General features: G+C 62.5%; 59 protein-coding genes, 2 tRNA genes and 1 pseudogene (2 of these 62 only partly in view). 31 read left to right on the forward strand and 31 right to left on the reverse strand.

The window, feature by feature from the left end:
* From GJR96_RS03760 to ahaH, 9 genes are all read right to left on the reverse strand, one after another.
* A protein-coding gene (locus GJR96_RS03760; RefSeq protein WP_151161704.1) for a bacterio-opsin activator domain-containing protein crosses the window boundary here: on the reverse strand, positions 1-1,719 show its 5' portion. The gene continues 252 nt to the left of window position 1, outside the view; 1,719 of the gene's 1,971 nt are visible here — the first part of the coding sequence; it begins with the start codon at positions 1,717-1,719; its stop codon lies off the left edge, out of view.
* Positions 1,720-1,862: 143 nt separating this feature from the next.
* Positions 1,863-3,269, reverse strand: a complete 1,407-nt coding sequence (locus GJR96_RS03765) for an ATP synthase subunit B (RefSeq protein WP_151161705.1) — start codon at positions 3,267-3,269, stop codon at positions 1,863-1,865.
* A 4-nt stretch (positions 3,270-3,273) separates the two neighbouring features.
* Positions 3,274-5,034 carry an ATP synthase subunit A gene (locus tag GJR96_RS03770; RefSeq protein WP_151161706.1) on the reverse strand — a complete coding sequence of 587 codons (1,761 nt, stop codon included), beginning with the start codon at positions 5,032-5,034 and terminating at the stop codon, positions 3,274-3,276.
* Positions 5,035-5,041: 7 nt separating this feature from the next.
* Positions 5,042-5,362, reverse strand: coding sequence for a V-type ATP synthase subunit F (locus tag GJR96_RS03775; RefSeq protein WP_151161707.1), 321 nt, complete (start codon positions 5,360-5,362; stop codon positions 5,042-5,044).
* Positions 5,359-6,405: a V-type ATP synthase subunit C gene (locus tag GJR96_RS03780; RefSeq protein WP_151161708.1), complete on the reverse strand. Its 1,047-nt coding sequence runs from the start codon at positions 6,403-6,405 to the stop codon at positions 5,359-5,361. The genes GJR96_RS03775 and GJR96_RS03780 overlap by 4 nt, the downstream gene beginning before the upstream one ends.
* Positions 6,402-6,986: a V-type ATP synthase subunit E gene (locus tag GJR96_RS03785; RefSeq protein ID WP_151161709.1), complete on the reverse strand. Its 585-nt coding sequence runs from the start codon at positions 6,984-6,986 to the stop codon at positions 6,402-6,404. The genes GJR96_RS03780 and GJR96_RS03785 overlap by 4 nt, the downstream gene beginning before the upstream one ends.
* 21 nt (positions 6,987-7,007) lie before the next feature.
* Positions 7,008-7,265 (reverse strand): F0F1 ATP synthase subunit C, encoded by a 258-nt coding sequence (locus GJR96_RS03790; protein ID WP_151161710.1) that lies wholly within the window; start codon positions 7,263-7,265, stop codon positions 7,008-7,010.
* Positions 7,266-7,443: 178 nt separating this feature from the next.
* Positions 7,444-9,615 (reverse strand): V-type ATP synthase subunit I, encoded by a 2,172-nt coding sequence (locus GJR96_RS03795; RefSeq protein ID WP_151161711.1) that lies wholly within the window; start codon positions 9,613-9,615, stop codon positions 7,444-7,446.
* A complete protein-coding gene (ahaH, locus tag GJR96_RS03800) occupies positions 9,602-9,934 on the reverse strand; it encodes an ATP synthase archaeal subunit H (protein WP_151161712.1) in 333 nt (110 codons plus the stop codon). Before ahaH ends, GJR96_RS03795 begins: the two co-directional genes overlap by 14 nt.
* A 157-nt stretch (positions 9,935-10,091) precedes the next feature.
* Between ahaH and GJR96_RS03805 the strand changes: the two genes are divergently transcribed.
* Entirely contained in the window at positions 10,092-10,718 is a 627-nt protein-coding gene (locus GJR96_RS03805; RefSeq protein ID WP_151161713.1) for a methyltransferase domain-containing protein, read from the forward strand.
* 49 nt (positions 10,719-10,767) lie between these two features.
* Here GJR96_RS03805 and GJR96_RS03810 read toward each other — a convergent pair whose 3' ends face one another.
* Both GJR96_RS03810 and GJR96_RS03815 read right to left on the reverse strand, forming a co-directional pair.
* On the reverse strand, positions 10,768-11,250 hold the full coding sequence (locus GJR96_RS03810) for a type IV pilin (protein ID WP_151161714.1): 483 nt from the start codon (positions 11,248-11,250) through the stop codon (positions 10,768-10,770).
* 67 nt (positions 11,251-11,317) lie between these two features.
* The gene (locus tag GJR96_RS03815) at positions 11,318-12,667 is read right to left on the reverse strand and encodes a DUF7094 domain-containing protein (RefSeq protein WP_151163896.1); all 1,350 of its coding nucleotides are present in this window, start codon (positions 12,665-12,667) and stop codon (positions 11,318-11,320) included.
* Positions 12,668-12,796: 129 nt separating this feature from the next.
* Between GJR96_RS03815 and GJR96_RS03820 the strand changes: the two genes are divergently transcribed.
* The 4 genes from GJR96_RS03820 (at position 12,797) to GJR96_RS03835 (ending at position 16,884) form a co-directional block, all read left to right on the forward strand.
* Positions 12,797-13,939 carry a helix-turn-helix transcriptional regulator gene (locus GJR96_RS03820; protein WP_151161715.1) on the forward strand — a complete coding sequence of 381 codons (1,143 nt, stop codon included), beginning with the start codon at positions 12,797-12,799 and terminating at the stop codon, positions 13,937-13,939.
* A 69-nt stretch (positions 13,940-14,008) separates the two neighbouring features.
* Positions 14,009-14,803, forward strand: a complete 795-nt coding sequence (locus GJR96_RS03825; RefSeq protein ID WP_151161716.1) for an electron transfer flavoprotein subunit beta/FixA family protein — start codon at positions 14,009-14,011, stop codon at positions 14,801-14,803.
* Positions 14,800-15,753 (forward strand): electron transfer flavoprotein subunit alpha/FixB family protein, encoded by a 954-nt coding sequence (locus GJR96_RS03830; protein ID WP_151161717.1) that lies wholly within the window; start codon positions 14,800-14,802, stop codon positions 15,751-15,753. The genes GJR96_RS03825 and GJR96_RS03830 overlap by 4 nt, the downstream gene beginning before the upstream one ends.
* A 288-nt stretch (positions 15,754-16,041) precedes the next feature.
* Positions 16,042-16,884 carry a polyprenyl synthetase family protein gene (locus GJR96_RS03835; protein ID WP_151161718.1) on the forward strand — a complete coding sequence of 281 codons (843 nt, stop codon included), beginning with the start codon at positions 16,042-16,044 and terminating at the stop codon, positions 16,882-16,884.
* Positions 16,885-16,925: 41 nt separating this feature from the next.
* On the opposite strand, the gene GJR96_RS03840 is transcribed toward GJR96_RS03835, so the two are convergent.
* Both GJR96_RS03840 and GJR96_RS03845 read right to left on the reverse strand, forming a co-directional pair.
* Entirely contained in the window at positions 16,926-18,053 is a 1,128-nt protein-coding gene (locus tag GJR96_RS03840) for a DUF373 family protein (RefSeq protein WP_151161719.1), read from the reverse strand.
* 99 nt (positions 18,054-18,152) lie between these two features.
* Positions 18,153-20,111, reverse strand: coding sequence for a PAS domain S-box protein (locus GJR96_RS03845; RefSeq protein ID WP_151161720.1), 1,959 nt, complete (start codon positions 20,109-20,111; stop codon positions 18,153-18,155).
* A 108-nt stretch (positions 20,112-20,219) separates the two neighbouring features.
* On the opposite strand from GJR96_RS03845, the gene GJR96_RS03850 reads away from it, so the two are divergent.
* Both GJR96_RS03850 and GJR96_RS18595 read left to right on the forward strand, forming a co-directional pair.
* Positions 20,220-21,215 carry a radical SAM protein gene (locus GJR96_RS03850; protein WP_151161721.1) on the forward strand — a complete coding sequence of 332 codons (996 nt, stop codon included), beginning with the start codon at positions 20,220-20,222 and terminating at the stop codon, positions 21,213-21,215.
* A gap of 171 nt (positions 21,216-21,386) precedes the next feature.
* Positions 21,387-21,593, forward strand: a complete 207-nt coding sequence (locus tag GJR96_RS18595; RefSeq protein WP_449271777.1) for a DUF7534 family protein — start codon at positions 21,387-21,389, stop codon at positions 21,591-21,593.
* A gap of 149 nt (positions 21,594-21,742) precedes the next feature.
* On the opposite strand, the gene GJR96_RS03855 is transcribed toward GJR96_RS18595, so the two are convergent.
* On the reverse strand, positions 21,743-22,411 hold the full coding sequence (locus GJR96_RS03855) for a hypothetical protein (protein ID WP_151161722.1): 669 nt from the start codon (positions 22,409-22,411) through the stop codon (positions 21,743-21,745).
* Between the two features lie 90 nt (positions 22,412-22,501).
* On the opposite strand from GJR96_RS03855, the gene GJR96_RS03860 reads away from it, so the two are divergent.
* The 3 genes from GJR96_RS03860 to GJR96_RS03870 all read left to right on the forward strand — a co-directional run bounded on the left by GJR96_RS03860 (position 22,502) and on the right by GJR96_RS03870 (position 24,419).
* Positions 22,502-22,969 (forward strand): TRAM domain-containing protein, encoded by a 468-nt coding sequence (locus tag GJR96_RS03860; protein ID WP_151161723.1) that lies wholly within the window; start codon positions 22,502-22,504, stop codon positions 22,967-22,969.
* A 76-nt stretch (positions 22,970-23,045) separates the two neighbouring features.
* Positions 23,046-23,540 carry a Tfx family DNA-binding protein gene (locus GJR96_RS03865; RefSeq protein WP_151161724.1) on the forward strand — a complete coding sequence of 165 codons (495 nt, stop codon included), beginning with the start codon at positions 23,046-23,048 and terminating at the stop codon, positions 23,538-23,540.
* A gap of 93 nt (positions 23,541-23,633) precedes the next feature.
* The gene (locus GJR96_RS03870) at positions 23,634-24,419 is read left to right on the forward strand and encodes an SDR family oxidoreductase (RefSeq protein ID WP_151161725.1); all 786 of its coding nucleotides are present in this window, start codon (positions 23,634-23,636) and stop codon (positions 24,417-24,419) included.
* Here the strand turns inward: GJR96_RS03870 and GJR96_RS03875 are convergent, their stop codons facing one another.
* Complete coding sequence (locus tag GJR96_RS03875) at positions 24,420-25,424, reverse strand: mannose-1-phosphate guanylyltransferase (RefSeq protein WP_151161726.1); 1,005 nt, start codon at positions 25,422-25,424, stop codon at positions 24,420-24,422.
* Between the two features lie 48 nt (positions 25,425-25,472).
* Entirely contained in the window at positions 25,473-25,757 is a 285-nt protein-coding gene (locus GJR96_RS03880; RefSeq protein ID WP_058571374.1) for a DUF7091 family protein, read from the reverse strand.
* A gap of 170 nt (positions 25,758-25,927) precedes the next feature.
* On the opposite strand from GJR96_RS03880, the gene GJR96_RS03885 reads away from it, so the two are divergent.
* The 3 genes from GJR96_RS03885 to GJR96_RS03895 all read left to right on the forward strand — a co-directional run bounded on the left by GJR96_RS03885 (position 25,928) and on the right by GJR96_RS03895 (position 28,029).
* Positions 25,928-26,863 carry a replication factor A gene (locus GJR96_RS03885; protein WP_151161727.1) on the forward strand — a complete coding sequence of 312 codons (936 nt, stop codon included), beginning with the start codon at positions 25,928-25,930 and terminating at the stop codon, positions 26,861-26,863.
* Complete coding sequence (locus GJR96_RS03890) at positions 26,864-27,454, forward strand: RPA family protein (RefSeq protein WP_151161728.1); 591 nt, start codon at positions 26,864-26,866, stop codon at positions 27,452-27,454.
* Between the two features lie 152 nt (positions 27,455-27,606).
* The gene (locus GJR96_RS03895) at positions 27,607-28,029 is read left to right on the forward strand and encodes a ribbon-helix-helix protein, CopG family (RefSeq protein WP_151161729.1); all 423 of its coding nucleotides are present in this window, start codon (positions 27,607-27,609) and stop codon (positions 28,027-28,029) included.
* 36 nt (positions 28,030-28,065) lie between these two features.
* Here the strand turns inward: GJR96_RS03895 and GJR96_RS03900 are convergent, their stop codons facing one another.
* Complete coding sequence (locus GJR96_RS03900; RefSeq protein WP_151161730.1) at positions 28,066-28,527, reverse strand: DUF5814 domain-containing protein; 462 nt, start codon at positions 28,525-28,527, stop codon at positions 28,066-28,068.
* A gap of 95 nt (positions 28,528-28,622) precedes the next feature.
* Between GJR96_RS03900 and GJR96_RS03905 the strand changes: the two genes are divergently transcribed.
* From GJR96_RS03905 to GJR96_RS03920, 4 genes are all read left to right on the forward strand, one after another.
* Positions 28,623-29,267, forward strand: coding sequence for an NADPH-dependent F420 reductase (locus GJR96_RS03905; protein WP_151161731.1), 645 nt, complete (start codon positions 28,623-28,625; stop codon positions 29,265-29,267).
* Between the two features lie 96 nt (positions 29,268-29,363).
* Positions 29,364-29,436, forward strand: a tRNA-His gene (locus GJR96_RS03910).
* A 394-nt stretch (positions 29,437-29,830) separates the two neighbouring features.
* The gene (locus tag GJR96_RS03915) at positions 29,831-30,205 is read left to right on the forward strand and encodes a hypothetical protein (protein ID WP_151161732.1); all 375 of its coding nucleotides are present in this window, start codon (positions 29,831-29,833) and stop codon (positions 30,203-30,205) included.
* 342 nt (positions 30,206-30,547) lie between these two features.
* The gene (locus GJR96_RS03920; protein ID WP_151161733.1) at positions 30,548-31,312 is read left to right on the forward strand and encodes a competence/damage-inducible protein A; all 765 of its coding nucleotides are present in this window, start codon (positions 30,548-30,550) and stop codon (positions 31,310-31,312) included.
* Here GJR96_RS03920 and GJR96_RS03925 read toward each other — a convergent pair.
* Complete coding sequence (locus GJR96_RS03925; RefSeq protein ID WP_151161734.1) at positions 31,309-32,481, reverse strand: M50 family metallopeptidase; 1,173 nt, start codon at positions 32,479-32,481, stop codon at positions 31,309-31,311. The two genes, GJR96_RS03920 and GJR96_RS03925, sit on opposite strands and share 4 nt — an antisense overlap.
* A gap of 87 nt (positions 32,482-32,568) precedes the next feature.
* Here GJR96_RS03925 and GJR96_RS03930 point away from each other — a divergent pair, with 87 nt between their 5' ends.
* From GJR96_RS03930 to GJR96_RS03950, 5 genes are all read left to right on the forward strand, one after another.
* Positions 32,569-32,952, forward strand: a complete 384-nt coding sequence (locus tag GJR96_RS03930; protein ID WP_151161735.1) for a cupin domain-containing protein — start codon at positions 32,569-32,571, stop codon at positions 32,950-32,952.
* Positions 32,953-33,012: 60 nt separating this feature from the next.
* A complete protein-coding gene (locus tag GJR96_RS03935) occupies positions 33,013-35,067 on the forward strand; it encodes a DEAD/DEAH box helicase (RefSeq protein WP_151161736.1) in 2,055 nt (684 codons plus the stop codon).
* 50 nt (positions 35,068-35,117) lie between these two features.
* Positions 35,118-36,974, forward strand: coding sequence for an SLC13 family permease (locus GJR96_RS03940; protein WP_151161737.1), 1,857 nt, complete (start codon positions 35,118-35,120; stop codon positions 36,972-36,974).
* A 49-nt stretch (positions 36,975-37,023) separates the two neighbouring features.
* Positions 37,024-37,096: transfer RNA gene (locus GJR96_RS03945), tRNA-Pro, on the forward strand.
* A 407-nt stretch (positions 37,097-37,503) separates the two neighbouring features.
* Entirely contained in the window at positions 37,504-37,773 is a 270-nt protein-coding gene (locus GJR96_RS03950) for a DUF7571 family protein (RefSeq protein ID WP_151161738.1), read from the forward strand.
* A 94-nt stretch (positions 37,774-37,867) separates the two neighbouring features.
* Here GJR96_RS03950 and GJR96_RS03955 read toward each other — a convergent pair whose 3' ends face one another.
* The 3 genes from GJR96_RS03955 to GJR96_RS03965 form a co-directional block, all read right to left on the reverse strand.
* The gene (locus GJR96_RS03955; RefSeq protein WP_151161739.1) at positions 37,868-38,113 is read right to left on the reverse strand and encodes a DUF7861 family protein; all 246 of its coding nucleotides are present in this window, start codon (positions 38,111-38,113) and stop codon (positions 37,868-37,870) included.
* A gap of 3 nt (positions 38,114-38,116) precedes the next feature.
* Positions 38,117-39,697, reverse strand: a complete 1,581-nt coding sequence (locus GJR96_RS03960; protein WP_151161740.1) for a spermidine synthase — start codon at positions 39,695-39,697, stop codon at positions 38,117-38,119.
* A 90-nt stretch (positions 39,698-39,787) separates the two neighbouring features.
* A complete protein-coding gene (locus GJR96_RS03965) occupies positions 39,788-40,969 on the reverse strand; it encodes an inorganic phosphate transporter (protein ID WP_151161741.1) in 1,182 nt (393 codons plus the stop codon).
* A gap of 335 nt (positions 40,970-41,304) precedes the next feature.
* Between GJR96_RS03965 and GJR96_RS03970 the strand changes: the two genes are divergently transcribed.
* Positions 41,305-41,967, forward strand: a complete 663-nt coding sequence (locus GJR96_RS03970; protein WP_151161742.1) for a CRISPR-associated protein Cas4 — start codon at positions 41,305-41,307, stop codon at positions 41,965-41,967.
* Here GJR96_RS03970 and GJR96_RS03975 read toward each other — a convergent pair.
* From GJR96_RS03975 to GJR96_RS03985, 3 genes are all read right to left on the reverse strand, one after another.
* Positions 41,950-42,543: an L-threonylcarbamoyladenylate synthase gene (locus tag GJR96_RS03975; protein WP_151161743.1), complete on the reverse strand. Its 594-nt coding sequence runs from the start codon at positions 42,541-42,543 to the stop codon at positions 41,950-41,952. The two genes, GJR96_RS03970 and GJR96_RS03975, sit on opposite strands and share 18 nt — an antisense overlap.
* A gap of 116 nt (positions 42,544-42,659) precedes the next feature.
* A complete protein-coding gene (locus GJR96_RS03980; RefSeq protein ID WP_151161744.1) occupies positions 42,660-43,166 on the reverse strand; it encodes a redoxin domain-containing protein in 507 nt (168 codons plus the stop codon).
* Complete coding sequence (locus GJR96_RS03985; RefSeq protein ID WP_151161745.1) at positions 43,166-43,435, reverse strand: glutaredoxin family protein; 270 nt, start codon at positions 43,433-43,435, stop codon at positions 43,166-43,168. Before GJR96_RS03985 ends, GJR96_RS03980 begins: the two co-directional genes overlap by 1 nt.
* Before the next feature lie 160 nt (positions 43,436-43,595).
* On the opposite strand from GJR96_RS03985, the gene GJR96_RS03990 reads away from it, so the two are divergent.
* The gene (locus GJR96_RS03990; protein ID WP_151161746.1) at positions 43,596-44,987 is read left to right on the forward strand and encodes a hemolysin family protein; all 1,392 of its coding nucleotides are present in this window, start codon (positions 43,596-43,598) and stop codon (positions 44,985-44,987) included.
* A 28-nt stretch (positions 44,988-45,015) separates the two neighbouring features.
* On the opposite strand, the gene GJR96_RS03995 is transcribed toward GJR96_RS03990, so the two are convergent.
* From GJR96_RS03995 to GJR96_RS18025, 3 genes are read right to left on the reverse strand one after another with little or no spacing between them, the layout of a single operon-like run.
* Positions 45,016-45,291, reverse strand: coding sequence for a hypothetical protein (locus GJR96_RS03995; RefSeq protein WP_151161747.1), 276 nt, complete (start codon positions 45,289-45,291; stop codon positions 45,016-45,018).
* Entirely contained in the window at positions 45,288-46,484 is a 1,197-nt protein-coding gene (locus tag GJR96_RS04000) for an inorganic phosphate transporter (RefSeq protein ID WP_151161748.1), read from the reverse strand. Before GJR96_RS04000 ends, GJR96_RS03995 begins: the two co-directional genes overlap by 4 nt.
* Before the next feature lie 42 nt (positions 46,485-46,526).
* A complete protein-coding gene (locus GJR96_RS18025) occupies positions 46,527-46,694 on the reverse strand; it encodes a DUF7859 family protein (protein ID WP_191965806.1) in 168 nt (55 codons plus the stop codon).
* 97 nt (positions 46,695-46,791) lie between these two features.
* Here GJR96_RS18025 and GJR96_RS04005 point away from each other — a divergent pair, with 97 nt between their 5' ends.
* A complete protein-coding gene (locus tag GJR96_RS04005) occupies positions 46,792-47,799 on the forward strand; it encodes an ArsR/SmtB family transcription factor (protein WP_151161749.1) in 1,008 nt (335 codons plus the stop codon).
* A gap of 41 nt (positions 47,800-47,840) precedes the next feature.
* Here the strand turns inward: GJR96_RS04005 and GJR96_RS04010 are convergent, their stop codons facing one another.
* Together GJR96_RS04010 and GJR96_RS04015 are read right to left on the reverse strand one after the other, a co-directional pair.
* On the reverse strand, positions 47,841-47,996 hold the full coding sequence (locus tag GJR96_RS04010; RefSeq protein ID WP_154326168.1) for a hypothetical protein: 156 nt from the start codon (positions 47,994-47,996) through the stop codon (positions 47,841-47,843).
* Positions 47,997-48,011: 15 nt separating this feature from the next.
* Entirely contained in the window at positions 48,012-48,533 is a 522-nt protein-coding gene (locus GJR96_RS04015; protein ID WP_151161750.1) for a metallophosphoesterase, read from the reverse strand.
* Positions 48,534-48,663: 130 nt separating this feature from the next.
* Here GJR96_RS04015 and GJR96_RS04020 point away from each other — a divergent pair, with 130 nt between their 5' ends.
* Together GJR96_RS04020 and GJR96_RS04025 are read left to right on the forward strand one after the other, a co-directional pair.
* Complete coding sequence (locus tag GJR96_RS04020; protein WP_151161751.1) at positions 48,664-49,608, forward strand: cation diffusion facilitator family transporter; 945 nt, start codon at positions 48,664-48,666, stop codon at positions 49,606-49,608.
* A gap of 1 nt (position 49,609) precedes the next feature.
* Positions 49,610-49,825: a hypothetical protein gene (locus GJR96_RS04025; protein WP_151161752.1), complete on the forward strand. Its 216-nt coding sequence runs from the start codon at positions 49,610-49,612 to the stop codon at positions 49,823-49,825.
* 29 nt (positions 49,826-49,854) lie between these two features.
* Here the strand turns inward: GJR96_RS04025 and GJR96_RS04030 are convergent, their stop codons facing one another.
* Complete coding sequence (locus GJR96_RS04030) at positions 49,855-50,880, reverse strand: threonine aldolase family protein (RefSeq protein ID WP_151161753.1); 1,026 nt, start codon at positions 50,878-50,880, stop codon at positions 49,855-49,857.
* 116 nt (positions 50,881-50,996) lie between these two features.
* On the opposite strand from GJR96_RS04030, the gene GJR96_RS04035 reads away from it, so the two are divergent.
* The 3 genes from GJR96_RS04035 to GJR96_RS18030 all read left to right on the forward strand — a co-directional run bounded on the left by GJR96_RS04035 (position 50,997) and on the right by GJR96_RS18030 (position 53,880).
* Positions 50,997-52,082 carry an aminopeptidase gene (locus GJR96_RS04035; protein ID WP_151161754.1) on the forward strand — a complete coding sequence of 362 codons (1,086 nt, stop codon included), beginning with the start codon at positions 50,997-50,999 and terminating at the stop codon, positions 52,080-52,082.
* Positions 52,083-52,274: 192 nt separating this feature from the next.
* Positions 52,275-53,360 carry an aminopeptidase gene (locus GJR96_RS04040; RefSeq protein ID WP_151161755.1) on the forward strand — a complete coding sequence of 362 codons (1,086 nt, stop codon included), beginning with the start codon at positions 52,275-52,277 and terminating at the stop codon, positions 53,358-53,360.
* A gap of 367 nt (positions 53,361-53,727) precedes the next feature.
* Positions 53,728-53,880, forward strand: coding sequence for a hypothetical protein (locus tag GJR96_RS18030; protein ID WP_191965807.1), 153 nt, complete (start codon positions 53,728-53,730; stop codon positions 53,878-53,880).
* Between the two features lies 1 nt (position 53,881).
* On the opposite strand, the pseudogene lrp reads toward GJR96_RS18030, so the two are convergent.
* Positions 53,882-54,349, reverse strand: a pseudogene (gene lrp, locus GJR96_RS04045) (HTH-type transcriptional regulator Lrp); the annotation flags it as partial.
* Between the two features lie 117 nt (positions 54,350-54,466).
* Between lrp and glnA the strand changes: the two are divergent.
* Positions 54,467-55,146, forward strand: the 5' end (the start) of a protein-coding gene (gene glnA / locus GJR96_RS04050; RefSeq protein ID WP_151163898.1) for a type I glutamate--ammonia ligase. It continues 691 nt past the right edge of the window; only the first 680 of its 1,371 coding nucleotides appear in the window; its start codon is at positions 54,467-54,469; its stop codon lies beyond the right edge, outside the window.

A 55,146-nucleotide genomic window follows, 5' to 3' on the forward strand; every position in this document is an offset into this window, starting at 1 on the left:
ACGGAGTTCGACACCCGTCGCGGCCTGTCGAAGGTCGTCGAGTAGTGCACGACCGACCGAGCGGTCTGGAACGACGACGGTGAACCGACTGCCGGTCTCGTCGGCTTCGAGGTCGATGAGTCGTCCACCGGCGTCCGCGACGAGGTGCGCGAGTGACCCCCCCGACAAGACGAGTTCGGACAGGCCGACATCGTCTCCGCGCGGGACGCGTGCGATGGTGCCGACACCATCGACGTCGACGTCGGCCGCGTCGAGTTGCGTCGGCGGCGTCGACGAGACGAACAGACTGAGCGTGCCGTCGTCGTGGAGGACCGACCCCTCGTACGCGAGTTCGCACTCGGTTGCCGCCGCGATTTGGACGAGAGGCTGGGTCGGGTCACTCACGTCGAGTTCGAGTTCGAGGACGCCCTCAGAGATGAGCGAGCGTCTGCTCTCGAAGGCGTCGATTGCCGCGCCGACCGCTCGGCCGAGCGTTCCGAAGACCACGTTCACCTCGTCGTCGAGTTCGTCTGTGTCTGCGTACACGGTCAACACGCCGTAGAGCGTCTCTCGGTGGATTATCGGCACTGCAATAGCCGCCCGAAACGGCACGGCCTCACCCTCGTGTAACGACCCGTTTGCGGCGACGGCAGACTGGACGCGAAGTGTCTCTGCGGCCCGTGCAGTGACATCGTCGGCGTCGCCATCGATTTCGAGTGCTTCGACGAACGCCGTCTCTGTGCCGGCCCACTCGTTCGGGACGATGACCGCAGGCGAGAGGTCACAGTCACCAATCCACGCGCACGTGAACGACTCTGTCTCCGCGACGCGGGAACACACCGCCGCTTCGAGTTCTTGGCGCGTCTCCGCCCTGACGAGGGCCTCCGTCACGTCTTCGAGGAGTCCTTCGATGAGGTCGACGAGCGTGCTGAGTCGCGCACGCTCTTCTTCTACCCGCTCGGCGTTCCGCTCTGCGGCTTCTTCGGCACGCACCCGTTCGGTGATGTCCGTCTGGAACCCGACGTAGTGTGTCACCTCGCCGTTCGGTCCGCTGAGTGGGGCGAGGTCGACCCGGTTCCAGAACGTCTCACCGCCCTCTCTGTAGTTCAGGAGTTCGACCGACGCCGCCGCTTCGTTCTCGATTGCCGTGCGGAGTTCGGCGACACGTTCCGGGTTCGTTTTCGGCCCCTGTAGGTAACGACAGTTTCGACCCAACGCCGACTCGACAGAGTAGCCCGTCATCGACTCGAACGCCTCGTTGACGTAGACGAGAGGTCGGTCGGGGAGCGTGCAGTCGGCGATGGTGATACCGACGGGCGCTTCGTCTATCGCCTGTTCTTTCAGGTCTTCGGTGATTCGTTCGGCCGCGACTGTTCCGTGTCGGTGCCACGCGACGGCACTCTCGACTCGTTCTGGGAGTCGGTCGAAGAGATTCGAGTCGACGAGAGGGACAGCATCTGCTGCACCAGCGTCCAGTGCCTGTTCAGACGAGAGGTCACCGTCAGGTGTGACGACTGCGACGAGTGGGGCCGTCGTCTCGGGTCGCAACGACGAGATGGCGTCGACCCGGTCCGTCGCGACGACGAGGCAGTCGACCGACTCGGCGTCGCATTGCTCCTTCGCTGCATCGACCGACGGTGCGACAGTGACCGACAGTGGTTCGAGTGCGTCCTCGATTCGACTAGACTCGACCGAATCGACGACGAGAAGGACGTGAGTCTGAGACGAGGATTCATCCATGTGGCGTGGTAGCGTTCACGACGTAAGGAAGTTCGTGACCACTCGGCACTGAGACACGGTGGCGGACCGGGTCGGCGACGCGTCCGCTCTCGGTGGAAAATAGAGAGAGAAATCGGGACCGAAACTGCGAACGAAAACCCGGATTAGGCTTCCGCTTCGACCGTCTCGGCGTCTTCCTGGTAGTACTTCTCGATGAGTTCTTCGTCGATACGGTTGAGTTCCGACTTGGGCAGGGTCGACAGCAGTTCCCAGCCGATGTCGAGCGTCTCGGCGATGGTACGGTTGGAGTCGAAGCCCTGGTTGACGAACTCAGCCTCGAAGCGCTCGGCGAAGTCGAGGTACTTGTTGTCACGCTCGGAGAGCGCCTCACGACCGACAATGTTCACGAGGTCGCGAAGGTCTTCACCCTCTGCGTACGCCGCGTACATCTGGTCGGAAACGTCTGCGTGGTCCTCGCGGGTGAGGCCCTCACCGATACCGTCGTCCATCAGTCGCGAGAGCGACGGGAGCGGGTTGATCGGCGGGCGGATGCCCTGCGAGTTGAGGTCGCGGTCGATGTAGATCTGACCTTCCGTAATGTAGCCGGTCAGGTCCGGAATCGGGTGCGTGTCGTCGTCACCCGGCATCGTGAGGATGGGAATCTGGGTGACAGACCCTTCGCGTCCCTCGATACGACCTGCGCGCTCGTAGAGTTGCGCAAGGTCGGTGTACATGTAACCCGGGTAGCCACGGCGACCGGGGACCTCTTCGCGAGCCGCACCGATTTCGCGGAGCGCCTCACAGTAGTTGGTCATGTCGGTCAGGATGACGAGGACGTGGTAGTCCTTGTCGAACGCGAGGTACTCGGCCGTGGTGAGCGCGAGACGCGGCGTGACCGTCCGCTCGACTGCGGGGTCGTCCGCGAGGTTCGTGAAGACGACGGAGCGCTCGAGTGCACCCGTGCGCTCGAAGTCCTCCATGAACTCGTTCGCCTCTTCCTGCGTGATACCCATCGCGCCGAAGACGACAGCGAATTCGGACTCTTCGTCGTCTCCTTCTTCCTCAGGCACAGTCGCCTGACGGGCGACCTGCAGTGCGAGGTTGTTGTGGGGAAGCCCCGATGCGGAGAAGATTGGAAGCTTCTGGCCGCGAACGAGCGTGTTCATGCCGTCGATGGCGGACACACCCGTCTGGATGAACTCCTCGGGGTACTCGCGGGAGTAGGGGTTGATTGCTGCGCCGACGATGTCACGACGCTCGTCGGGGACGATTTCTGGGCCGCCGTCGATTGGCTGGCCGGAACCGTCGAGCACGCGACCGAGGAGGTCCTCGGTCACGGGCATCTTGAGCGTCTCGCCGAGGAATCGGACGGACGCGTTCCTGTCGATACCGGTGGTGCCTTCGAACACCTGAATCGCGACAAGACCCTCGCTCGATTCGAGGACCTGTCCGCGCTTGGTTTCGCCTCGGGGCGTCTCGATTTCGACGATTTCGTCGTACCCGATCGGCTCGTCGACCTCGGCGAACACCAGCGGGCCGCTGATTTCGGTGATAGTCTGGTATTCCTTCATGGTCTCAGTACAGCTCGCGGAGTTGCTCGGTGATCTCTGCCTTCAGGTCCTCGATGTACGCATCCCAGTCTTCCTGGACACCGATGCGGTTCAGCTGCGGAGCCGCCTCGATGGCCTGGATTTCTTCGACGGGGACGCCGGCTTCGAGCGCCTTGAACGCCTCGTCGTTGAACGTGTGGATAGCGGTGAGGATACCGTACGTCTTCTGGGGTTCACAGTACGTGTCCGTCGGGTGGAACGCGTTCTGCTGGAGGTACGCCTCACGGAGGTAGCGAGCGACTTCGAGCGTCAGCTGCTGGTCCTCTGGCAGGGCGTCCTTACCGACGAGCTGAACGATTTCCTGAAGCTCGGCCTCTTCGTCGAGCACGTCGACGGCCCACTGGCGCTCTTCTGGCCAGTCGTCCTGAACGTTCTCGACGAACCACGGGTCGAGCTGGTCCTGGTAGAGCGAGTAGGACTCGTTCCAGTTGATAGCCGGGAAGTGACGACGCTCTGCGAGGTCTGCGTCGAGTGCCCAGAACGTCTTCACGATACGCAGGGTGTTCTGCGTGACCGGCTCAGAGAAGTCGCCGCCCGGCGGCGACACTGCGCCGATGACGGAGACCGAACCCTCGTCACCGTTGATGGTGGTGAAGTATCCTGCGCGCTCGTAGAACTCGGAGAGACGCGCGGCGAGGTACGCGGGGTACCCCTCTTCACCGGGCATCTCTTCGAGACGCGAGGAAATCTCGCGCATGGCCTCTGCCCACCGGGAGGTGGAGTCGGCCATCAGGGCGACGTCGTATCCCATGTCGCGGTAGAACTCCGCGATGGTGATGCCGGTGTAGATGCAAGATTCACGGGCCGCCACAGGCATGTTGGACGTGTTCGCGATGAGGCACGTCCGAGCCATGAGGGGGTTGCCCGTCTTCGGGTCGTCGAGTTCCGGGAAGTCCTCGATAACCTCGGTCATCTCGTTACCGCGCTCACCACAGCCGACGTAGACGACGATGTCAGCGTCGGCCCACTTGGCGAGCTGGTGCTGCGTAACCGTCTTGCCGGACCCGAACGGACCCGGAATCGCGGCCGTCCCACCCTTCGCGATGGGGAACAGACCGTCGAGGATACGCTGCCCGGAGACGAGCGGTTCGCGGGGCGTCTTCTTCTCCGTCGAAGGACGCGCCTGTCGAACCGGCCACTCCTGATGCATCGTCACTTCTTCGCCGTTGTCGAGTTCGACGACCGTCTCGGTGACGGTGAACTCGCCTGCTTCGGCGGTGACGACTTCGCCACCCTCGAAATCCGGCGGGACCATGACCTTGTGTTCGATGGTCACGGTTTCGGGAACGGTACCCACGACGTCACCGGGGGCGACTTCGTCGCCTTCGGAGACGCTGGGTTCGAACTCCCACTTCTTTTCCATGTCGATACCGGGTGCGTCAACACCACGGTCGAGGAACGGCGAGCCCATCTTGGACTCGAGCACGTCCAGCGGGCGCTGGACACCGTCGTAGATGGCGTCCAGCATCCCGGGACCGAGGTCGACCGTCAGCGGTTCGCCCGTGTTCTCGACGGGTTCGCCCGGAGCGACGCCCGACGTTTCCTCGTACACCTGAATGGTCGTGAAATCGCCCTCCATTTCGATGACCTCGCCCATCAGACCTTCGTCGCCGACATAGACGACGTCGTTCATGCGGGCGTCGAGGTCACGGGCGGTCACGACCGGACCACTCACGCTTGCGATGATGCCGTCCTCGCGGACAGTATCTTGTGTTGCCTGACTCATGTTTTGGTTATTCGTCCATCAGATCGATACCGATTGCTCTCTTGATCTGGTCTCGGAGGCCGCTTGCCCCACCAGACCCGCCGAGCGTCACGAGCGTTGGCTCGATGCTGCGCTCGACCGACTGACGAGGGTTACGCGAGAGGTGGTCGAGGTCGTCTTCGTGCATCACGATGATGCCGACGTCCTCGTCCTCGAGCGTCCGCATAACGGCCTCGTCGAGTGCTTCGTCCTTGTCTTCGTCCGGGACGTTCTCGAACTTGCGGACACCCGCAAGTCGGAATCCCGTAGTGAAGTCCGGACTGCCGATAACTGCGATTTCCTGGCTCATTGGATGACCAGCTCCTCTTCGATTGCGTCGGGGTCCAGTCCGGCCTCGCGGCCGCGGGCGATTGCCCGAATGTTGTCAACCTCGCGCTCCTTGGCGAGGATGTACGAGATGACTGGCGTGACCGAAAGCGGGAACACGTATCCGAGTGTGTCCGCGTACTCCAAGAGCGCCGCGTCGAGGGCGCGCTCGAAGCCGATGAGGCTGTCTACCTCTTCGAGGTCTGACAGCGCATTCGAGAGGCGGTCACCGTACCGACTGTCGCGAATCTTCGAGACGAGTTCGTCCGTGTTCGTCGCCAGCGACGCGAGTTCCGCCGCGCGGAACAGCGTGCCGCCCTCGATGAAGTAATCGATCGGGTCGAGGTCGGCACCACTGCGAGCGATGCGGAGTGCGTTGCGAGCGTTTCGGAAGTCTATCTCTGCTTCGAGGAATTCGCGGTACTGCTTCGTCTCTTCACCGACGACCAGTCCTTCGAGCAGTTGCTCGTAGAAGGCTCGGTCGACGGCGTTCTCTAACGGGACGAGGACGCCTGTGTCTTCGTAGTCGTCGAAGGCGGCCTCGAGACCGTCACCGAAGATAGTCCCCGAGAGGAGTTCGACGGCTTCCTCGATTTCGGCTGCGTCGAGCAGGCGCGAGAGAAGTCGGTCGTCGAACTCGCCGGCACGGATGAGGTCGGTTTCGACCTCGTCCCGTGGGGCCTCGGAGTAGATTCCGCGGATGATGGTCTTGACGTTCCACGCGTCGAACTTCCGAAGGTATCGCGCGATGAGGTCGTAGAGGCGGCCGTCAGCCCAGTCGAGGATGTCGTTGAACTGCTTCGCCATGTTGCGATTCAGTCCGTACTCGATGAGGTCGACACCAGAGAATCGGCTTCCCAGGGCGTTGATCTCCGTCTCGTACTCCGACTCCTCCATGAATCGGGCGATTTCGGCCGGTCCCATACGGACCAGTTTGCGGTACTCTTCGTCTCCGAACAGAGCGCTACGTCGCGCTCGCACGCGGGCGATGACGTATTCCGGGTTCGAGCCGCCAGCAGCGCTCATTGGTCGTCGAATAGTCGCGCACTCACTTCCTTCAGGTTGTCCTCCCAGACTGTGTCGAGGACCGAGTCGAAGGTGTTGTTCACCCGGACGCGCGAATTCGTGCCTTCGACCACGACGCCACCGAGGCAGTCGCGCTCTCCAGCAACTTCGTAGCCGTCGTAGTCGGCGAGGATATCTTCGAGTAGGTCGGCGTCATCGGCGCGACCGTAGACGTAGACTTTGTCTTCGTCTTCGAACTCGACCGAGGCAGCGTCGAGAAGCGTGCGCGTGAGTTCTTCACGACGCTCGCCTTCGAGCCCTGCGAGTTCGTCCTCGACCTGAGAACGAACGCGCTGGAGAACGTCACGGCGTGCGCCGAGACGTGCCTGCTTGGCTTCGAGTTTCGCGCTTGAGAGCGCCTGTTCGCGCTCCCGTTTGATCTGGGCTTCGACGGACTCCTTGCGCTCTTCGACGAGCGCGTCGGCTTCCGCTTCGGCCTCGGAACGAATCTCGTCCGCTCGTTCCTCGCCGGCCTCTTTGATTTCCTCCGCACGTGCGCGGGCTTCGTCTCGGATGTCCTCAACGACGTTGTCCAAACTCATGATGGGAAAGGAAGGGGTGGTTTAGACCAGGAAGACGACGACCAGCGCGAGGATGACGAGGGTTTCGGGAAGAACCGTAAGGATCAGCCCGTTGACGAAGAGGTCCTCGTCCTCAGCGATGGCGCCCATCGCGGCGGCACCGATGCCACGTTCCGCGTAGCCTGCGCCGAAGGCGGCGAGACCGACAGCCAGGGCCGCGGCGGCCGAGGGCTCGATTGCGGGGGCAGCAGCTGCTTCACTCTGCAGTGCAGTCATGAGGGGTTCAATTGCTTCAATCATTGTGTGCTAAGTACCGGATTGTCGTCTCCGAACGTTCGTATGTGTTGCAAGCCGTCTCATAAAGGTTCCCAAAACAATCGGCCGAAAACGCGGGATTGGGGCGTCTCAAAACCGAGTTCAGACGGGTGCTGTGGCTATCAGGTCTGGTCGAAAGAAAATCACCGAGGGAAACGGACGGTTAGTCCTCGGTGGTGAACTGGCGTTCGTAGCCGAACGGTTCGTACTCGCGGCCACCGCCCTCGAAGAACTTGCCGAAGAACTCGACGTACTCGAGACGCACGGCCTGCAGACCGGCACTCGTGACACCGAGTGCGAGGACGAGTGCGTGACCGAGGACGAGGACGACGAGGCCACCGACCAGTCCTGCTGCACCGGAGTGCATCAGGCCGGGGAACAAGATGACTGCTCCTTCGTAATGCTCGAGAGCGTACTGCGGCCCGTAGTTGAGCAGGAAGTGGAACTCGCCGTGGTGTTCGTACGCGCCGAAGAACAGCAGGTTGACTGCGAACGCCATTCCGGCCTTCGCCAGCAACACTGCGGCAAGACGAGTGTACGACAGCACGTTCGAGAGGACGCTGATGAACTCAATGAGTTCTGCGGGCTCAGCCATCGCAAGGAGTGCGAGTCCGACGAAGAACGCTCCGAGTCCAGCCCAGCCGATGATTTCCGGGAAGCCGGTGAAGCCGAGCGGGATAACGCCCTCACTGCTGAACGTCGTGAACAGGAACTCCGGTGGGATGTCGCCGAGCGCAGGGCTGAAGATCCAGACCCACAGGCCGTTGAGCATCAGAATCCACGAACCGGCTTCGAGGACTGCTTCCTTCACACCGTGAAGGTCAGCGAGGTCAACGAAGTCGAAGATGTACCCGATGTTGAGGTGGATGATGCCAAGGATGACGCTGACGGTGAGCCAACCGAGTGCCCACTCAGCGGTCGCCGGCGACAGACCCTTCTCGATCGGCGCGTGTGTGAGATCGACCACACCGACCCAGAAGTACTCGGTGATGAGGTGCAGCCCGAAGATTTCGCCATACAGGATGCCGAAGAGCGTCGTGGACACACCGGCCGCGATGGTGACGCCACCCATGCTCTTGAGTGCGTTACTGTCGAAGTTCGTGTAGAGGAAGTACCCGATTGCGGTGTACAACAGTCCGTACCCGAAGTCACCAATCATGAACCCGAAGAACGCCGGGAACGTCAGGAACAGGATGACGGTCGGGTCGAGTTCGAAGTAGTTCGGCCGGTTGACTGCCTGAACGAGCAGTTCGAACGGCTTGACCGCCCCACTGTTGTTCTGGACCGTCGGCGGTTCGTCGTTGGCCATGGTGACCACGCCGCCGTCGGTCGCCGCGGCGGTACCGCCAGTTTCGGAGACATCTTCCGTGGCGTGGTCGTGGCCGTCGTGGGAGAACTCGGCGCGTTCGAGTTCCTCGACGTCGACGCGCTCGCCGACGATGCTCTTCAGTTCGCTGGCGAACTCGTTGTACTGTCCGGTCGGAATCCACCCTTCGGCGACGAAGGCGTTCTCCGTCGTCGCGAACGAGAGCGGTGCTTCGGTTTTCTGGACGTCGATGGCGAGACGCTCCTCGGCCGCGAGGAGGAACTCGCCCTCTTCGACTTTCAGGTCGTGAAGCTCGGATTCGACCGTGTCGAGCTTGGACTCGATTTCGCGCTTCTGCTGTTCGAGGTCACGGACGTGGTCTTTGGGACTTCCCTCGGCGTCCGGAATTTCGAACGTCGCGAAGTCCGACCCGACGAGTGCGTCCACCAGTGCCGTCTCCGAAGCGTCCTCGGTGGGACGGCCGAAGATGGCGTGGGTTCGCTCACCCGAGAAAATCTCGTAGGTGTCGATAGTCGGTGCGTCGACGATGGCACGCTCGACCGGTTCGAGTTTACCCTGTCCGACGACGACCTGAAGGGAGTCGTACCCCGACAGGAGTTCGAGGTCGATTCCGAGGTCGACGAAGGGTTCCATCGCCTCGATTTCGTCCCCGATGGCGTTCTGTTTGTTCTCCAGTTCGGAGCGACGGTCGTCCAGTTCGTTGACCTTCTCTCGGATCTCTTCGAGGGGTTCACCCAGCGCGTCGTCGGGGACGATGCGCTGACGGCCGGCGTCGTTCTCGTCGACACCGAGGATGCTCTTGAGCGAGCGAATGGTGACGAGTTTGTCGGACGCACTCTCTGCGCCTTCGATTGGCGCTCCCGTCTCGAATCCGAACTCCTCCTGCCACGACCCGTCGTACTCGGTGACGTGGAGCAGTCGGAGGTCGTGGACAGCCTCGATGACCTCGGACATGACGCCCTTGGAACCGGTCACCGAGACCTTGCTCATCTGCTCAGGTCTGAGCATCAACCGCCTCCTCGAACTTGCCGATGGCGGATTCGACCGCCTCGTCGATGCGGTCTTCCGCCTCGGCGATCAGTTCGTCACGGGCTTCCTCGCCCTCTTCGAGGATGCGTTCCCGTTCGGCCTCTATCTCTTTGCGTCCTTCCTGCAGACGCTCCGATTCGAGTTCGTCAGCCTCTTCTTCGGCCTCGGAGCGAATCTCGTCGGCCTCGCGGCGCGCCTCCGCGACGAGTTCCTCACGTTTGGCCTCGGCCTCTTCGACAATGTCGTCGGCCTCCTGCTCGGCCGTTTTGATTCGTTCGAGAACCTCTTGTCTCGGCATACTCGTATCACAGGAACGTTGCACAAGCGCTGTATAAGGTGTTTGCGGAAAGTTGGCGAGAGGGTCTCAGTTTCGTACGTGATGAGTGTGGAGAAAACACCCAGGTCCGACGGCGAATCCGCACCGTTATCATCAGTGAGTCCTAATTCCGCCGCAAATGGGAGTCCTCGAAAATAAAGCGCGGGCCCGCCTGTTCTACAAATACCTCTCGAAGGTGTACGACCAGGTCAACCCGTTCATCTGGAACGAGGAGATGCGCGACGAGGCGCTCGAACTACTCGACATCCAACAGGACGACAGAGTCCTCGACGTTGGGTGTGGAACTGGCTTCGGGACCGAAGGTCTGCTCCAGTACACGGACGACGTTCACGGCCTCGACCAGAGTATCCACCAGATGCAGAAGGCGTGGGAGAAGTTCGGCAAGAACGACGAAGTCCGGTTCTACCGCGGTGACGCCGAACGCCTGCCCTTTGCCGACGACTCGTTCGACGTCATCTGGTCGTCTGGGTCCATCGAGTACTGGCCGAACCCCGTCACGGCGCTAGAAGACTTCCGCCGCGTGGTCAAACCCGGTCACAAGGTGCTCGTCGTCGGCCCCGACTACCCGAAGACTGGTGTCTTCCAGAAACTCGCCGACGCAATCATGCTGTTCTACGACGAGGAGGAGGCCGACCGGATGTTCCAGGCCGCCGGATTCGTCGACATCGAACACCACATCCTCCAGCGCCAACCGGGAAGCCCCCGCGCTATCGTAACCATCGCGCGCGCACCTGCGGACGAATAATCCAATCGGGCCACTCACTGTTCTCCAAGCCTCGGACCACTCACTGTTCTCACGACGCCATCGTTCGGCCGACGGCGACCGGCGTGTCGTCGTCGTAGACGCGGACGACGACTCGCACACCCGGCGAGAGAGCAGGTTCGTTCGTGCCCGCGAGTTCGAGACTCGCCTCCTCGCCGACTGTCCACCGGGGGTCCGACGCGACGTTGAACGGCCCGGTTGGTCCCGGTCGAAACCCGCGTGCCGAGAAGAACGGAATCGGAGGTTGATACGCCAGTGGGTCTCCATCGACCGTGATTCGGAGTCGAAGTGACCGAACGTCGAGCGGCGCGCCCCCTTCGTGTATCAGTGTAACAGTCTCGTCCGCGACGGAGACAGACAGGACCGTCGGCCGAATCGGGTCTTGGGTGGAGTCGGCAGTGTCGAGGGCGGCGGCACCGACGACGCCCGCGAGGACGACGAGCAACCCGACGAAGAGAACGCTTCCGACGAGACCTGTGGACCCGCGCGTGGCGTGGTGAAACTGGCGAGGCATCGAGGTGAGGTGGCCCCGTCATCAGATAAGAAGGTTCGGCGAACGCTGGTCGAGAGGCGGTGTGGGCTTACGCTGTCGATGCTGTCAGCGGCGACGTTGCCGATGCCGTCGTTGGCGACGCTGTCGGTTGTACGTCAGTCGTGGTGTTCGTCGACCCGGTCGAGTTCGTCGCTAACTCGGGAATCGGCGTCGGCGAGACGGTGAGGACGACAGCGGCGTTCCCTCTGATGACCGTGATAGTGTACGGACTCGACGGCGAGACGGTCCAAATCGTCCCATCGGGTCCGGTCCGACCGAGAAGCGTACTCTCTCGACTCGCCTCGACACCGATAGTGACGTTCGCGTTTATCGGGTCGCCAGTCGCCGACTCGTTCAGTTGGATTCGAAGCGGGCCACCGGGATACGTCCGGTAGACGGTGAGGTTGATGCCGTCTTTGATTTCGCTCTCCGGGGCGCCGCGCGACAGGGCGTCGAGCGGGCGCGTTTGTGACTCTTTGAAGACGTTCTTACTCCCGCTGTCGACGTACGCGTACAACTGGCCTCTGTCGTGCGTGATACGGACGAGGTAACTGTTCCCCGCGCCGACTACGTCTGCACCGTTCTGCGTCGCACGACTCTCCCAGACTTCGGGATAGTTCGCGGAGACGGTTTCGAGTGCCTCGGTGGGTGAGACGCCACTTTCGTCTCTGTCGCGCAGGTCACCGCGGTAGGCTTCCCGGACGTAGGTGTCGTCCGTGATGGTACTGAGAACGGCACCGGACTGACTCGTGCGGACGGAGAACCGCGTCGGGTCTGCCTTTCCGGTGAGCACCTCTGCGGCGTGAGCGCGGACCGGGCCAGTGAAGGTATCGAGTTCGCGTTCGAGTGCCGCTAACCGCCCAGAGTCGACAGAGAAGTCGGGCGTCTCGGCGGCGAGTTCTCGCAACGCGATGCGTCGCTCGTTGAGGTCACGCGCTTCGGCGTCGATGCGGGCGAACTCGACGAGCAGTTCGCGCGCCGTCAGTTCGTCGGCGTTGTACTGGGTGATAGCGGACTGCTGGTCGCTCTGAAGCGCGATTGCGCGTTGTTCGACGCGGTTCAGTTCGCCGAGAATCAGTTGACTGCGGAGACTCACGTCGTCGCCCACAGACTCGATTCGGTTGATGGACGCGCGCGTCTGAATCTGGCCACCGGTCCTGAGGGCGGCGAAGTCGAGCGACGGACCGAGGTCGACATACTCTGTTTCGACGGTCGAACGGACCAGCGACGTCTCTTCGATGTCGAGGACGCGGATGGTCTCGTTTGCTGGGGGTTGGACCTGAGCGGTGGTCGTGCCATCGATGGCCGTCGCTTGGCCTGCGACGCCACCGGGATTCGCCGCGGCGAGAACCGGTGAAGCCACCAGGAGTATGACGACGAAGAGCGGGAGGGCCTTCATCGCCATATCGGTACACGATGCCGGTACTAAAATGGCCCTCTTGTGAGCGAGTCTGTCGATCGAAACGACCCGCCGAGGGGGGTGAGTCGATGGAAAGCGTTTTCATCGCCCGACGAAACGGATTCACGTATGCGGAGCGTCGCCCTCATCGTTGCTCTCCTCACCGTCGCCGCTGGTATCGCGGCACCGGTTGCGGCGGGAGGCCCGTCCGTAGCCGGCACCTCCGGTTCCGAGACGGTGACGGCCCTCGACGACACGACGGTCGTCGCCCAACAGTCGACGCTCGAACGGTCACCGCAGACGGACATTTTCATCGAACTCCACGGCGACCAATCGGCATCGTGGCGCGTCGAGATGCGCTACGAACTCGAAAGCGAAAACGAGACGGCGGCGTTCGAAGAGTTCGCACAGGAGTACGAGGCTGGAAGCGCGGACGTCGGCCTCGACGCGGCCCTCTTCGAGCGAGTCAGCGACACAGCAGAGTCGCAAACCGGACGTACGATGGCTATCGAGAACGCGACGACGAGAGCGTACATCGAGAACCAGACGGGCGTCGTCGCACTCACGTTCACGTGGACGAACTTCCTCGAACGAACGGACAACGGCGTCCGACTCGGTGACGCATTCGCTGCCGGAGGGGGCCAAACGTGGCTCACCTCACTCGGCGAGAATCAGAACCTCACCATCCAGACGCCACCGGGATACGCGGTCAGCAGTACGAACCTCCCACTCGAAGACAACGCCATCGTCATCGAGGGGCCGCGAACGTTCGAATCGACCGACGAGTTAACCGTGAGTTACGTCTCCACGGGTGGACCGTCGGCCGGTATTCCCTGGGGTGTCCTCGTCGGCCTCGCCGTCGTCGTCACCCTCTCGGGCGCGGCAGTCGTGTACGTCCGTCGGCAGTCGAAAGACGGAATCGAGTCAGCGCCGGCCAGTGACAATGCCACGTCGAGCGACGAACTCTCATCCGAACCAGAGCCAGCAGCAGCGTCGGACCCAGAGCCGACTGAAGAGCCAATCGGCCCCATCGAATCGTCGGAAGCGGGCGTCGACTTGGACCTCCTGTCCGACGAAGAGCGCGTCGAACTGCTCTTAGAACAGAACGGCGGCCGGATGAAGCAGGCCAACATCGTCAAGGAGACTGGCTGGTCCGATGCCAAAGTCTCGCAACTGCTCTCGTCGATGGCCGACGAGAACCGCGTGGAAAAGCTCCGTCTCGGGCGCGAGAACCTCATCTCGCTCCCGGACGAAGTCGAAGACGACACGTAATCGATTGACGACGCCGCCGTTGGCCGCGGTGCGAAAACGTTTATTCGCCCCCGTCGGTAGTGAACGTTGATGAAAGTTCTCGTAACTGTCAAAGAGGTAGCCGAGGTGGAGGAGGACTTCCAACTCGATGGCCTCCACGTCGCAGAACAATATCTCGAGTACGACCTCAACGAGTGGGACGAGTACGCGGTCGAAGAGGCCGTCCAAATCGCCGAGGAGAACGACGACGTCGAAGTCGTCAGCGTGACCATCGGCCCCGAGCGCTCTGAAGAGACCATCCGCATGGCACTCGCCAAAGGTGTCGACCGTGCCATCCGCGTGTGGGACGACGCACTCGACGACGTCGACCTGCTCGACGTCGGCGCGAAGGCGCGACTGCTCTCGGCCGTCGTCGAAGAAGAAGACCCTGACCTCGTCCTCACGGGTGTGCAGGCGAACGACGACAGTTTCGGCGCGACCGGTGTCTCGCTCGCGTCTGCAATCGACTTCGAGTGGGCAGCAGTCGTCAACGCCCTCGACCTCGACGTCGATGGCGGCGTCGCGAACGTCCGCCGCGAACTCGAAGGCGGCGTCGAAGAACTGACCGAGGTCGACCTCCCAGCCGTCCTCACCATCCAGACAGGTATCAACGAACCCCGCTACGCGAGTCTGCGCGGGATTCGGCAGGCCCAGTCGAAGGAAATCAAGCCGATGGCGCTGTCGGACCTCGGTCTCGACGACGCTGTCGTCGAGTCGGACCTCGTCCTGACCGACGTGTACGAACCGGAGACGGAATCCGACGCCGTCTACTTCGAGGGTGACGCCGGGGAGCAAGCCGCCGAACTTGCGACTGTCCTCCGCGAGAAGGGGGTGGGTGCCCAATGAGCGACGTTCTCGCAATCACCGAGCACCGCCGCGGCGAACTCCGCGACGTGTCGTTCGAACTCGTCACCGCCGGCAGCGACCTCGTCGGTGAGACTGGCGGCGACCTGCACCTCGCAGTCATCGGCGGCGACGTCGACGCCTTCGCCGACGAACTCGCACTCGACGGCGTGGACACCATCCACACCGTGCCGGAAGGCGACGAGTTCAATCACGACGTGTACGTGCAGGCCATCGCGGCCCTCTACGAGGAACTCGACCCCACGTACGTCCTCATGGGCAACACGGTCAACGGCCTCGACTACGCGCCGGCCGTCGCCGAGCAACTCGACATTCCGCTCGTGACCGACGCAATCGGCCTCCAGAACGACGGGAACCTCGTCGTCACCCGCGAGATGTACGCCTCGAAGGTCGAATCCACCGTCGAAGTCGACGCCGACCACGCCGCGGTCACCATCCGCTCCGCCGAGTGGGAACCGACCGAGGCGGCCGGTGAACCCGCCGTCGAAGCGTTCGACTTCGAACTGGACGAGTCTCGCGTACGCTCGCGCGTGACTGGATTCGAAGAAGTCGGCGGCGGCGACGTGGACATCTCCGACGCGGACGTGCTCGTCTCCGTCGGCCGCGGTATCGAAGAAGAAGAGAACCTCGAACTCGTCCAGAACCTCGCCGACGCACTCGGTGCGACGCTCTCGTCGTCGCGCCCCATCGTCGACAACGGGTGGCTTCCGAAAGACCGGCAAGTCGGCCAGTCCGGGAAAGTCGTCACGCCGAAGGTCTACCTCGCCATCGGTATCTCCGGGGCAGTCCAGCACGTCGCCGGAATGAAAGGCGCAGAGACCATCATCGCGGTCAACACCGACCCCGACGCGCCTATCTTCGACATCGCCGATTACGGTATCGTCGGCGACCTCTTCGACGTGGTTCCGGAACTCATCGAACAGTTCGAGTAGACGACTACGTCTTTTTGGTCCAGATTTTTGCGGTCGCGAACTCGTGAGCGACCGGAAAAAGGTGGTCGCACGTGGTTCCGGAACGCATCGAACAGTTCGAGTAGACGACTACTGCGTCCGTGTCTCACTTTTTCAGTTTCGGCACCCCGAGCGGTGGCCGCGCGACGACACCGTCGGACCGAAATCTCGTTGCCAGTCGACGGTCAGAAACCGCCACGCGCTCCGTCCCTGTCGCTCGGTTTCGTCAAATCCGGTACGTACTTCCCTACCCAACCCTACGAACCGACAATGGAATACCTGGAGCGCCGGGTCACGATGGTAAACGACCGCCTCGAGGAGGTCGTCTCGGCGGTCGAACCGTCGGAACTCGCCGACCAACTCGACCACGTCGCTCTGGCGGGAGGTAAGCGCGTCCGCCCTGCTGTGACCATTCTCGCCTGTGAGGCCGTCGGGGGTGCCCCCGAAGACGCCGTCGACTTCGCGGTCGGCGTGGAACTCGTCCACAACGCGTCACTCGTCATCGACGACATCATCGACCGGTCCGACATCCGCCGCGGGACGCCGAGCGCGTGGTCCGAATACGGCTACGGCCCCGCCATCATCGCCTCGGACGGCCTGCTCGGAGAGGCGTTCGCCCTCCTCTCGTCGAGCGACCGAGCGACCCGCATCGTCGCCGAATCGATGGTCGAACTCGGAGAGGGCGAAGCGACCGAACTCGTCGCTATCCCGTCGAACGAAGAAGAGTACATGGAACTCGCCCGGCGAAAGACGGGCGCGTTGTTCCGCGCCGCCGCCGAACTGGGTGCTGTCGCCGCCGGTGGCGACGCACAGGTCGTCGAGGCCTTCGGTGACTACGCAGAACGCGTCGGTGTCGCCTTCCAGATTCGAGACGACGTACTCGACGCCACGGCAGACGCCGAAGAACTGGGGAAGCCGACCGGGCAGGACGCCGAGATGGGTCGCCCGTCGCTCGTACAGGTGACGGAACTCACGCCCGAGGACGCGAACCAGCGCGCTCGGAAACAGGCTGACGACGCGCTCAGCGCGCTCGAATCCTCCGGCGTCGGTGACTCGGAGTCGTTGGAGTACCTCCGCGACTTGGCGCAGTTCGTCGTCGTTCGCGAGAGCTAATCGGAGTCGTCGTTCGCGTCGGAAAACTCGCGGTCTCTTCCTCAGGCCGGTTGCTCGCCGTCGGGCGTCGTCGGGAACCGGGACTCGGCCACTGCGAACGTGAGCGTACTCAGCACACCGAGGAGCGTGCCGACGGTGAGTGCGACGGCGAGGCCGGTGAGGTAGAACTTCTGGACGCCGACGACGCCCTCCGGGAGGAAGAACCCGGAGAGTGCGTAGAGGACGATGGCGATAGCGGCCACGTAGAACGGCGCGTTGAGGTAGCGCCATTTGAACCGGTCGTGGAGGTACTCGTCGGTCACTTGCCCGAGACTGCTCGTGATACCGGCGGCGGCGAACCACTCGACAGCACCGTGGACGAGTGCAGCGAGGACGAGTCCCGCGGGTGGGTTGCCACCGACACTCTCTGTGACGGTCTGGAGGAGTTCGATACCGCGAACCCCACCAACGACGAGGAGTGCCGCGGCCGCGACGTAGGTGATGATGGTGACACGGCCTGCGTAGAGGACGTTCCGGGCACGATTCGCCGCTTCGTCGACGGCGGTTTCGAGGCCGAGGCCGCGAAACAGGGTGTAGAGGCCGAGCAGCGCCGAGATGAGCCCCAAGACGACGGCACCGGGCACGTCGAAGAGACTCGCGATGGTGACGAAGGGGTAGATGAGGAGCAAGATACCGAGTGGGACGAGAATCGTCCCGCGCGTCTCGGGGTCGGCGAGTACCTGCTTCATCGTGTAGTACATCGATTCGAGGTTCTGCGCCTGCCTGACGACGACGCGGCGAACGCCGTCGATAGGAACCCGTGAACGGATGACCGGGAGGACCGATTCGTCCTGTGCGCCGTCGGAGATGACGATGGCGTGGATGGACTCGGCGGTCGAGATACTGGCGAGGACGGTGTCTATCTCCTCGCCGATGGCCCGATTCGCCTTCACATCGCTTCCATCGACGCCCGTGACGGCGGCGACTTCGACCTCTTCGTCTTCTTCTTCGAGGAGTTGGTCGTGGACGCGGATTCCCTGAAACAGGACGTTCACGTCAGAGTCCTCTGGGTCGGCGGTAGCGAGTGCCACTGCCGCGTCCTCGACGTTCTGTCGGCCGACGACTGGGGTCGAGAGTCCCGTCTTCCGGCCAAGGTCGTCGTCGAGGTCGACACAGAGGACCAAGAGCATCGTTGGTTCCTATGCCATGGGGATATATCTGTTTTCGGGGGCGCGGTCAGTGAGTCGTGGTCCGTCGGTCAGCGCCCACCGACACCGCCCGAACGAGTGTCACGCCGAACCCTCGGAGTCACCGACGGTATCGAAGAGTATCTCGAACCGTGCACCGCCGGTGTCGCTCTCGGCGGTTCGGATAAGCCACCCGTGCGTGTGGACGATTTGCCGGACGATACCGAGTCCGAGTCCACGCTCTCCGTCGTCTGTGGAACTCACGCCCGTGTCGAAGATATCGTCACGAACCGACTGGGGGATACCGGGGCCGTCGTCTTCGACGAAGAATCCGCGTCGCGACGGCAGTTGACCGATGCGAATCACGAGTCCTGTGCCGTTGGTCGACGCACCGTGTCCCACAGCGTCGTCGGAAAGATTCTGACGGCCTGTTGGGCCATGCTCGACAGCGTCATCGGGCTTCGGCCGATTGCTCGTGGAAGCGTGTTCCACTGCGTTGCGAAAGAGGTTCTCGAAGAGGCGTTTCACCCGACTCTCGTCTGCTTCGACGACCGGCAGGTCGCTGATTTCGAGCCTGACGTTTTCAGTGCCCGACCGACTCATCTCCCATGCAACCGCTGCAGTGTCGGCTAACGCGACGGGAGACGTGTCGATGGCGACCTGTTCGTCGCACGCCATCGAACGAACGTCATCGATTACCTCTTCGATTCTGCGGTGGGCACGTTCGACGTGCTCGAAGTGGTCCAGGTTCCCGTCTTCGCGGGCGAGGCCGAGTCTCCCCTGTGCCACCGCCAGTGGGCCACGAATGTCGTGCGACAGGACACGAGCGAACGCTTCGAGGCGAGCGTTCTGTTGTGCGAGTTCCTGCTCGCGTCTGATTCGGTCCGTGAGGTCGGTCATCACGCCGAGCACGTTCGAGACAGTACCGTCTTCTGCGAACAGTGGGACTGCCCGTGCGGCGGCCCACCGGATGGTCTCAGTTCCTTCGGGGGAGAACCGAAACTCGAAGTCGTATCGCTCTTCGACGACGCCCGCCTCGATATCGGCGAACAACCCGTCTATCTCCCGTTCGAGTCGGTCCCTGTCGTCGACGTGGACGAGTTCGAGAAACGACAACGGGTTCTCGTAGAGTGCTGTGCGTGGACGTCCCCAGACCTCCTCGAACGTGTCGTTGATGTAGACGATGTCGAACGCGTCGGGTTCGGAGAGAAAGACCATGTCCGGCAGCGACGAGATGACCTGTCTGGTGACGCGTTCTGACCGTCTAAGTTCGCGTTCCGAGGCCAAGCGAGCAGTGACGTCCGTCGCCGAACCGACGATGACCTCCTCACCGCCGACCGTCACACGCCGACCGGAGACTTCCATCGAAATCGGTCGACCATCACCAGACAGTACGTCGACGGTGTGCGCCATGGCGTCGACACTGCCGTGGTCTCTGGGGGCGATGCCTTCCTCGATTAGATGACGGTCCTCGTCGGCAACGAACTCGACGACTGGGCGGCCGAGAGCCTCGTCCGGGTCGTAGTCGAGGCGGTCGAGCAGGTAGTCGTTCGCGTACCTCAGACGGCCGTCTTGGACGACGTACAGTCCGACGAGTGATTGTTCGACGATGGCTTCGTACCACGAGTTCATTCTGTCGCGTTCCGCAGAGTGGCGTGCGTCCGAGACAGCATCTCGGATGCGGTTACGAAGCGTGTCGAGCGTCGCGTTCGAGTGATCTTTCGGAAGATATCCGGTCGCACCGGCGGCGGTGGCGTCACCCGCAATGGATTCAGACCCGTGGCGAGTGAACAGGATGAACGGGAGGTTCGGGTGTTCTTCGCGGACCGTCCGAAGCACGTCGATGCCTGTGGTCTCGTCGAATTCGTACTCCGAGACGACGCAATCGACCGTCGACTCGAAGACGCAGTCTACCGCCTTCGTCGGGGAACGAACGGTGTTCACGTGGATGTCTTCGGTTGCGCCGAGTACCGCCGCCGTTGCTGCGGCGAACGCACTCTCGTCGTCGACCAGAAGGACGTGAATGGGAGCGTCTGCTTCACGGACGTCCCGAGGAGCCATACTATAATGTCAGGTTAATTGATAATAATCGTACCGCCGGATTTGGCCTCCTCGCCGGTCCAAGTCGGACGCCTTTTGACGATGCACCAAGTATACGCCTACAACTGAATGATCTCGAAGGGTTGCGAACAGTGCGCCATGGGCGGAAAGATGGTGCTGTTCGTCTACGGGTACTGCGACCAGCGTGATTGTTTCTACTGCCCACTCGGCGAGAACCGCAAGAACGTGACCGACGTGTACGCGAACGAGCGACTCGTCGAGTCCGACGAGGACGTCATCGAGGAAGCAACGCGGATGGACGCCCTCGGGTCGTCCATCACCGGCGGCGAACCCCAAGAGGCGCTCGACAAGACCTGTCACTACATCTCGCTTCTCAAAGACGAGTTCGGCGAGGACCACCACATCCACCTCTATACGGGTATCACGGGCGGGCGCGAGAACATGCGCCGCCTCGCCGAAGCGGGCCTCGACGAGATTCGCTTCCACCCGCCGCTCGAACTGTGGGGCGACATGCACGGCACCGAGTGGGAAGACATCCTCTACATCGCCCGCGAAGAGGGTCTCACGCCGGCGTTCGAGATTCCGGGCATCCGTGCCGAACCGGAGTTCCTCGAATTCCTCGACGAGGGTGCCGCGGAGTTCTGCAACATCAACGAGTTCGAGATGTCCGACGGGAACTACCGCCGGATGCAACAGAAGGGCTACGAACTCCAAGAAGGCCACATGTCGGCCGTCGACGGCTCGAAGCAGGCTATCCTCGACGAGATGGGCGACCACGAGCGGGTCTACTTCTGTACGTCTGTCTTCAAAGACGCCGCCCAGCACCGCAACCGCCTGAAGCGGATGGCACAGAACCTGAGCCGACCGTTCGACGAGGTGACCGACGACGGGACACTCGTCTACGGAAAGACCTACACCCCGGCCGAACGCTTCATCGAACTCGGCGTCCCCGACGAGTTCTACACCATCAAGTCGAACCACGTCGAAGTCGCGTGGTGGTTGCTCGAAGAGATGATAGAAGACGGTGACGTCGACGACGGCGAAATCGTCGAGCAGTACCCGACGTACGACGGAACAGTGGTCGAACGAACGCCACTGGCGTAGAGGCTGTCGTTTCCTTCCCCTAGCTCTGTTGAAATCCTCAGTCAGTGATAGTTCGTTAGAGTCGTGCTGAATACAGGGCGCGAGTCGGTTAGGGGAGACTGATTACAAAACGAACTGCTGAATTGTTCGTTGCAGGTAGGTTGATAATCGGATGCCCAGTACAAATGTAATATGCTTGAATCGTCATTTGCTCGTTTTGTGACGACCGTTCTGGGTGTCCTTTTCTTTGCACAATTGATAGACGGACTGTTCATCCCGCCTGACCCGTTCTCGCAGTTGCTCTTCATCGGCCCAGTGATGATTGTGACTCTTCCGGTTGCGTACTACCTGAGTTACCGAGGCGGGTACGAGCGACTGGCAACACGTGTGGTTTGGTGAATTTCCCACACTCAATCTCGGGGGAGTAAGCCGAACCAGCTTGAATACAACAGCAGGGATTTGCCGAATACAGCCTCTGTCTGTGTCACGCACTTCCTCTCAAGGTCTGAGGGATTCAACAGAGTGCCTCCCCTCTCGTTTCTTCTCGTCTATCTCCGTCGCCCTCGCGTGAGCGCGACGAACAGACTCGGTGCCACCACGAGCGACGCAGCGGCCGCTGTCGTCGCATCGAGCGGCAATCGCATCGCGAGGCCGAACACCGCGACTGAGAGACCGAGGAGGACGCCGGCGACGATGCCGATGCGTTGCTGTCGGTACGTCGGACGGAAGCCACGAGCGTCGGCGTAGAGCGCCCCCGAGAGACCAATCACGAGACCGAGAACCGCACTGAGTGTTTCGAGCAGTGGTGCGAACGCGAGGAACGTCGCGCCGACAGCAACAGCAGCGACGAGGGTCTGCATCGGTGACAGCGGGTTCACGCCGGCACCGAATCGAGTGGCGTAGGCGGCCGGCGGCAACACGACCACAGTCGCCGCCAGTAGTGCTGGAACGAGACCGACAGACGGGCGTTCGAGGAGGGCAGCACCCATGGTAACCACGCCGAGTGCGACGCCGATGCCGAGGATGACCCTCGGTGGGAGCGCCTCTGTCGGGCCGTCCGACCGAACGATACCGAACGCGACGAACGGGTAGCAGACGACGACACCGAACAAGAGCGGGCGGAACAAGGCACCGGTCAGAACTGCGGCGGAGACAGTCGCAGAGAGTCCGAGGAAGACGCCGATGAGGAGTGCGAACTCGGGGACACGTTCGGCCATGGTTCGGGGTTCGGGTGGGCGGCAGAAAGCGTTTCGACGGGTGACGGCCTACCCGCAAGCGTTTAGACTACCCCTCGTGTACCTCCGCCCATGTCGGACTGTCCACTCGCGGACGAGTGCCCCAGTTTCTCGGAACGAATCGCCGGGATGGGGTGCCAATACTACGGCGACCGTGGCGGTGCAGAGTGGTGTGACCACTACGAGCGGCCCATCTACGAACTGAAGCAACAACCCGTCAAACCGGGCGAGGAAGTCGTCGTCACCGTGGAGGACATCCACGAGAGCGGTGCTGGTGTCGGGCGAACCGAAGACGGGTTCATCGTCTTCGTCGACGGCCTGCTGCCGGAGGCGCGGGCAATCGTCCGAATCGACCAGGTCAAAGGAAGTCACGCTCGCGCGAAGAAAATCGTCGAGAGGCTTCCGCTCGACCCCGACGCGGACGAAGCGGAGGGCGAGACCAGCGAGGAAAGCCCCGCTGATCCAACAGAGTCGAAGAAGCGCTCGAAACCCAAGCGACCCGAAGCACTTGGGAGCAGAGACAACTTCTGGGGCGAGTAGCGGTACCTCGCTGCCGCGGCCCAATGGACAGTCAGCCTGCTGTATCTTTTTTCACCCCGGAAGCATATCCCGTGGTATGAGCGACGCTGGACACGACGACGAGACGGTCCCCGACGTAGACGAACTGCTCGACGCGGCAGGGTTCGACCCCGAGCGGAGCGTTCTCACCCGCCGTCAGGCCGAAGTCCTCGCACTCCGCGAGCAGGGAGTGCGCCAGTCGACCATCGCCGACCACCTCGGAACCTCGCGTGCGAACGTCTCCAGCGTCGAAGCGAGCGCCCGCGCCAACGTCGAGAAGGCCCACGAGACGGTTACGTTCGTGGACGCACTCACCGCCCCCGTCCGCATCGAAGTGCCCGCCGGGAGCGACCTCTACGACGTTCCGAAGCAGGTCTACGACGCCTGCGACGAGGCAGGTGTCAAGGTCAACCAGACAGCCCCCGACCTGATGAAAATCGTCTCTGACGCCGCCGGTGAGGCCGTGAAAGGCCGGGAAATCAAAGAACCGCTCTTCGTCGGCGTCACGAGTGACGGACGGGTTCGTGTCCGTCGGCACGCAGACGGGGTCTGACGACTGTCGTGGGCGCGGGAGGCGAGGTACCCTCGAACCACCTGCCCACCCGCCCACCGTACGTTTTTGCTCGCGGCGGGCGTCGCGTCCCACATGGACCTCGGAATCGACGGTGACACGGCGATTGTGACGGCGAGTTCGGCCGGTCTCGGGCGCGCGAGTGCCGAAGCACTCGCGTCCGAAGGGGCGAACGTCGTCGTCTGCGGACGCGACTCGGAGCGTCTCGCGGAGACCGAAGCAGCACTGCGTGACCTCGACGGCGACGTGGTGGGCGTCGAGACAGACATCACGAGTAAGAAAGAGATAGACGCACTCGTGGAGGCGGCCGTCGAGGAATTCGGCGGCGTCGACCACGTCGTTACGTCTGCCGGCGGTGTCCCACCGGGCGGATTCACCGATTTGACCGAGAAAGAGTGGTACGGTGCGTTCGACATGCTCGTGATGAGTGCCGTCTGGACGATCAAGTCTGCCCGTCCGCACCTCGAAGCGAGCGACGCCGGCACTATCACCTGCATCACCTCGACGACTGTCAGAGAAGTCATCGACGACCTCATCCTCTCGAACGCGGTTCGACGCGGTGTCATCGGCCTCGTAAAGTCGCTCTCGCGGGAACTCGCGCCCAGTGTCCGCGTGAACGCGGTCCTCCCCGGCGCACACGAGACGAGTCGCATCGAGGAACTGGTCGAAGCGGCCGTCGAACGCGGCGACCACGACACCTACGAAGAAGGCCTCAAGTCGTGGTCCGACGGGATTCCACTGGGCCGCGTCGGCGACCCACGTGAACTCGGTGACGTGGTCGCATTCCTCGCCAGCGACCGGGCGAGTTTCGTCACCGGTGCGTGCGTGCCAGTCGACGGCGGGCGACTCCGAAGCGCCTGATTAGAATCGGCCTGCTTCTTTCAGCTGCGCGACGACCTCGCGGACACGCTGTGCCTCGGCTTTCGGAACGACGAGGACGGTGTCGTCCCACGAGACCACCGCGAGGTCCGAGACGCCGACGAGTGAGACGTTCGCGCCGTCGGTGGCGACGACGTTGTCGGCGGCGTCGACGAACGTCGGGTCGTCTCCGAGTGCGACGTTTCCGTCTTCGTCGGCGGTGAGAATGCGAGCGAGTGCGTCCCACGACCCCAAGTCGTCCCACTCGAAGTGGACCGGAACGACCGCCGCGTCGGTGGCGCGTTCCATCACTGCGTAGTCGATGCTGACCGCCTCGACGGCCTCGAATCCGGCGTCAGCGTCGCCGTCGTCGAGCGCATCGACTAACGGTTCGAGGGACGAGGCACGCGCGGCCGAAAAGAGGGCGTCAGGCGTCCACGCGAACATGCCGGCATTCCAGAGGTAGCCGTCTTCGACGTACGTTGTGGCCGTCTCTGCATCCGGTTTCTCGTGGAAGGCGACGAGGTCACGATAGTCCCCGCGGTCCGTGCCGGGTTCGATGTATCCGTAGCCAGTATCCGGGCGCGTCGGGTCGACGCCGAACGCGACGAGGGAGTCTGTATCGGCGGCGACGCGGGCACCGCGGGCCATCGACTCGGAGAACCCCTCACCGACGTGGTGGTCGCTCGGGAGGACGACCACGACCGGGTTGTCGTACAGGTCTGCGATTCGGTGGGTCGCGTAGACGAGTGCCGGGCCGGTGTCTTTCGCCGCGGGTTCGACGACGACGTCGGCGTCAGGTGCGTGGTCGGTTATCTGGTCCGCGAAGGCCGGGCGCGTCGAGACGACGACGTGGTCGGCGAAGTCGGCGCGGGCGACAGTCTCGGAGAGAAGCGATTGGTCGCCGTCGAGCGAGAGGAACTGCTTGGGTCGGGTGCTTCTGCTCGCGGGAAAGAGGCGCGTGCCGGTTCCACCGGCGAGGACGAGGGCGACGATTGGGCGGTCCATGCCCGAGGGTCACGCTACAGGGTGAAAATTCTACAGACAGTTGGCCAGTCACCACGTCTCGACGATGCCCTCGCGAATGTCCTCGACGCACCCCTGACAGTCCGGGTGGTCGGGGTCGAAACAGGCGGGGCGGCCTTTGGCGTCGATAGCGACGGCGCGTCGTTCGACATGCCGACGGCAGACGATTTTCGCCCGTCCCTCTGCGTCGTGCGGAAGGGACTCGAACGCGTCGGACGACGAGTGGCCCTCACGGTAGGCGCGTTTGACCTCCTCGTAACGCTTGCCAGCAGTTCGGGCAGCGCTTCGGATGATGCTCTCGAGGCGGTCGTCCATACACAGTGATGTGTGCCCCGAGGCTATCAATTCCTCGCTCTTTTGAGGGGCGACACGCGCGCTCGACCGGTCGACGTTCACTTTCACTCCGCCTCAGACATTTTTATATGAATACGCATCCAAGCTCCGTATGCCTCCCAATGGAAACCAAGGTGGAGGCGAGGAAGACCATGACTGATTTGCGAACCCACGCAGCGGAGATAGCTGAACAGTTCTCGGACCACCTAGACGTGTCCGCAGACGAGGTCGAAGAACGACTCGAGAGCCTCGTCAGTGAGTATCGTGTCCCGGTCGACGAGGCTCGCCGGAGCGTCGTCAACAGTTACCTCGACGAAGCGGGTATCGACCGCGACGAACTCGGCGGCGGTGCCGGCGGCAACGAACAGACCCTGCTCAACGACATCGACGAAGACGAGCAGTGGGTCGACGTGCGCGCGAAGGTCGTCGACCTCTGGGAACCCCGGAGCGACACCATCGCACAGGTCGGCCTGCTCGGCGACGAATCCGGCCGGATGAAATTCGTCTCGTTCACCACGTCCGAACTCCCCGAACTCGAAGAGGGGACGTCGTACGCACTCGGGAACGTCGTCACCGACGAGTACCAGGGCAACTTCTCCGTGAAACTCAACCGCACGACGAGCATCACGGAACTCGACGAAGACATCGAAGTCGGCGACGACTCGACGAGCGTCGAGGGCGCACTCGTGGACATCCAGTCCGGGAGCGGCCTCATCAAACGCTGCCCCGAAGAAGGCTGTACGCGCGTCCTGCAGAACGGACGCTGTTCCGAACACGGCAACGTCGAAGGTGAATTCGACCTCCGCATCAAGGCCGTCCTCGACGACGGCAACGAGGTCCACGAAGTCATCTTCAACCGCGAGATGACCGAGGAACTGACCGGCATCGAGCTGGACGAAGCGAAGCAAATGGCCATGGACGCCCTCGACACCACCATCGTCGAAGAGGAGATGCGCGGCGACCTGGTCGGGTACTACTACCGCGTCACCGGCCCGACGCTCGGGCGGTACGTGCTCGCCAACGAAGTCGAGCGCCTGCGTGACCCGACGGATGCTGAAGAACTGCTCGTCAAAGCGAGGTCGATGTAAATGAGTTCCAACGAAATCCCCACCCGAGAGGTCGCCCGACGCGTCTTCGCAGAAGAGTTCAACGACGCCGGCTACACGTTCAAAGAGTCCGAAGACGAGCGCGCACCCGTCTACTTGCTGCTCCCGACGGGCGAGAGCGCAAACCGTATCTTCCTCGTCGGTACCCTCACCGAGAAAGAGGACGTCGGCGAAGACAACGAGTACTGGCGCGGCCGCATCGTCGACCCGACGGGGACGTTCTTCGTCTACGCCGGGCAGTATCAACCCGAGGCGGCGAGCGCACTGCGTGACCTCGAAGCGCCCGCGTACGTCGCCGTCGTCGGTAAACCGCGGACCTACGAGACGGACGACGGGAACATCAACGTCTCCGTCCGCCCCGAGTCCATCACCGAAGTCGACGCGGCGACGCGCGACCGCTGGGTGACCGAGACTGCGTCGCGGACGCTCGACCGAATCGACGCGTTCGACGACGAAGGCAACGAGTACGCGCTGATGGCGCGCGAGAACTACGACCTGCCGGTCGATACCTACAAAGACGCCGCCATCGCCGCGCTCGAAAGCCTCGAACAGGCCGACGAACTGAGCACGTAACTCGCCTTCACCGAAGCGACGACTTCAGGTAACGAATCAACCACACTGACGGCCCATTCCACCGTCACACGCCCCATTTTACGCGGACGACCACGCCGAGATCCCCCGTCTGACGAAATCTTAAGTGCCCGGCCTACGGAGCGACGAGTATCATGGGCAACAAGAATAAGACCATCTCGTTCCGCGTCAACGAAGACGCGTTCGAGACACTTCGGGAGATTGCCGAAGAGCGGGACATCTCCCTGTCCGCCGTCTTCCGCGACTACGTGGACACGTTAGTTGCCCACGACGGTCAGGTGCAGGTCGTCCCGAAACACGAACTGGAGAAACTCCGCGAAGGAGAGAACGACGAAGAGTCGTTCCCGCCGACGGTCGAAGTGCCGAAGAGTTTCATCCGCGAACACGAGCGACTCGAACTGGAGGCCGAACACCTCCGCGAGCAACTCGAAGAACACAAGGGCTACGTGAACTACCTGCGCGAGCAACTCGAACGTGACCACGACGACGTCGAGGAGGTCATCCAACTGGAGGACCTCGACGCGCCGGGCGAAGAACACTCGTTTCGACTTGGATAGCTGACGGCCTGCGCGACGACGAAACAGACGCTGGCCTCAGCGTGGGCCGACGAGGTCTTTTTTCGCCTGCCGCGCTTCGTCCAGCATCTCTCTGTCGCCTTCCACGTCGGCGAGTGCTTCGACCGATTCGAGCGTCCGAACCGCGTCGTCGAGGAACGACAGCACGTCGCCGGGGTAGGCGTAGACCATGTATTCGTCGCTCATCACGTCGACGATGGCGTCGGGGCCGAGTCCCTGCGCCCGGAGTTCGAGGAGATACGTGATGAACTGCCGTTCGGGGTACCCGGTGTAGATGTCGTCTGAGTTCTCGCAGTCGAGGAAGTCCTCGGCGAAGTCGAGGAGGCGGTCACGAGTCGCACCGTTGACTTTCGAGAGGCCCTCACCGGAGTAGAGGACTTCGAGCGTCGCCCCGCTGAAGACGCGCTTGGGGATGTTGGCATCCAGTTGCGAGACGATTTGGCGGTGGTTTTTGAGATAGATTTTGTCCGTGATAGCCACGCGTGGGCGTTCCTACGAATCTGACGAGCAAAAGATTCCCGCTCTCGTCGCCCCCGAGAGGCGGCTATATTTCTGTCGGGTGCGTACCATCGAGGATGGAACCGAGTCGCATCGGTATTCTCGGCAGCGGAGACGTGGGACGAGCGCTCGGACGGGGGTTCGCTCGTCACGGGTGGGACGTGACACTCGGCACCCGAAGTCCGGACGAACTTCGTGCGGAACTGGGGCCGTCCGAGGAGGGCATCGCCGTCGGGACGTTCGCAGAGGCCGCGGCCCACGGTGATGTGGTCATTCTGGCCGTCCTCGGCGACGCCGCAGAAGCAGTCGTCGACATGGCTGGCACAGACACCTTCGCGGGGAAACTCGTCCTCGACGCGACGAACCCGCTGGACTTCTCCGAGGGTGTTGCACACCTCTCCTTCGGCGGAACCGACTCCCTCGGTGAACGAATACAGGAGAAGCTCCCGGGCGCGTCTGTGGTGAAGTGCTTCAACACTGTCTCGAACATTCAGATGGTGGACCCCGAGTTCGAGGAGGGAACGCCGCCGATGTTCATCTGCGGCGACGACGACGACGCCAAAGCGCAGACGGAGGCCATCCTCGTCGAACTCGGGTGGCCGGGTGTGATGGACGTTGGTGATATCACGTCTGCGCGGTATCTGGAGGCGCTCGTCCCCCTGTGGGTCCGCGTCGGGTCGAATCTGGGGACGTGGAAGCACGCGTTCAAAGCGGTGCAGTAAGTGGTGTTGGCTGGGCAGGCACTGTGAGCGACTGTCACCCCGACGCCGTAGCGTAACGTATTTTAGTCGTAGCGGATTACAGATGGTTGCAGCGTGTCCGGGTTGGGGTAGTGGACTATCCTTCAGCCTTGTGGAGGCTGAGACGCGGGTTCAATTCTCGCACCTGGACCTCTTCTACAAATTTCAGTCAGTGAGCACCGCGTAGCGTGTGCGAACCACACTGAAATTTGGTGTGAGGTATGACTGCGAAATTGAACCAGTGAGCAACTTGTTGCGAACGAGGTTCACGCGAGCGAAGCGAGCGTGAGTACGTGAGGCGCCACCTCACGGCATTCAATTCTCGCACCTAGACCTTCTTCACATTCTCACCCTTCGAGCGTGTGCTCACGCCAGTGAGCACCGCGATACCCGTCTGAGAATGTGCGAAGTCCAACAAAGAGAATTGAATCAAGGAGCGAACGCTAGTGAGCGACCAAAGTTCAATTCTCGCACCTAGACCTTCTTCTCGCACCTGACCTGCCCAGACCCACAAAACACATACACAGTTAGTTTGACATGAACGTGTGAAATCGGTTACACGGGTTCTCGTTCTCGCGGTCGTACTGCTCTCTACCGGGTGTCTCGGTGTCCCGCCCACGGCCGAGCAGACGCAGACGACGACGTCCGCGACAGCGACTCCAACACCAGCGGCACCGATAAGCGACGAGGAGGCAATCGAGCGAGCGACAACGTATCACGAAGCACAGATACGAGACAACATCGACGACGACGAGTACGACGTGGGGCGTCCGACTACACAGGTCACGAATCGAGCGGAGAATGGTGTGTACGTCGAGGTGGAGCAGGGATACTCGCGCACGAGCGATGGGGTTAGAGTAAACCATTTGACAGAGTCAAAATACTTCGTCAACGAGACGACTATTCGGCAGATATACTGAGAGCAGACAGAGACAGGCCGCCAAAAAATTCGCAGTCAGACCGTGACTGCACGCCTCAGTTAGTTACCGAGGCAGGGTCGGTATCGTGCGTCTCTGCCGCGTGTGTTCGGACGAACACGACATGTTCGTCGTCCTCGGATGCGACCGAGAACTCACAGTTGTACCCCCGCGTCGCGGCAGACGACTCGTGTGGACATTTCTGTGTCACCACCTCCGTGGCACGGTAACATAGCACTCGGTTGGACATAACCGTTGTGAACCCACCCGGAGAACGGAGCGAAGTCGTCGGGAGACCGACGAAAAACGAGTACGTCTTTCTCACAGCGACCCTACAACACCGGTATGCGCGTCGCCATCCTCACCGTGGGTAACGAACTGCTCGCCGGCGATATCGAGAACACGAACGCGACGTGGTTAGCCCGGCGACTCACCGAGGGTGGCGCGACGGTGGCGCGAATCCAGACGGTTCCGGACGACCACGAGGTCATCGCAGACGTGGTCGCCGAGTGGAGCACTGCATTCGACGCGGTCATCGTCACCGGTGGCCTCGGCGGGACGCCCGACGACATCACGATGGAGGCCGTCGCGGCAGGGTTAGACCGCGAGTTCGTCGTCGTCGACGAGGCGGCCGAACAGGTCGAAACGACCATCACGGCCATCCTCGAACGCCGGCCAGACATCGACTTCGACCTCGACGTGGCGTGGTACGCCTCGATGCCCGACGGGGCCGAAGTGCTCCCGAACGACGAGGGACTCGCGCCGGGGTGCCGAGCAGGGAACGTGTACGTCCTGCCGGGCATCCCCGACGAGATGAAGCCGATGTTCGACTCGATTGCCGAACGATTCGCCGGCGACAGAGAGTCTCGAGAGTTCTACGCCGATGCACCGGAGGGAGCAGTCGCCCGCGAACTCGGACAGGTCGTCGAGCAGTTCGGCGTCGAAGTCGGAAGCTATCCGAACCGCGGCGGGCCGACGCGCATCAAACTCTCTGGGTTCGACCCCGTCGTCCTCGACGACGCCGTGGCGTGGGTCTGGGAACACGCGACGGTCGACTTGTACGAGACAGTAGCGGAGGTCGAAGAAGCGACCCGAGAAGAGTCGGATTAACGGAGTTGCGCAAGGCCGCCTTCGCTTCGTGGCATCGCATCGAGCGACCCACGACTGCGGATGATGTTGAACGCAGTCACGAGGTCCGACCGCGAGACGAGTCCGACGAGTTCGCCCTGCTCGTCGACGACCGGCAGTCGGCCGACGCTGCGTTCCTGCATGAGGGCGATGGCGTCCATCGCGTCTGCGGAGGGGTCGATAGTCGCGAGGTCGTCGCTCATGATGTCTTCGACGCGGTAGGCGTCGCGTTCGACTTCTCTAACGCCGCGAGCGTCGTCTAGTGTGACCATCCCGACGAGGGCACCGTTTCTGAGGACTGGGTACCCGGTGTGCCGTTCGACGAACATCCGTTCGAGGAGTTCCGCGACGCTCGTCTTCTCGTCGACGACGTCGAGGTTCTCGCGGGCGGTCATGATGTCGTTGACGACGACGTCCTGGAACGTCGCTTTGAGGACGGTCTGTTGGGCCTCTCCGGACGCGCCCATGTAGATGAAGAACGCGAGTGCGACCAAGAAGAGGTTGAAGAACAGGCCGAAGATACCGAGCAGGAAGGCGAACACCTTCCCGACTTCCGCGGCCATCTGGGTGGCCTTCGCGTGCGGGCGATTCCGGGCGAGGAGGGCACGGAGGACGCGCCCACCGTCCATCGGGAAGCCCGGAAGCATGTTGAACACCGCGAGCGAGACGTTCATCAGTGCGAGATAGCCGGTGACGAACTTCAGCGGTGCCTGCGACTCGGGAAGTGCGACAAAAACGGCGTACGCGACGATGCCGATGGCGACCGAGACGAGTGGCCCAGCGACGGCGATGGTGAACTCCTGTTTCCAGTCTTCCGGAATCTCCTTGAATCGGGCGACACCCCCGAAGAGCCACAGGGTAATCGACTCGATTTCGTAGCCGTATCGCATGGCGACGAGCGAGTGCCCGAACTCGTGGAGGAGGACACCAGCGAACAGGCCGATTGCGGCGGCACTGCCGAGAATCCACTGGAGGGACCCGTCTGAGAGGGCAGCACCGTCGATAGACGTGCCGAAGAGGTCGTTGATGAGGAGCGATAGGTTGCCGACGTCAGACCCGATAAGCCACGCAAAGAGCGGGAGAATGAGTAGGAACGTGAGGTCCAATCTAATCGGGATGCCGAATGCGCTACCGACGCGGATTCCTCGCATACCGGTACTAGTCACGCAGGGGGCTTAAGTAGTCAGGCCAGCGGGAAGGGGGCAAGGTTTACGCGGACCGGCGATGCACGGAGAGACATGAGTGATACCCGACCGAACCCAGTCGTCAAGCGCGGCGGCGATATCGACTACGAGGCAGTGGGTGCCGCCGAGGGGATGTCGAAAGGCGTCCTCGTCTCGGACGCCGACGGCGCGCCGAACTTCGCCATTCGACGATTCGTCCTCGACGCCGGCGCGTCCGTGCCGAAACACACGAACGAAGTCGAACACGAACAACACGTCCTCTCCGGGCGCTACGTCGTCGGTATCGAAGACGAAGAGCACGAAGTCGAAGCGGGCGACTCCATATTCATCCCCGCCGGCGTCGTCCACTGGTACCGAAACGAGTCCGACGAGGAAGGGGCGTTCCTCTGTGCAGTCCCGAACGGTGACGACACGATTCAGGTCGTCGACGACGAGTAGACGCCACAGGCGCGACTCGCAGGCGAATCCCTGAAATACCACCTCACCGTAGCAGGCATCGTGTCTAAACAGGTCACCCGCGTCGACACGCTCTTTCTCCACCAGATGGACGACGACTACCTCGTGGTCGTCCAGCGGGATGGAAAGCGGGTGCTCCGCGGTAAACTCGAACTGAAAGAGACGAACGCGGGGCCCCGCCCGTTGCGATTCCTCGTCATCCGCAAGGGCGAGGAGACGCCACGAGACCCGAGTCAGTTCGTCGAACTCGCCCGGTCGGCCTCGCGGATTCGCATCTCCCAACAGACCTCGAACGATGGGCGCGAGGAACTCAAGGAGATGCTCGGTGGCTACCAACTCGAAGCGCTCGTCGTCCGAACCTGCCGCCGGTGTTCGGCGAACGGTCGCTACTCCCCAATCACGGACGAGACGGCCATCAAAGCCGAACACGAGTACGTCTGCCGCGACTGCGCCGTCCGCGAACTCGAACAGGAACTCTCGTTCGCCGGCGGCCTCACGAAAGCGGCCCAAGAACGCCTCGAAGAACTCCTCTACGAGACGCAGGACCTGACCCGAATCACGAACCTCTTACAGGGCGAGTTGGACCCCGACCTGACGAAGTTCGACACCATCAGCGCGACGACCGAAGACGTGGACCTCGTCGACACCGCCGACCTCGACGTGCATCCCAATCTGAAGTCGATGCTCACGGACCGATTCGAGACGTTACTCCCCGTCCAGAGTCTCGCCGTGCGAAACGGTGTCCTCGACGGCGACGACCAACTGGTCGTCAGCGCCACCGCGACGGGGAAGACCCTCATCGGCGAACTCGCCGGAATCGACCGCATGTTGAAGGACAAGGGGAAGATGCTCTTTTTGGTCCCCCTCGTCGCCCTCGCCAACCAGAAACACGAGGACTTCAAAGAGCGGTACGGCCACCTCGGAAAGGTCACCATCCGCGTCGGCGCGAGTCGAATCAACGACGACGGAAACCGCTTCGACCCGAACGCCGACGTCATCGTCGGTACCTACGAGGGTATCGACCACGCCCTCCGGACGGGCAAGGACCTCGGCGACATCGGCACTGTCGTCATCGACGAGGTCCACACGCTGAAAGAAGAAGAACGCGGGCACCGCCTCGACGGGATGATTTCGCGGTTGAAGTACTACTGCGAGAAGCGAGCAACCCGCCGCGACAACTACGACGGCGCGCAGTGGATTTACCTCTCTGCGACCGTCGGCAACCCGAAGTGGTTGGCCCAGAACCTCCGTGCCAACCTCGTCGAGTACGAAGACCGACCAGTCCCTATCGAGCGACACGTCACCTTCGCCACGGGGCAGGAGAAACCCCGCATCGAGAACCGTCTCGTCAAGCGGGCGTTCGACACGAAGTCCTCGAAAGGCTACCGGGGGCAGACGATTATCTTCACCAACTCGCGGCGACGGTGTCACGAGATTTCGCGGAAACTGGAGTACAACGCCGCGCCGTACCACGCCGGGTTAGACTACAAGCGCCGAAAGCGGGTCGAACGCCAGTTCGCCAATCAGGACCTCGCCGCCGTCGTGACCACCGCCGCACTCGCCGCCGGTGTCGACTTCCCGGCGTCGCAGGTCATCTTCGACACGCTGGCGATGGGTATCGAATGGCTCTCCGTACAGGAGTTCAGCCAGATGCTCGGGCGGGCGGGGCGACCCGACTACCACGACAGAGGGACCGTCTACCTGCTGGTCGAACCCGACGCCTCGTACCACAACTCGATGGAGATGACCGAAGACGAAGTCGCGTTCAAACTCCTGAAAGGCGAGATGGAAGCGGTTCGAACCGTCTACGACGAGTCCGCCGCCGTCGAAGAGACGCTGGCCAACATCGTCGTCGCCGGGAAGAAGGCGAAGTCGCTCAACGACCGGATGCTGGGAGAACTTCCGACGACCCACGCGGTGGGTAAGTTGCTCGAATGGGGCTTCATCGACGGCCTCGACCCGACACCGCTCGGCCTCGCCGTCACCCGGCAGTTCCTCTCGCCGAGTGAAGCGTTCCGCATCCTCGACGGTATCCGGAACGGTCTCTCGCCGTACGACATCGTCGCCGACCTCGAACTCGCCGAGGAAGGCCGGTAGCGACTTCCGAATCCCGCACGCTTTTCGGGTGCCGGCGCGTCCGTGACTCCGTGGTAGCGATAACGCCGGCCATGCTCGTCGTCTTCGCCGTCATCCTCGTCGCGTTGGCGTTCTTTGCGACCGAACCGGTTCCGGTCGACGTGACGGCAATCGGAATCATGGTGACGTTGATGCTGATTCAGCCCGTCTCGGAGGCACTGGTAGGTGTCGGTCTGCTCGGGACACCTATCGTCCTCTTCGAGTCGTATCCGAGTGACGCGCTCTCGGGATTCGCGAACACGGCGACGCTGACGGTCCTCGCGATGTTCATTCTGAGCGAGGGTGTCCAACGAACCGGCGTCATTCAGATACTCGGCGCGAAGATTTCGGCGGTCACCGGCGAGAGCGAGTTGAAGCAACTGGGGGCGACTATCGGCGTCGTCGGTCCCATCTCTGGGTTCATCAACAACACCGCCGCCGTCGCCATCTTACTGCCGATGGTAACCGACCTCGCAGAGCGCGGGCGAACGTCGCCGTCGAAACTCCTCTTACCGCTCTCGTACGCCTCGATGTTCGGCGGCATGCTGACGCTCATCGGAACGTCGACCAACATCCTCGCCAGCGACGTGTACTCGCGTATCACCGGCGAAGCGCCCTTCTCGATGTTCGAGTTCACGACGCTCGGTGCCCTCGTCATGGTCGTCGGGACGATTTACCTCCTCACAATCGGCCGACGACTCACGCCGGCGCGCATCGAACCGCGCCTCGACCTGACCGAAGAGTTCGAGTTGGCCGAGTACCTCACCGAAGTGGTCGTCCGCGACGACTCCCCACTCATCGGCCAGCAGGTCCAGAAAGCCCTCGTCGAGACGGAGTTCGACGTGGACCTCCTCCAACTGATTCGCGGCGACAGCGTCTTCCTCGAACCCCTCGGGCCGAAGGAGATACAGACTGGCGACGTGTTCACAGTCAGGACTGACCGCAACACGCTCGTCGAACTCCTCGACGTGGAGGGCCTCGACCTCGTCGGGGCAACGGTCACCGAAGACGAACTCGAAATCGCCGACAGAGGGCAGAACCTCGTCGAAGTGGTCATCGCACCGGGGTCGTCGCTCGTCGGCGAGTCGCTGGCGACGGCGAGTTTCCGCCAGCGATACGACGCGACTGTCCTCGCCCTCCGGCGTGGGGGCGAACTCATCCGACGCCGGATGGACAACCTCCCACTCCGCGTCGGTGACACGTTGCTCGTACAGGCGACGACAGAGAGTATCGAGCGCCTCGACACCAACCGTGACTTCATCGTCGCCCAAGAAATCGAGCGTCACGACTACCGCGAGTCCAAGATTCCGGTCGCCGTCGGTATCGTCGCGGGCGTCGTCGCGTTGGCGGCACTCGACTTCATTCCAATCGTCGTGTCGGCCTTGCTCGGGTCGCTCGCGATGGTTGCGACGAAGTGCCTCCGTCCGCCCGAACTGTACGACGCCGTCCAGTGGGACGTCATCTTCCTCCTCGCGGGAGTCATTCCGCTCGGCATCGCGATGGAGAATTCAGGTGCCGCCGAACTCCTCGCCGAGATGGTCGTGATGAGCGGCGAATTCCTCCCGCTCGTCGCCGTCCTCGGCGTGTTCTACTTCGTGACGGCGTTGTTGACGAACGTCATCTCGAACAACGCGAGCGTCGTCCTCATGATACCCGTCGCTATCGAAGCGGCGGCGACGTTGGGCGCACGTCCGTTCTCGTTCGTCCTCGCGGTCATGTTCGCGGCGTCGACGGCGTTCATGACGCCGGTTGGCTACCAGACGAATCTGTTCGTGTACGGTCCCGGCGGGTACAAGTTCACAGACTACATGCGCGTCGGTGGCCCGCTACAACTGGTCCTCGGCATCGTGACGACCATCGGAGTGGCGTACTTCTTCCCCCTCACCTGACGAGTAGGAACGAAACCCTTTACACTACGACGAGAAGAGAAGTATATGCGGGACCGTGGGTTAGCCTGGTATACTTCGGGCCTTGGGTGCCCGTGACCCCGGTTCAAATCCGGGCGGTCCCATTTTGACGCGAACGTGACATTCGAGCACCGCGTAGCGTGTGCGAGGCACACCAAGTACCTGGTGTGATGGCGGTCAGAACCCGAATCCCACCTGCGCCGTCGTCCGGAGGTGTTATCCGTGGACAGAAGAGAAGGTGAGTAGGCGGCACGGTCAGCAGCACCTTTCAACCACCGTGGTTTCCACGTGTGGTCGTCGCTGACTGGCCTACCCCGTCTCTCTAACAATCACGAGCGACGGCGCTCGTACATCCCGAAGACACTACACACAGAGCGTCAGGTACGTAACCAAGCCAGTCGACTCTTCGCCGAACTGTCCGTCGGGAGCGACCCCAGAGTGCGGTTCAGACTCGTGAGATTCTGGGCGACAAGTATATGTGGGGTGGTCCCATGCGACACAGTGTATCGCTATGAAGCCGTGCCACAGTTGTCAGTCGGTCATCGACGAGTACATCTTGGACAAACAACTCGAGAACCTACGCGACCTCACAGTCGACGATTTCAACGTCTGTGCGGACTGTGCGACCATCGTCGACGATGCGTGCGTGGAGTGCGGCGGTGCAGTGTACGTCCCGCGAGGGGAATCAATCACGCCCGACTATTGTCCGGCGTGCCGGTCTGACCTCATCGAACGCACCGGCCACGACCCCGGGTGGACCTGCGATACCATCTCGACCTGAACGGTACCGTAGCCCGGGACCCACAGTTTCTGCGCTCACACGCAGCCGATAGCGGTTCGCTCCCTGAGAACGGACGTGACCCGCCGCGAGCGACTCATCCGCCTTTCTTTCGGTAGCAAAAGCGCTCACCGACAGGTGACTGTCCGGCCGCGACGTCGAGTCTGCTGACGAAGAGGTCCCGAATCGCGAGCGTGACGACCAACTCGACGGACTCGCCGTCGTCACTCCGGGCGTGGACGACCCAGTGACCGTCGCGTTCTTCGACTGCCTCGACGGTCCCTTCGGTCCAGCGGTCGACGTCGTGCGTCGGTTCTCGGGCGTGGATTCTATCGTGGGCCATCTGTCAGGCCGCGACCGCACGCTGTGCTGTCGCGTTCGTTTCGCTCTCGTTCGTCTGCTGGATGACGTAGCGTTGGCCGACCATCGGGTCGAGTAAACTGTCGATAGGGGCGCGGTCGTCGCGCAGAAGGGGCACGTCGTCTGTCGGTTCGTCGTTCCGGTACGACGAGAGTTCGGCGGCGAGGTCGATACCGACGTCGCGTTGCTGATTCCGCGCCTGCAACTCGTCGCGCGTCACGAGCGTCGCGTCTTTCGTCGCCACGACTTCGATGTTCTGGACGACGACGCTCCCGGCGGTGGGGAAACTGTACACCTGCGGATAGACACGGTTCATCGTCTTGTACTCCGCGCGGTAGAACTGCGAGGCGGGACCGGAGGGCGCGGAGATGACGTTCGCGAAGAGGATTCCGTCTTCGTCGAGTCGCTCCGAGGTGAGGCGCATGAACTCCACCGTCGTCAGTTCGAACGGAACCTTGTCCTTCCGGTAGGCGTCGAGGACGATGAGGTCGTACGTCTGGTTCGTCTCACGGAGGTACTGCCGCCCGTCCATGGTGTAGATGTTGAGTCGGTCGGACTCTTCGACACCGAAGTACTGCTTCGAGACGGACACGACTTCGGGGTCTATCTCCACCACGTCCACGGTCACGTCGGGATACATCTCGTTGAACACTCGTGGGCCGGTGAACCCACCGCCGCCGACGAACAACACCCGGTCGATGTCGTCGGAGAGCAAGAACGGGACGTGGAAGTACGACGTGTAGTCGAAGACGTGTCGCGTCGGGTCGTCGAGGTCCATCGCGCTGTGCGGTTGCCCGTCGAGATAGAGCGTTCGCGTGTCGCCGGCGTCGACGACGCGGAGTTCCTGATACGCGGTCTGTGTGTGGTAGACCGTGGTCCCGGCGCTGTCGAGGCCGAGACCACCAGACATCGTGGCGGCGACGAGCAGAAGACTGACACCGACGCTCCAGTACACCTCGTGGCGACTGACGTTCGGGCGAGCGATGTGAACTGCCGTAACCACCGAGATGACGCCCAGAACGAGGCCGATTTGGGGGACACTCAACGACGGGATGAGGACGAACGTCGTCGCGAACGCACCGACGATACTCCCGATGGTTCCGACTGCGTAGACGTGGCCGGACGCGGCACCGACTTCGGACCGTCCCGACAGTTCCGCTGCGTACGGGCTGATATAGCCGAGGAGATACGTTGGCGGGCCGAAGAGCAACGTAATCGCCGGGAGCGACGCGAATCGACTCGGCAGTGGCAACCCGGCCATCGACTGCAAGAAGAGGTCGCCGAGGAGGATGACACCCGCGATGTACGCTGCCGTGGCGATGAACACGCGGACGAGGCGGTCGTTCGACGCCTGTTTCGCCTGTTTTCCGCCTCGATGATAGCCGAGACTCAACGCGGCGAGGAAGACGCCGATGATACTCCCCCACGTGTAGATACTGCTGCCGAACTCGGGTGCAATCATCCGGCCCGCGAGAATCTCTAGTCCCATACTCGTGACGCCGGAGACGAACACCGCCAGTTCGGGCCGTGTCATCCGGAGAGGAGAGAGGGAGGGCGTCGAAGCCATACTGAACTCGTAAGGGCCAGACAGGTATTAAATCACACCAGTGACACCTGCGAGAGTGTCGGTGCGGAGGACTCGGAGGAATGATGAATTCTACAGCATCGAGATGCCGGTGAAGATGACGTATCCGGCGACGAACGAGAGCGCGAACGACCCCGCCCACGCCCCGAGCGTCTTGAAAACCTTCCCGCGACTGATGCCCGAACCACCAGAGATTGCCGCCCCACTTCCGATGATTGCGGAGACGACGATTTCGTTGAACGAGACGGGGACACCGAGGAAGACGGCGACCTGTGCGATGAGGAACGAAGGAATCAACGCCGAAATCGCCCGACGTGGGCCAAGCGACGAGTAATCCTGTGAGAGCGATTTAATCATCCGAGGCGCGCCCATCCACGCTCCGACGAGGATACCGAACCCGCCGCCGACGAGGACGGCAGTGAGTGGAATCGACATCGTATCGAAGAGCGGGAGCAGTGGTCCGACGGCGAGTCCGACCTGCGACCCGCCGGCCGAGAAAGCGACGAGAGAACCGAGTGCGAGGAGGAACCGGTTCATCGCCCGGTGTTCGTCACGGTGGATGTCGAATCGGACGAGCGCAGCGATACCGACTGCGAAGAGGAGTGTCACGACGAGTGGGCCACGTGCGGTCATCGAGTCGAGCGACGCACCGACGACGCTCGCAAGCGATTGGCCGCCGTCTGGCCCACCGAGGACGGCGAACTCGATGTTGGCGACGACGGCGCTGACGCTGGCGGCGAGCGCAGGGATACAGATAGACTCGGGTGCCCACTCACGCGAGAGCACGCGGGCGAGTCCGTAGGCGAGTCCCCCTCCGACGAAGGGCGTGAGTACCCACACCGACGCGATTTCTTGGTACTTCGCCCACGCCGGGGCACCGCCGAGTGCGATGCCGATACCGATGACCGCACCGGTGACCGTGAACGCCGTCGCAATCGGGATTCCGGTCACGATGCCAATGGCCATGAGGCCACCCGCGAGGAGTAAGACGACGACGGCGGCAATCGGTGAGAGCGAGACGCCGTCGATGAGACCGGTCCCGATAGCGGCTGAAACGCTCCCACCTTGGACGACAGCACCCAGAAACGCGATGACACCGACGACGAGTCCCGCGCGCATTATCGAGATGGCGTTCGCGCCGACTGCCGGTGCGAACGGCGTCGCACCCGCCGACCCGGCACCGATTATCCACGCCATGAACAGGCTCACTGCACTCGCCACGGCGACGAGGGCCAGAGACAACACATCAACCATCGGAACGCTCGGGAGAGACCATCATGCTTCGAATTCGGAGGCGGGCAGTCTGTCTACAGGTGGAGGTTCTCAGTCGGGGTCAATTAAGTCTTAAGATAGTGTTTCACATTGGCCGCAATACTAATCAGAATCTCGGGGACGATTGTGCATTGAAAGCGTGGTAGAGAGAATTTCACTCCATGGGTTGTGACTCGCCACCTTACAAACGGCCCACGGCTATACAATTCTGTGTGGTGGACGGACACTGTCGTCGGAGACGGCCCACGAGAGGGATAGCGCAGAGAGAAAGAGAGGGGGCGCGAAGGTTCATATACGAAGCCGAGACCAGACACCCCGTGTCGTCACGAATCGCCGTCTCGGACCTTGCACACGCCGCGTATTGCCCACGGCAACTCTACTACGCGCGCCGCGACAGCGACAGAGAACCGCCGCCTACCGTCGGCGACGTTCGCGCTCTCGCGTTCGAGTACACGTCTCTCGTCGACGCCAGCGACGACGAACTCACTGCCAAGCCACTGGCGACCACCCCCACCACGTACCGGCGGAATCTCCGCCGACTCCGCGAGCGAGACGAGTGGGAGTCGCTGACGAACCCAACGGGCAAGGACGTCGTACTCACGGGGAAAGACTGCCGCGGCGTCGCGCACAAACTCGTCGGCGACCCCCCAGTCCCGTCGTTCGTCTCCCCGGGGACGCCGCCCGAGCGAGGCGTGTGGGAACCCCAGCGAGTCCGGGCCGTCGCGTTGGCTAAGGCCCTGTCGTGGGAACGAAAATCAGCAGTCGAGCGAGCGTTCGTCGAGTATCCAGCAGTCGGTGTCGTCCGACCCGTCCGACTCACGACACAGAACAAAGCGGCGTACCGTCGAGCACTCAGGATTGCACGCGGACTCGACTTCGTCCCACCGCGTCTCCGTAACTCGGCGAAGTGCGAGGGGTGCGCCTACCGAGAGCAGTGTGGGGTCAAGACGCGCTCGTTGCGCTCACTCGTTGGCTTCTAACCACGCCTCGATGTCGTCGGCCATCGCGCCACGGCGGTGGATGACACCTTGGCCGGGGTCGACGACGGTACTCTCGGTCCCCGGCGTCGTCCCACCGTCGACGACGACAGCGACGGCGTCGCGGATTTCGTCCGAGAGTTGTTCGGGGTGCGTGATGCTCCCGGTCCCAGAACGGTTCGCGCTGGTCGCCGTCACTGGCGTCTCCGCCGCGCGGAAGAGTCGGCGTGCGAGTCCGTGGTCGGGGACGCGGACACCGACACGGTCACGTCCGGCGACGAGTACGTCCGGAAGCGTATCGCGGCGTTCGACGACGACGGTCACCGGGCCGGGGAGAAATCGGCGCATGAACGCCTCCTCACGCTCGTCGGCGACGACGTGTTCGAGTGCCGCGTCGACGTCCGGGAACCCGGCCGAGAGCGGTTTCGAACGGGCTCTGCCTTTGATGTCGAAGACGCGTTCGACGGCCGCCGGGTCCGTCGCGTCCGCGCCCATCCCGTAGACAGTCTCGGTCGGATAGACCACCGCCTCACCGCGGCGAATGGCGGCGGCCGCCGCCGCAACGTCGTCGTCACTCATGGGCGAATCGAGGAACGACGGGCGAAAAAGCGTGACGAAACAGGGTCTCGTGGACGGGTGAAGCGGGACGGAACGAGACGAAGATGCGGAACGAGAGTACGAGCGACGAACCCGGATTAGCGTTCGTCGACTGCGGCGACGATTTCGTCGTAGTCGGGGAAGTCCGGCCATTCGTCTGCGACCCACGCGTACTGAATTTCGCGCGTCTCGTCGAGGAGGAACACGGCCGGTCGATGTTCGGTGATACCGGTCATGTCGTCCAGGTCGTTCTCGATACCGTAGTCGGCCGCAACGTCTGCCGCGGGGTCCGAGAAGAACCGCGCGTCGACGTCGCGTTCGGCGACGAACGTCTTGTGCTCGTACGGAGACGAGATAGAGACGCCGACGGCCTGAACCTCCTCGGGGACGCCTCGGTCACGGAGGTTGTTCCAGACGTACGTCGACGGGAACGCGCCGTCCATCGTGTGGAAGACGAGGAGGACGGGACCCTCGTCTGTCAGGTCGGACAGTGAGGTGTCTTCCCAGAACTCGTCGCCGACGAGCGGTCGGGTGAAGTCCGGTGCGGTGTCGCCGACACCGGGCGCGTCGTGTGGCGGAAGTTCGACGACGTCGAAGTCGACCATTATGCGACCTCCCCGTTCCCGTAGGTGCTCTCGAGGTAGTCGACGATGTTGGCCGACTCGGACATCGTGACGCCGGTGTTGTCGTCGACGATGGCGGGGACGGTCCGTTTCCCGGAGACACGCTTCACGACGTTTCGGTCGGAGTGCATCGGTTCGACGAAGCGAGAGTGGTAGTCGAGTCCCTGCTCGTCGAGGACACGAACGACCCGCTCGCAGTACGGACACGCCTGCAACCGATACAGGGTAATCGCCGGCTGGTCGTCGGACATGGACACTCGTTAGGACGAGCCCCGCCTAAGCTCTTCGCTCGCGGGTATCCACGCCGCAATGCCGCACGGGAAATCGATTTTTCCACCGACCGTGGTCCGGTCTGTCGGTGTTGCCGAGGGCAACTCTTAATTCCGGTGCCATGCAAGACTTCGTAGTTACATGGGTTTGCCGCCGCTACTCTCACTTCCAGCCACGTTCCTCGCACCCCTACAAGCCTCGAACGTCCCGCTGGACGACACGACAATCACGGTCCTCGGTGGGGCCGCGATTCTCGTACTCATCGCGCTCTCGGCGTTCTTCTCGTCGTCTGAGATTGCGATGTTCTCGCTGGCGAAGCACCGCGTCGACTCACTAGTCGAAGAAGGAGTCCCGGGTGCTGAGCGGGTGAAAGCACTCAAGGAAGACCCACACCGCCTGCTGGTCACCATCCTCGTTGGCAACAACATCGTCAACATCGCCATGTCGGCGCTGGCGACGGGTCTCCTCGCAGTCCTCGACTTCGGCCCCGGTGAGTCTGTGCTCATCTCGACGTTCGGTATCACGACGCTCGTCTTGCTGTTCGGCGAGAGCGCACCGAAGTCCTACGCAGTCGAGAACACGGAGTCGTGGTCGCTTCGCATCGCCCGCCCCCTGAAGTACGCGGAACTAGTCTTACTTCCGCTCGTCGTCATCTTCGACTACCTGACGCGCTTTATCAACCGCATCACGGGCGGCCAGACGGCCATCGAAGCGACGTACATCACCCGCGACGAGATTCAGAACCTCATCGAGACGGGCGAACGCGAGGGTGTCATCGAAGAGGAGGAACGCGAGATGCTCGACCGTATCTTCCGGTTCAACTCCACCATCGCGAAGGAGGTCATGACGCCGCGCCTCGACATGACTGCCGTCCCGAAAGACGCGACCATCGACGAGGCAATCGAGACGTGTGTGCAGGCGGACCACGAACGCGTGCCCGTCTACGACGGCAACCTCGACAACATCATCGGCATCGTCAACATCCGAAACCTCGTCCGCGAGCAGTATTACGGTGAACGCGGCGTGAGTCTCGCAGACATCGTCTCGCCGACGCTCCACGTCCCCGAGTCGAAGAACGTCGACGAACTCATGGCCGAGATGCAAGACACGCGGATGCAGATGGTCATCGTCATCGACGAGTTCGGGACCACCGAGGGTCTCATCACCCTCGAAGACATGGTCGAAGAAATCGTCGGCGACATCCTCGAAGGCGACGAGGAAGAACCGTTCGAGGAAGTCGACCAAGACACGTTCCTCGTCCGCGGTGAGGTCAACATCGACGAGGTGAACGAGATGCTCGACATCGAACTCCCGGAAGGTGAAGAGTTCGAGACGCTCGCGGGATTCATCTTCAACCGTGCCGGGAGACTCGTCGAGGAGGGCGAAGAGATATCCTACGGGAACATCGTCATCCGCATCGAACAGGTCGACAACACCCGCATCATGAAAGCCCGCATTCGGACCAACGTGGGCGTCGAAGACGACGCGAGCGACGACGACGACGAAGAAGCAGAAGTCGAGACGGACGTCTGATTCGAGCGTCGGGTTTCTGTCCGTGTTCTCAGCCGAGGAGTGTAAACGACAACAGGACGAGCGCGAGCGAGACCAACGTGAGGACGAGGAGTCCACGAGGGTCTGCAGTGCCGTCGTGGAGGCGCTGTGCGCGCGTCCGGAACCGAATCGCGAGGAAGAACCCGCCGAGGCCGACAGTCCCGAACGAGAATCCACGGAGAGAGAGACCGGTCACGATTGCCATCGCGACGTGATAGACCCCAAAGCCCGCCCAGAGGGCGGCGACGAGGTTGGCGAGTGCTACGCGGAGACCACGAACGTTCACACAGGAAATACGCTCGACACGAGCGTAAAGACGCCGTACCCCAGACCGAACGCGAGGACCAGCGATCCAATCCACGCGAGGACGGTGTACAGCATCTTGCGCTTCGAGACGCCGGCCCCGCCCGCCGCGAAGCCCGACCCGATGATGGCACTCACGATAATCTCGTTGAACGAGACTGGGACGCCCAGCGCAACGGCCGTCTGTGCGATTGCGAACGACGGAATCATCGCCGCGATAGAGCGGCGTGGCCCGAGCGAGGAGTAGTCCTGTGCGAGCGCCTTTATCATGCGTGGGGCACCAGTCCACGACCCTGCGAGGAGGCCGATACCACCGCCGACGAGGAGTGCGGGGAGCGGAACGGCCACGGCGTCGAGGAGGGGGACGAGTGGCCCAATCGCCAGTCCGACCTGACTGCCTCCAGCAGAGAACGCGACGAGGCCCCCGAGGACGAGGAGGAACCAACGCTGCCCCCGAACCGGGTCGGTGCGCATCCACCGGGTGACGACGGCCCCCGCGACGACACCGACGAACAGCATACTCGCGACGAACCAGACTGATTCACCGAACCCGACACCGGCGAGGTCGACGGCGGACGCGCGTGCTATCGACGCGGACGACCCGTCTGCACCGAGACCGGCGAACTCCATGTTGGCGACGAGGAGACCGACGATGCCCGCCAAGACGGGGACAGTCGCCGCCTCGGAGAACCGCTCGGAGCGAAGCGCCCGGGCAGTCGCGTACGACGCCCCGCCGCCGACGAACGGTGTGAGCACCCACAGCGAAGCGATTTGTTGGTACTTCGGCCACGCGGGGTCGCCGCCCATCGCGAGGCCGACGCCGACCACAGCGCCCGTGACGGTGAATGCGGTCGCAATCGGGTACCCAGCGAAGACGCCGATAGCGACGAGGATTGCCGCCGTGAGAAGCGCGATGACGGCCGCGGTCACGCTGAGCGTGACGCCGCCGACAAGTTCGGTCCCGACCGCGTTCGTGACGTTCGCGCCCTGTAAGATGGCACCGGAGAACCCGAGGAGACCGACGATGAATCCGGCGCGCATGACCGAGATGGCGTTCGCACCGACTGCCGGCGCGAAGGGTGTCGACCCCGACGACCCGGCGCCGATGGCCCACGCCATGAACAGACTGGCGAGTGCAGCGACGGCGAGTGTGAGGAGCGTCCCGACCGCTACCACAGGAACACCACCCGTGTTCCATCCTGAATGGTCGACACCATTCTAGCGGCGTCTTGCGTCGTCGTAACCCTCGCGCAGTCCGAGGAGTGTCCGTCGAACGAGGAGATACGCGAAGAAGACGAAGAGCAACATCACGACGAGCAACCCAGTGAACACTGGGTCACCGGCGAGAAAGTCGACGATGCCGTCTACGACCAGAGGGTCGGTCATGTGCGAGGATTCCGAGGGCACCGGGTATAGCCATTTCGGCGTCGGAACGTCACAGAACATTAACACTCATGCTGAAAAGGTATGAATGGAGAAACAGATGGCCGACCTCATCCCCTCCAACTCCGGAGACTCGACCGACGGCCCAGACGACCGGGACCCCCGCGTCATCGGCCTCGACAGCGACGACGCCGACGACTTACTCGGTGCCATCTCCTCTTCGACTGCCCGGTCCGTGCTCGCGTCGCTCCACGAGTCTCCGGCGACGCCCTCCGACCTCGCGACAGACGTCGACACCTCGTTACAGAACGTCCAGTACCACCTCGGGAACCTCTCCGAGGCGGGACTCATCGAAGTCACGGATACGCGCTACTCCGAGAAAGGCCGCGAGATGAACGTGTACGCGCCCGCCGACCGTGCACTCGTCGTCGTCGCCGGACGCGAAGACGACACGAGCGGTCTCAAGAGCGCGCTCACTCGCCTCATCGGCGGCATCGGCGTCCTCGGTATCGGCGGGGCTGTCCTGAACCGCCTCGCGCGGACGGGGAGTGTCTTCCCGTTCGCGGCGACCGGTGGTGCAGACGGCGGAGAGAGCGGTGGCGGTGCGGAGAGTGCTGACGTTGGGGGCGGCGGTGCCGGCGGGGCGAACGAATCGACGGCCAGCGAACCCGACGTATCCTTCACCGGAGAGAGTGGAGACGTGAACGCGACCGGTGGCGAACAGACCACTGCCGCGGATGCGACGACCACTTCCGACGGTGGCGGCGGGTTCAACATCGCAGAGGCGACGACGACCGAGTCGGCAGACGCGACTCAGACCGCCGCCGAGGAAGCGACCAAGACGGTGACGGAAGCGGCCACCCGAACTGCCGCAGAGACGGCCACCTCGACGCCGCTTCCCACCTCCACGCCGACTGCGACGGCCGAACCGACTGCCGAACCAGCCACGACAGCGGTCCAGCAGGCTACCGACGCGACGATGCAACTCACGAACGGGACGTCGGGGACGGCCGACCTGCTCGGGTCGTTGTCGCCGGGTGCACTGTTCTTCCTCGGCGGCCTAACCGTCCTCGTGGCGTGGGTCGCACTCGGCGTCCTCCGTGACTAAAACACCTGTTTTAGCTTACGGTGCGTATTTGACCTGTCCTCTCATACGAGTGAGTACGAGGCGACGTCGAGCCAGACGACGACGGGTTCCTTGCCCCAACGTGCGCCCCTGCCCCCCGTCGCCCCCGCTTCGACGTGGCCTCGGAACGCCCAGAACAGGCCCTCCACCTGTTCCCGCTGATTCTCCCGGCCCTCCACCGGAACACCCCGTGTTCAGTGCCCGCCGGGCACCACACGGAACGTCTGAAACACGTCGCCATCAACCGTGACGAGTCGCCCGCGGAGACCACCGTCCGGAAGTTCCTCGAACTCGGCGTGCGCCTGCCGGTTCCCCCGCGGTTGGGCGTGACTCCCCGGGTTGACGAGCGGAATCTCACCCGTTCCGTCGAACGTTGGCCGGTGGCTATGGCCGAAGATGACGGCGTCAGCACCGCGTTCACGACCGAACAGCGAGAGGGCAGTCCCGCCGCCGCGACGCGTGTGCGTCACCGCGAACTCCACGCCGCCGTACGTGAAGTTCCGGGCTTCGGGAATTCGGGCGCGAATCTCCGGGCCGTCGTTGTTGCCGTAGACGGCGAGGAACTCCTCGGACTCGTCGATGAAGGCGTCGAGCACGGACTCGCGCATGAAGTCACCCGCGTGGACGACGAGGTCGGCGTCGCGGACCGCGTCGAGTGTACGATTCGTGAGGCGGTGGCCGTCTGTACTGTGGGTGTCGGAGACGACGACGAGCATACCCGGCCTACGTGTCGAAGAGATTGAAACCTACCGACTGCGACCGGGAGACAGCGCGTGTGACTGGGGGTGGAACGCGACATGTGAGCGTGGCGGAACATCTATCCGCCCGGGGGGAGTGGCCCACGACATGGCAGGCAGTACGTCGGTCGTCGTCGCGGCCCTCTTCGCCAACGGGGCCATCGCCATTCTCAAATTCCTCGGATTTCTCGCCACTGGAAGCCCCTCCATGCTCTCGGAGACGTACCACTCTATCTCCGACACCGGGAATCAGGTCTTCTTGCTCATCGGTATCCGGTACAGCAGTCGCAAGGCGACCCGCCAACACCCCTTCGGGTTCGGTAAAGCGCAGTTCTTCTACTCGTTTCTCGTCTCCGTGATGCTCTTCGGTATCGCCGGGTGGGAGTCCGCAAAACACGGATACGACGCGCTGATGCACCCGGCCCACGGGGGCGGTGCGGAGAGTCTCCTCCTGTTCGGGATGGAGGTTCGTCCCATCTGGGTCAACGTCGCCATCCTCCTCGGTGCCATCGCGTTCGAGAGTTACGCCTTCGTGAAGGCGAACGCCGAACTCCGACGCCAAATCGAGGAGTACGAGTGGAGTGGCCTCGTCCAAGCGTTCCGCGAGACGAGCGACGTGACCACCCTGACGGCGTTCACCGAGGACACCGTCGCACTCGTCGGTGCGATGCTCGCGCTCGTCGGTATCGGCCTCACCGAACTCACGGGGAATCAGGTGTACGACGCGGCGACAGCCCTCCTCATCGGTATCCTCCTCATGGGATTCGCCATCGCACTGGCGTGGGAGAACAAGCGACTGCTCATCGGCGAGAGTGTCCCCACCCGCGAAGAACAGGAACTGCGAGCACTCGTCCGAAACGACCCGCACGTGACTCACGTCGACAAATTCCGCGCCTCCTACGTCGGCCCCGAGAAACTGCTTCTCGCACTCGACGTTAGTTTCGACCCCCAACTCGACACCGAAGAGATAGACGAACACATCTCTACTATCGAGAAGAAACTCAAGGAAGCGGACGACCGAGTCCACTTCGTCTACATCGAACCCGAACTGTGAGATGCGTCTGGCAGCACTCGTTCCACCACTCATCGTTGTCGCCGGCGGCATCTACACTTACAGTCGCCCGATGAAGATGCGGAGTTTCGTGAGTGCTCAAGCGTGGGAAGAGAAACCGCAGACGGCGAAACGGAGACATCGTGAGCGAGCACAGAACTGGGGTCTCGGTCTCATTGCCTTCGGCCTGTTCTGGCTTCTGGCCGCGCTCGTACCGTGAGCGTGTGCCACCGACAGCGACCGATTCGATTACTGCGACTGGACCGCTTCGGCGACGCGTTCGACTGCGTCTTCGACGTCCGCACGCGAGACGTTCAGGTTCGTCGTAAATCGAGTGTGGTACTCGCCGAACGTCCCGCCGAGGACGCCCACGTCGTCGCACAGGCCGACGAACTCCTCCGCGGTCAAACCGGCACCTTCGGAGTCGACGACGACGATGTTCGTATCGGGCGCCGGAACCGATAGCCCCTCGACGGCGTCGAGGCCTTCGGCGAGCACTCGGGCGTTCTCGTGGTCGTCGGCCAGTCGGTCGACGTTGTCGAGAGCGACCAGACCGGGTGCCGCGATGATGCCGGCCTGTCGCATCCCACCGCCGAACTGCTTGCGGACGCGCGTCGCCTGCTCGATGAACGTCTCACTGCCTGCGAGAATCGACCCGACCGGTGCGCCGAGGCCCTTCGAGAGACAGAACATCACGGAATCGACGTTCTCGGTCATCGCCGCTGGGTCCGCGTCGAGGGCGACACAGGCGTTGAACACGCGTGCACCGTCGAGGTGGACGGGAACGCCGAGTTCGTGTGCCGCCTCGGCCGCCGCGTCGATATCTGCCTTCGGGATGGCGACACCACCGCGGGCGTTGTGTGTGTTTTCGAGACACAGAACGCCGGTCCCGGCGACGTGAAGCGACTCCTCTCGCGCGTGCTCGCGGACCTGTTCGGGCGTGGGAACGGCGCGTTCACCGCCGTCGAAGGCCCGAACTTGTAGGCCAGACAACTGGGCGAACCCGCCGACTTCCCACTTGTAGACGTGGGCCTTGGCGTCGACGAGTGCTTCCTGTCCGGGGTCAGTGTGGACGCGGGCGGCGATTTGGTTCCCCATCGTCCCGGAGGGAACGTACAGGGCGTCTTCCATGCCGACCAACTCGGCGGCACGCGCTTCGAGTTCGTTCACAGTCGGGTCGCCGCCGTACACGTCGTCACCGACGTCAGCGTCGCGGGCGGCGACGCGCATCTCGTCGGAGGGGAGCGTCACCGTGTCACTTCGGAGGTCTATCATTGCGCGAAGAGACCGCCCCGAGTGAGAAATAGCCGGTGGTCTGTTCGAGTCCCGGTTCGTGGTGGCAACATTTGCGGTTCGAAAGGTGTTTGCCCCGGGGACACACACGACGCGGTATGGACCCGCGTATCCGCGAACACGCTCAGACCGTCGTCGACCACTCGACGCGCGTCGAGGAGGGCGACAACGTCGTCATCTCTGCGCCTGCCGTCGCCGAAGACCTCGTGACCGCCATCTGCGAACTCGTCGGTGAGCGCGGCGCGTACGCCGTCAACATCGACAGCAACCCGCGATTCGGGCGCGCGTTCCTCCGCGCGTCCGAGACGGACGAGTTCGAGACGCCGGACCACCAACTCGCGCTCATCGAGGCGTCCGACGTGTACATCAACGTCCGCGCCGAGACGAACGCGACGGAACAAAGCGACATCGACCCCGCGACCAACGCGGCGTGGAAACGCGCCTACAAGCCGATTCAGGTCGAAGCGCTCCAGAAACGCTGGTGTCTCACCCAGTACCCGGCGTCGGGGAGTGCCCAACTCGCCGGCATGAGTACCGAGGCGTACGAGAACTTCGTCTACGACGCCGTCAGTCTCGACTGGGAGAAGCAGGCCGAACACCAAGCACAGATGGTCGAACTCCTCGACGACGCCGACGAAGTCCGCATCAAATCGGGCGACGAGACGGACGTGACGATGAGCGTCGCCGGCAACACGACCATCAACGACAAGGGCGAACACAACCTCCCCGGCGGCGAAGTGTTCACCGCGCCCGTCAAGGATTCCGTCGAGGGAGAGGTGTACTTCGACCTGCCACTGTACCGCCAGGGCCGCGAAATCACGGGTGTCCGCGTCACGTTCGAAGACGGGAAAGTCGTCGACTACTCCGCAGAACGCAACGAGGAAGTTCTCGACGGCGTGTTCGACACCGACGAGGGTGCCCGCTACCTCGGCGAACTCGGTATCGGCATGAACCGCAACATCGACCAGTTCACCTACAACATGCTCTTCGACGAGAAGATGGGTGACACCGTCCACATGGCCGTCGGGTCCGCGTACCCCGAGACGGTCGGCGACGACAACGAAGTCAACGAGAGCGCCGAACACGTGGACATGATTGTCGACATGTCCGAGGATTCTGTCATCGAACTCGACGGGGAAGTCGTCCAGCGCAACGGGACGTTCGTGTTCGAAGACGACTTCTAATCGGGGTGTCGGCTTTTTCCTCCAGGTTTTGCGGGTGTGAGCGTAGCGAACACCCGGAAAAAGTGGAACTGGGACGGTCGTGTTCGAAGACGACTTCTGGCCTGCAGAAGGCAGATGGGCCAAAAGTGATTCTGGGGTATCAGAAATGTGGTTCTGGGAACGACTTTTTGACCCCGGCGAGACGGTGCGACCATGGACCCCCGTATTCAGCAACACGCAGCGGTTCTCGTCGACCATAGCATTAGCGTCAATCCGGGCGATAGTGTCATCATCGCAGCCCCAGGGTTGGCCGAAGACCTCGTCGTGGCATTGTACGAGAAACTCGGCGAACGAGGCGCACGTCCGACGACGATAGCGAACGACAGTCGCGCACACAGCGCGTACATGCGTACGATTGACCGGGAAGAACTGACGCTGAATGAAGCGCAGTTGGCCGCGTTAAAGCAGGCTGACGCCCTCATCTCCATCCGTGCCGGGGAGAACTCCTTCGAGAACAGTGACATTGATTCGAAAAAGACGATGGTCGACCAACAGGTGAACAAGCCGTTGAGCGAAGAGGTCAGACGCACGCGCTGGGTCGTCACCCAGTTCCCTGCGCCGGGCAACGCACAACTCGCCGAGATGAGCACCGGCGCGTACGAGGAGTTCGTCTACAGTGCGGTCAACAAAGACTGGGACGCTCAGCGGGAACACCAACAACAGATGGTCGACTTGCTCAACGAGGCCGACGAAGTTCGCATCAGGTCGGGCGATGCCACCGAACTCTCGATGAGCATCGAGGGGATGGTTGCGGCGAACGACTTCGGAGAAAACAATCTCCCTGGCGGAGAGGTCTTCACCGCACCCGTGCCAGACAGTGTCGAAGGGACTGTTCTATTCGACATGCCACTACTCGCACAAGGCCGCGAAGTCCAAGGCGTCTGGCTCCAATTCGAAGACGGAGAGGTTGTCGATTACAGCGCCGAAAAGAACCAGGAAATCCTCGACGCAGTCCTCGATACGGACGATGGTGCCCGCCGTCTTGGAGAACTCGGCATCGGCATGAACCGCGACATCGACCGCTTTACCTCCAACATACTCTTCGACGAGAAGATGGGAGACACGATACACCTCGCCCTCGGCAAGGCCATGGAGAAGAACGTCCCGGACGGACGAAAAGGAAACGAGAGTGCCGTCCACCTCGACATGCTCGTCGATATGTCCGAGGATTCGACCATCGAACTCGACGGGGACGTCGTCCAGCGCAATGGGACGTTCGTGTTCGAAGACGACTTCTGAGCCCTCTCTGGTGTCTCGCGTACTGTGACGACACCGAGGGAACTGATTCGGCGTGGTGGAGAGCGACGGAACGGTCGCTTGAGTTCGACCGACGGACTCCGTACTGGGTCGAGTGTCGTCCGAGAACCAGTAGTTCATCTCTGGGATTCTCGGGGGTAAGTGCGTTACGTCTCCGAGTCTCCAGTCGAAACAGTACCCTTCGAAGACTCCGACGGTCTATTCGACCAATCCCGTCAGACGAACGTCATACATCGACGAAATTCAGGAATTTCCACACGAAATGGTGCCCTTCGAACACGGTGGACGGTTGTGACACAAATTCACGTAGCCACCAGATTTATCGACGCTTCAGCGAGAGTCTCCTTCGATGCCAGCGGTTCAGTGTAGAACGTGTGGACGCGACGTCGGCGTCCACGAGATAGAGACGACGACGCGAACGAGTGCTGCAGGATTCGACACGCGGTATCGGTGTCCCTACTGCCGCGAAGAGATGCGAGACGTGAAAACGCGAATCGTCTGACCTACTCGTCGATATCGAGTTGGAACTGTTCGTTCTCCGTGACGGCGTTGAGCACGACGGACGTGTTCGACTCGCGGATGTCGACGTCGGTGAGCAACTTCTTAATCTGTGTGTTCATGCCATCTGTGTCGCGGAACTTGCCGATGGCGATGATGTCGTAGTCGCCAGTCACCTCGTACACCGAAATCATCTGCTTCTCCGTGCGGAGTCGCTCAGTCACGTCGACGAGCGCCGACCCCTCGACTTTCAGTTGGATGATGGCGGTGACGTCGTAGCCGAGAGCGTCGTAGTTCACGCGCGGGGTGTACCCCTCGATGACGCCTTCGTCTTCGAGGTCACGGAGGTGATTCGAGACAGTCGTCACCGACACGTCGAGTTCTTCGGCGAGGCTTCGCAGACTCGCTCGACCATCGCCGAGGAGTGCGTTGATGAGCTTCGCATCGAGGTTTTCGTACGTCATTACATTGAAAGTCCGTCCGGGGGCATTAGAATTTTACGAATATCCAATTCTGTGGCGACACGCGGGGAATTGCATTAAGCGGAAAGGTCTTTATAGTTCGCGTGTTCGAATCGTATGTCCAGGAAAATGACGGAAGAAAACGTACGAACCGATGGTGGTCTGAGCGCGGAAGCACAGGCAGTCATCGACGAAATCGAAGAGAAGAATGTCGACTTCCTGCGCCTCCAGTTCACCGACATTCTCGGTACCGTAAAGAACGTCTCCGTCCCGGCCTCGCAGGCCGAAAAGGCGTTCACAGAGGGAATTTATTTCGACGGTTCGTCCATCGACGGCTTCGTTCGCATCCAGGAGTCCGACATGCGCCTCGAACCCGACCCGTCCACGTTCGCCATCCTCCCATGGCGCCAGAAGGAAAACAGCGCGGCGGCCCGCCTCATCTGTGACGTGTTCAACACGTCCACCGGCGAACCGTTCGAGGGTGACCCGCGCGGTGTCCTGAAGCGCGCTATCGACCGTGCAGACGAGATGGGCTACGACATCAACGCGGCCCCGGAACCGGAGTTCTTCCTCTTCGAAGAAGACGAGAACGGCCGCGCGACGACCGTCACGAACGACGCCGGTGGCTACTTCGACCTCGCCCCGAAGGACCTCGCGTCCGACGTTCGCCGTGACATCATCTACGGTCTCGAGAGCATGGGCTTCGACATCGAAGCGTCGCACCACGAAGTCGCCGAAGGTCAACACGAGATTAACTTCACGTACGACGACGCCCTCTCGACGGCCGACAACGTCGCAACCTTCCGGTC

The sequence above is a fragment of the Haloferax litoreum genome (assembly GCF_009674605.1).
GTDB lineage: Archaea > Halobacteriota > Halobacteria > Halobacteriales > Haloferacaceae > Haloferax > Haloferax litoreum.

Bases quoted from the DNA above. Each gene is read 5' to 3' on its own strand.
- GJR96_RS03765 (WP_151161705.1), bottom strand. From the start codon at position 3,269: ATGAAGGAATACCAGACTATCACCGAAATCAGCGGCCCGCTGGTGTTC.
- GJR96_RS03770 (WP_151161706.1), bottom strand. From the start codon at position 5,034: ATGAGTCAGGCAACACAAGATACTGTCCGCGAGGACGGCATCATCGCA.
- GJR96_RS03775 (WP_151161707.1), bottom strand. From the start codon at position 5,362: ATGAGCCAGGAAATCGCAGTTATCGGCAGTCCGGACTTCACTACGGGA.
- GJR96_RS03780 (WP_151161708.1), bottom strand. From the start codon at position 6,405: ATGAGCGCTGCTGGCGGCTCGAACCCGGAATACGTCATCGCCCGCGTG.
- GJR96_RS03785 (WP_151161709.1), bottom strand. From the start codon at position 6,986: ATGAGTTTGGACAACGTCGTTGAGGACATCCGAGACGAAGCCCGCGCA.
- GJR96_RS03790 (WP_151161710.1), bottom strand. From the start codon at position 7,265: ATGATTGAAGCAATTGAACCCCTCATGACTGCACTGCAGAGTGAAGCA.
- GJR96_RS03795 (WP_151161711.1), bottom strand. From the start codon at position 9,615: ATGCTCAGACCTGAGCAGATGAGCAAGGTCTCGGTGACCGGTTCCAAG.
- ahaH (WP_151161712.1), bottom strand. From the start codon at position 9,934: ATGCCGAGACAAGAGGTTCTCGAACGAATCAAAACGGCCGAGCAGGAG.
- GJR96_RS03805 (WP_151161713.1), top strand. From the start codon at position 10,092: ATGGGAGTCCTCGAAAATAAAGCGCGGGCCCGCCTGTTCTACAAATAC.
- GJR96_RS03810 (WP_151161714.1), bottom strand. From the start codon at position 11,250: ATGCCTCGCCAGTTTCACCACGCCACGCGCGGGTCCACAGGTCTCGTC.
- GJR96_RS03815 (WP_151163896.1), bottom strand. From the start codon at position 12,667: ATGAAGGCCCTCCCGCTCTTCGTCGTCATACTCCTGGTGGCTTCACCG.
- GJR96_RS03820 (WP_151161715.1), top strand. From the start codon at position 12,797: ATGCGGAGCGTCGCCCTCATCGTTGCTCTCCTCACCGTCGCCGCTGGT.
- GJR96_RS03825 (WP_151161716.1), top strand. From the start codon at position 14,009: ATGAAAGTTCTCGTAACTGTCAAAGAGGTAGCCGAGGTGGAGGAGGAC.
- GJR96_RS03830 (WP_151161717.1), top strand. From the start codon at position 14,800: ATGAGCGACGTTCTCGCAATCACCGAGCACCGCCGCGGCGAACTCCGC.
- GJR96_RS03835 (WP_151161718.1), top strand. From the start codon at position 16,042: ATGGAATACCTGGAGCGCCGGGTCACGATGGTAAACGACCGCCTCGAG.
- GJR96_RS03840 (WP_151161719.1), bottom strand. From the start codon at position 18,053: ATGCTCTTGGTCCTCTGTGTCGACCTCGACGACGACCTTGGCCGGAAG.
- GJR96_RS03845 (WP_151161720.1), bottom strand. From the start codon at position 20,111: ATGGCTCCTCGGGACGTCCGTGAAGCAGACGCTCCCATTCACGTCCTT.
- GJR96_RS03850 (WP_151161721.1), top strand. From the start codon at position 20,220: ATGATCTCGAAGGGTTGCGAACAGTGCGCCATGGGCGGAAAGATGGTG.
- GJR96_RS18595 (WP_449271777.1), top strand. From the start codon at position 21,387: ATGCTTGAATCGTCATTTGCTCGTTTTGTGACGACCGTTCTGGGTGTC.
- GJR96_RS03855 (WP_151161722.1), bottom strand. From the start codon at position 22,411: ATGGCCGAACGTGTCCCCGAGTTCGCACTCCTCATCGGCGTCTTCCTC.
- GJR96_RS03860 (WP_151161723.1), top strand. From the start codon at position 22,502: ATGTCGGACTGTCCACTCGCGGACGAGTGCCCCAGTTTCTCGGAACGA.
- GJR96_RS03865 (WP_151161724.1), top strand. From the start codon at position 23,046: ATGAGCGACGCTGGACACGACGACGAGACGGTCCCCGACGTAGACGAA.
- GJR96_RS03870 (WP_151161725.1), top strand. From the start codon at position 23,634: ATGGACCTCGGAATCGACGGTGACACGGCGATTGTGACGGCGAGTTCG.
- GJR96_RS03875 (WP_151161726.1), bottom strand. From the start codon at position 25,424: ATGGACCGCCCAATCGTCGCCCTCGTCCTCGCCGGTGGAACCGGCACG.
- GJR96_RS03880 (WP_058571374.1), bottom strand. From the start codon at position 25,757: ATGGACGACCGCCTCGAGAGCATCATCCGAAGCGCTGCCCGAACTGCT.
- GJR96_RS03885 (WP_151161727.1), top strand. From the start codon at position 25,928: ATGACTGATTTGCGAACCCACGCAGCGGAGATAGCTGAACAGTTCTCG.
- GJR96_RS03890 (WP_151161728.1), top strand. From the start codon at position 26,864: ATGAGTTCCAACGAAATCCCCACCCGAGAGGTCGCCCGACGCGTCTTC.
- GJR96_RS03895 (WP_151161729.1), top strand. From the start codon at position 27,607: ATGGGCAACAAGAATAAGACCATCTCGTTCCGCGTCAACGAAGACGCG.
- GJR96_RS03905 (WP_151161731.1), top strand. From the start codon at position 28,623: ATGGAACCGAGTCGCATCGGTATTCTCGGCAGCGGAGACGTGGGACGA.
- GJR96_RS03920 (WP_151161733.1), top strand. From the start codon at position 30,548: ATGCGCGTCGCCATCCTCACCGTGGGTAACGAACTGCTCGCCGGCGAT.
- GJR96_RS03925 (WP_151161734.1), bottom strand. From the start codon at position 32,481: ATGCGAGGAATCCGCGTCGGTAGCGCATTCGGCATCCCGATTAGATTG.
- GJR96_RS03930 (WP_151161735.1), top strand. From the start codon at position 32,569: ATGAGTGATACCCGACCGAACCCAGTCGTCAAGCGCGGCGGCGATATC.
- GJR96_RS03950 (WP_151161738.1), top strand. From the start codon at position 37,504: ATGAAGCCGTGCCACAGTTGTCAGTCGGTCATCGACGAGTACATCTTG.
- GJR96_RS03955 (WP_151161739.1), bottom strand. From the start codon at position 38,113: ATGGCCCACGATAGAATCCACGCCCGAGAACCGACGCACGACGTCGAC.
- GJR96_RS03960 (WP_151161740.1), bottom strand. From the start codon at position 39,697: ATGGCTTCGACGCCCTCCCTCTCTCCTCTCCGGATGACACGGCCCGAA.
- GJR96_RS03965 (WP_151161741.1), bottom strand. From the start codon at position 40,969: ATGGTTGATGTGTTGTCTCTGGCCCTCGTCGCCGTGGCGAGTGCAGTG.
- GJR96_RS03975 (WP_151161743.1), bottom strand. From the start codon at position 42,543: ATGAGTGACGACGACGTTGCGGCGGCGGCCGCCGCCATTCGCCGCGGT.
- GJR96_RS03980 (WP_151161744.1), bottom strand. From the start codon at position 43,166: ATGGTCGACTTCGACGTCGTCGAACTTCCGCCACACGACGCGCCCGGT.
- GJR96_RS03985 (WP_151161745.1), bottom strand. From the start codon at position 43,435: ATGTCCGACGACCAGCCGGCGATTACCCTGTATCGGTTGCAGGCGTGT.
- GJR96_RS03990 (WP_151161746.1), top strand. From the start codon at position 43,596: ATGGGTTTGCCGCCGCTACTCTCACTTCCAGCCACGTTCCTCGCACCC.
- GJR96_RS18025 (WP_191965806.1), bottom strand. From the start codon at position 46,694: ATGACCGACCCTCTGGTCGTAGACGGCATCGTCGACTTTCTCGCCGGT.
- GJR96_RS04005 (WP_151161749.1), top strand. From the start codon at position 46,792: ATGGCCGACCTCATCCCCTCCAACTCCGGAGACTCGACCGACGGCCCA.
- GJR96_RS04015 (WP_151161750.1), bottom strand. From the start codon at position 48,533: ATGCTCGTCGTCGTCTCCGACACCCACAGTACAGACGGCCACCGCCTC.
- GJR96_RS04020 (WP_151161751.1), top strand. From the start codon at position 48,664: ATGGCAGGCAGTACGTCGGTCGTCGTCGCGGCCCTCTTCGCCAACGGG.
- GJR96_RS04025 (WP_151161752.1), top strand. From the start codon at position 49,610: ATGCGTCTGGCAGCACTCGTTCCACCACTCATCGTTGTCGCCGGCGGC.
- GJR96_RS04030 (WP_151161753.1), bottom strand. From the start codon at position 50,880: ATGATAGACCTCCGAAGTGACACGGTGACGCTCCCCTCCGACGAGATG.
- GJR96_RS04035 (WP_151161754.1), top strand. From the start codon at position 50,997: ATGGACCCGCGTATCCGCGAACACGCTCAGACCGTCGTCGACCACTCG.
- GJR96_RS04040 (WP_151161755.1), top strand. From the start codon at position 52,275: ATGGACCCCCGTATTCAGCAACACGCAGCGGTTCTCGTCGACCATAGC.
- GJR96_RS18030 (WP_191965807.1), top strand. From the start codon at position 53,728: ATGCCAGCGGTTCAGTGTAGAACGTGTGGACGCGACGTCGGCGTCCAC.